Below are 57,369 nucleotides of genomic sequence, written 5' to 3'. Positions count from 1 at the left end.
CGCAATGTGATCAATAGAGACCGAAAAGGGCTGCGTGCCATCCTCTGCCGGCAATAAGGCAAAAGAAAGTGCCTTGAACGTGACGGGGTAACTATTCTTGAGCTGATTATCGTTGCGGAAGTTATCTTTGCGATCGCCATCTTTGATGAAAGCGGCCAACGGCGGCTGAATATCGCCACGCCCGATCGTACCACTGAGCTGGAGTTTCGGTGTTGTTGTGACGCCAATACTGATGTTATGTAAAGACTGCTGATAGGCTGCTTCCGATGATGGCGTAGCCAGTATTGCATCAGCAAGAGCGGCAGTAATAACGAACCGTCCTTCGGTCAGTGCTCCCTGCGTCAGCAGCTTTACCTTATCGAAAGTAGCGATGTCAGCGCTGAGCCCATTTTCAAGTAAAGCCTTGCGCAGTGCCGGCGGAATCACGACTGTCAGCCTGTCGGCCTGAACTAACCAGCCGGCAGCAAGAGAGTCCTGAGGGGAGTCCGGCATGTTCGGCTGTTGTTCTCCAGCGTAGCGGTGCAACAGCAAAACGTTATTCAGCACAAACTCATTATCTTTGATCTTGATACTTAGTTTTTTAACCGAGAGGCCTTGCTGCGACAGGCTGATGCCAGAAACAGATCCTAATTGAATCCCTTCACCGGCTAGCCAGAAAGTCACACCTACGGCTAAAGTGGCTAAGGCGCAGGTGGCGAATACAAAGACCCATAGCAGGCTCCGTCGAATCCGGCGAAGAATACCTGGTGAAGAAGAAGCTTGTGCGCTGTCATTATGTTTAGCTGTTGGCATAAAGGCTCAAGCGAGTATGAAAAACCTATGGTGCTTTCTTTACAAGCATAAGCCTAAGTGAGTGGGAGTGTGGAATATTTGGGGTAAATCATGATTTTATGGAGAGCAGGCTTATTCTCAGCGCCGTAAAGGAATAGTGTACAAGTGTTATGAAACAGGCATATTTTTTTATCGTTTTTTTATTAAGGTTACTGACATTTACTGATGTAAATAATATCAGGAATAGAGACATGTGCTTGGTATCGCCACTTTTTAGTGTTTCACACTTATTTCAGTATGAGCAGGGGATTGCACAACTGATTTAAACCTGAGACAAAGAAGCTCATTACTATAAAAAACTACACAGGACGTATCGAATGTCAGACACAGTATCTATCCCGCCGCAATCCAGACAGGGAAGTGGCATCAAGCAATTAATCAAATCGTTAGGTCCCGGGATCATGATGGCGTCGGCCGCGGTTGGCGGGTCACACTTGGTGGCATCAACCAAAGCCGGGGCCATATACGGCTGGCAACTGGCCGCGATCATTTTGCTGGTAAACCTTTTTAAATACCCATTTTTCAGGGCCGGTATTCAATACACTATGGGAACAGGCAAAAGCCTGGTAGAAGGTTACGACCAATTAGGGCGCGGCTATCTTTGGGTATTTTCTGGGCTTAATCTGCTATCCGGTATTGTGAATACAGCAGCGCTGTTGCTGTTCAGTGCAAGCCTGCTGGGTTATTTTATGCCGGGCAATTTACCTCTGCCGGTTCTTTCTGCCATTGTGCTTGTCGCATGTCTGGCCATATTGATGGCTGGTCACTATAAAGCGCTGGACGGATTGTCAAAAGTCATTATGTCAGTGTTGGTAATTGCGACCATTTCTGCGGTTGTGATAGCTGCAGGTAATGGCAGTGCCGCGCCCGCCGACTATCAGGGACCTTCTGCCTGGACCCTGGCGTCTTTCGGGTTCATTGTCGTGATGATGGGTTGGATGCCGGCGCCGATTGAAATTTCATGCCTGACATCACTCTGGCTGAAAAGTCAGCGTAAAGAGCAAACAGTGACAACGCGTTCGGCACTGTTTGATTTCAACGTAGGCTACATTGGCACGGCAATTCTGGCGGTTGTGTTTCTTTCGTTGGGTGCTTTGGTGTTGTATGGAACGGGAACCGAACTGAAAGCGTCAGGAATCGGGTTCTCTCATCAGTTAGTGAGCATGTATGCGTCGACCATAGGTGAGTGGTCTCGTTACCTGATCGCGGTGATCGCTTTCTTCTGTATTTTTGGCAGTACAATTACCGTTATTGATGGTTATTCGCGCGCACTTGCTGAAGCACAACTGGTTATCCAGAAAAAACCACTGGAGCAAAACAGCTATATTAATGCATGGATGATTGTTGTCAGTGTGTTTGCGATGGCGATCATTTTGTTCTTCACCTCAGCACTGATGCCAATGATGGACTTTGCCATGATCCTGGCCTTCATGACGACACCTGTCTTTGCCTATTTGAACTATCGCTTGGTGTCTACAGCATCATTGCCAGAAGATTTGAAACTGACCAAATCAATGAAACTGCTGTCATGGGCGGGTTTAACTTATCTTTACGGTTTTCTGGCCATCTTTATTTGGTGGAAATGGTTGATGTAAGCCACATTCTTGAAATCAAGTGTCAAAGCCCTCAACCGAGGGCTTTTTCTTTTGTTATGCTTTTAAAACAATATCTTGTGATCTGGATGTAAATAAATATTTCATTGAAGCTTGTCAAATAGAGTATTTGCTCTAATATGAGCAGTCATTCTTGAGGTCATTAAGGATATATGATGAATGTAAGGCCGACTCTGGCTAAACCCATCACCCTGGCGCTGCTGATAAGTTCCGTGTGTTTGCCGGTGAAAGCAGCGACTGTCAGTTTTGACGATGCGTGGCGAATTGTCCGAAACAATAGCGATGAACTGGCGGCAGAAAAGAGCAACGTAGAAAAGGCCGCATACCTGCAAGAGGCGTCTAAAGCACTGTCGTTACCCAGAGTGACTGTGTCCGCCAACTATACCTATCTGGACGGTCCTATCGAGATAGCACCTTCAGATTTGATTGCGAGCACCCCGGCCGGGCGTAGTCAGGCAAACAGTTTAGGTGGTCTGGCCCAACTGATGGGGATGACACCGGGGCAGTTCGATAAAATGTTCACCTCACAACTGACCGACAGAGATATTCTGACCAGTTCCGTTCGCGCTATCTGGCCGGTATTTCTCGGGGGAAGAGTGATGGCGGCGCAGGACATCGCCAAAGGAAAAACCCAGGAAGCCAGATACATGCTTGAGATGAAAGAGCATGCCAAATTTGAAGACCTGTCGACCTATTATTTTGGTGTGGTGTTAGCGCAGCAAGTGCTGGACACGCGTCAGGAAGCGGAACGTGGATTGGAAAAGCATTATAAAAATGCCCTGAAGTTAGAATCGCAAGGACAGATAGCCAAAGTCGAACGTTTACAGGCACAGTCGTCTTTTGATAAAGCCCGCGTTGAGCGCCTTAAAGCCCAGCGCGATCTGGAAATTGCACAAGTTGCCCTGACACGGCTACTTAAATTACAAACCCCCGCATTGCCTTCAACGTCTTTGTTCGTCAATGAAGGACTACCGGCAATGACCACCTTTATAGATAAAACCCTTAATGATTATCCCGGTCTTCATATTCTTGATGCCAAGAAAAAGCAGGCCAATGGCGCGTTAGATGCGGAAAAGGGCAAATACTACCCTGAGGTTTTTCTGTACGGTAATTACAACCTTTATGAAGAAGACACGCTCGCAGCAAAAACAACGCCAGACTGGGCTGTGGGTGTTGGCGTCAGTATACCGCTACTCGACTCTTCAGGCCGTTCAGACAAGGTAAAAGCGGCTCACAGTGCAATGACACAGGTGAATTACCTGCGCGCACAGGCAGAGCAGGATCTGAGCGTGCTGGTGGAGAAAACATACCGGGAAGCTTCGCAGGCACTGGAAGAATATGACGGCTTGGCTTCCAGTATCGCACTGGCCGAGGAAAGTGTGGTGTTACGTGAGAAAGCCTTTAGTCAGGGCCTGTCGACCTCTCTGGATGTCGTCGATGCCGAATTGTATCTGGCAAGTGTAAAAACGCAGCGCCTGGCAGCGGCTTATCACTATGTCACAGCATTGTCCCGACTACTGGCTGTCAGCGGTGATATCAATACCTTCAACCAATATGAAAATTACAATGGACTTAAGGTTAACTGAAATGAGTAAGCTAAAAACTCTTGCCGTCGTATTACCGGCTGTTGTGCTGGTCGCTTGGTTGGGATACCGGTTCTGGAACGCTTATCAGCCGAATGCTGAGCGACTACAGGGCCAGATTGAAGCTCAGCAATACAATATCTCCTCAAAAGTCGCCGGGCGTATCGATCAGGTACTGGTGCGTAAAGGGGATAAAGTCACCGAAGGGCAATTGATCTTTACCTTACTGAGTCCTGAAATTGATGCCAAGCTCGAGCAGGCGAAAGCCAGTCAGCAGGCGGCTGGGGCTCTTGCTGACGAAGCGCAAAATGGCGCACGTGCTCAGGAAGTTGCGGCTGCCAGCGATCAGTGGCAAAAAGCCAAAGCGGCATCGGCACTGGGAGAAAAAACCTACCGACGGATAAACAATCTTTATCGCGACGGCGTTGTCGCAGAGCAAAAAAGGGATGAAGCTTACACGCAATGGCAGGCGGCCCGCTATACAGAGCAAGCGGCTTATCAGATGTTTGAAATGGCCAAAGAAGGGGCGCGGGAAGAAACCAAACGCGCTGCACAGGAAAAAGAGCGTATGGCTGCCGGGGCTGTCGCAGAAGTCGAAGCCTATGCGGCGGATACAAAAATCTCCAGCTGGCATGATGGCGAAGTCAGTCAGATCCTGCTTCATGGTGGCGAATTAGCACCACAAGGGTTTCCGGTGGTCAGTATCATAGATATGGACGATGCCTGGGCGGTGTTTCATGTCCGTGAAGACAGGCTGGCCGATTTTGCCAAGGGCACTCAATTTGAAGCTAAGGTGCCGGCATTGGGGGATCAAGCGATCCCGTTTACTGTGACGCATGTTTCCGTCATGGGGGATTTTGCGACATGGCGGGCAACGGATACCCAGCAAGGATTCGATATGCGCACTTTTGAAGTTGAAGCGCGTCCGTTGCAGCCCGTTGACGGATTGCGTGTCGGTATGAGTGTGTTGGTAGAACGCTGATATGTGGTTAAACACAATGCAGCGAGAGTGGCGGCTCATACGTCAGGAACCCTGGCTGAAGGCGATGCTGTTCTTTTTGCCTTTAAGTCTGTTTGTTCTGATGTGGTGGATATTCTCGCAAGGGATCGCCCGCGATCTGCCCGTCGGTGTGGTCGATCTGGATCACAGCCGTCTGTCCCGCGGATTGATCCAATACTACGATGCCAGCCCGACCTTGTCGGTTGCCCGACAATTGAGCGAGGTGGAAGAAGGCACAGCGTTAATGCGGAACGGTGAGATTTATGCGCTGGTGGTGATTCCTGATTCTCTGGAAAAAGACACATTGCTCGGGCGCTCTCCTTCTGTGACTGTGTTTTATAACGCCCAGTTTATTTTGATTGCCAAGCTGATAAACAGCGCTTTCGTGTCGGCGCAGACAACCTATGCCGCCAGTATAGATACGGTAAGTAATATGGTGTCTGGCACGCCAGTACCGCTACAGGCGCTGGGGCAGGCCTTGCCAGTCCGCAATCAGATAACCCCGTTATTTAACAGTAACTCGCACTATGGGCAGTTTCTGGTCTCGGCGGCTATTCCTGCCATGTGGCAGATATTTATCATTGCCACGACTGTCATGGCACTGGCAGCAGAGCAGCGGCGGCAGGGATTACTGGCCTGGCTGGGGCAACATCCGGTGCAGCAACTCGTCGCCAAGCTTATACCTTATGCGGCGGTGTTTATTCTGCAGGGTGTGTTGTTTCTGTGGGGCATGTATTCGCTGCTGGGCTGGCCAATGCACGGTAGCTGGAGCATTTTGCTGGTGGCGCAGTGTTTGATGGTCATTGCTTGCCAGAGTGTGGCCGTGCTGTTCTTTTTTCTTGCGATGGATGTCACCCGGGCAATGAGTTTTGTGGCCGGGTTTTCAGCACCGGCGTTTGCTTTCATGGGGATTACCTTTCCCGCGACAGACATGCCAGCCATTGCGACAGGCTGGCGGGCGCTGTTGCCTGTCAGTCATTACATTGAAATTCAGGTGCAGCAGGTGAATTACGGTACGGGTTTACAGCAAGCTATGCCTCAGATGATGGCGCTTGCGGTATTTCTGCTGGCAATGGCACTGGCCATGCTGAAAATGCTGGTCTGGCGCAAACGCCAGCTGGAGGGCGGTGTATGAGCTGGCGTCAATTATTTCTGAGTGAATTGAAAGCGGTGTTCACGAACCCTGCGATTATATTCACCGTGTTTGGCGGCGTTTTAATGTATTCGCTTATTTACCCGCTGCCTTATTCAAACCAGCTTCCGCGCGAGCAGCAGATTGCGGTTGTCAACCTGGATAACAGTGCGGTCAGCCGGGCGCTGATCCGCATGGTTGATGCAACACCTCAGGTGGCCGTGACGAAAACAGCCGCCAGTATTGAAGAAGCAAAACACTGGATTCAGGCACAAGAGGTGAAAGGGATGCTAGTGATCCCTGAGCACTTTTACCGGGATCTCCTGCTTGGTACCAGCCCGACAGTCTCTTTCGCCGGTGATGCGGCGCTGTTTCTTGTTTACGGTACTGTTGTTGAAGGGCTGGCGACAGCCACAGGAACGCTCAGCGCTGAAGCAAAAGTGGCCCGTATGATTCTTGAAGGCGAGAACCTGGCGTTAGCTTCCGAAAAGTACGCGTCGCTGAAACTGAATATGCGTCCGGTATTTAACCCGACCATGGGTTATATCAATTACGTTGTTCCTGCCGTGTTCGTACTGATACTCCATCAGACACTGCTGATTGGCTCTGCATTAGTTGGGGCGGCTCAGAATGAAATGCATCGCTCCAGAGTGCCGGGTTACTGGCACGCCTGTTCACCCTGGCGAATGATTTTCACACGTATCTGCTTGTTTACTGTTATCTATCTGCCTCTGACTGCTTACTACTTTGGGCTGAGTTTTGAGTATTACGGTATCAGTCGTCAGGCTGCAATCGGCGATATGCTGATGCTGACACTGCCGTTTCTGATCTCAGTAACAGCGTTAGGCATCGTCATTGGTGAGCTGATCCCCCGTAAAGAACTGGCTACGGTTATCGTGCTGCTCAGCTCACTGCCTTTGGTTTTCTCGGCAGGTTTCGTATGGCCCGTATCCGCACTGCCGGCTCCGGTTTACTGGCTGGCACAATGGGTACCTTCTACGCCGGCGATTAACGGGTTCCTGCGGTTAAATCAGATGGGAGCGAGTTTTAGCCAGATTAGCGCCTGGTGGTTTCAGCTTTGTGGGCTGGCTGTTTTGTATTCGCTGGTTGCTTTAGGCTTGGTATACAGAAATCGCCGCCGTCGAGGACGGCTTTCTCAGGCTTCCGCAACAGTTTGAACCTGATGCATAGAGCGGTATGCACAGATAGGCATTTTCAGATGAATGTGTTAAAACAGCCACATAATTAATGGCTGTATAGGCACAGGGATTGAAAGTGAACCGGTTATTATCCTTTGAAGCATTGATGGTTTTAGATGCGATTGAGCGTCGCGGCAGTTTTGCTGCGGCCTCAGAAGAACTCGGCCGAGCGCCATCTTCCCTGAGCTACCAGGTTCAGAAACTGGAACAGGATCTGGATCTGGTGATCTTCGACCGTTCCGGTCATAAAGCCGCGTTTACCAAAGCTGGCCGGCTGTTGCTGGACCGGGGGCGATTATTATTATCCGCGGCCGATGAAATGGTCTCGGATGCAACAGCGCTGGCACACGGCTGGGAATTAGATCTCACGATTGCCTACGACGGTTTGATTAAGCTCGATCTGATGTTTCCGCTGATTGATGCACTGGCGAAGAAAAGTAAGACCCGCCTGAAGTTTCGTGAAGAAATTCTGGCCGGATGCTGGGAAGCGCTCGCGCAGGACAGAGCCGATATTTTGATTGCTCCGCCGCCAAGTGTCGCGCCACCGGAAGTGAAAATTCAGCCTCTTGGCAAAATGGATATCGTCTGGGTTGCTCACCCGGATCACCCTATTCATCAACATGATAACCCGCTTGATCCTGTTATTCGTCAGCAATACCGAGGCATAGCGGTTGCAGATACCGCACGGAATCTGCCGCCGATCACACACAATATTCTTGAAGAGCAGCCATTACTCACAGTGTCCAGCATGAATGACAAGTTGAATGCGTTACGTGCCGGCCTTGGTGTCGCGACAATCCCCAGTTTTTTCATTCAGGATGATTTAGCAACGGGAAAGCTGGCCATGGTGGGGGATAATCCTGTCAGGGAGTTTGAACTGGTCCTGGCCTGGAATCGCAGCCGCATGGGTAAGGCAAAAACCTGGGCGATCAAACAGCTTGAACAGTTATGGAAAAAGCACCTGAACTGACGCACGTTGTGTCCTCGTTATTCGACCCGCTCGTTAACTCAATAAGCCATGAAAAAGCAGGCTGACCTTTGGTTTATGGTCAGCCTTTTTATTGTCACCTCGAAACCAGCGCCTATCGAGGCGATGATTATTTAACCGCGCTCAGGCTGGTTGTCGTCTTGCAACACCAACAGAAGCTCCGCCGTTTTATCTTCAAAATGAATCTCTACCTGAAAGCCGCTTTTTCTGGCAAGTGACAACATTCCCTGGTTATTGGGCATGGTTATCCCGGTCAACCGCTGTAAACCCCGCTGCTTACAATATTGAATTATGGTATTGAGCAAGATACTCCCCAGCCCTTGCCCTTTGAGATCAGAGCGAACCAAGACCGCAAACTCTGCTTCTTCGTTGTTGGGATCAGAAACCGCACGGCTGACACCAATAATGTCGGTTTCGGTGTGTGAATCAGGCGCAAGCTGCACCGCAATAAAGGCCATCTCACGGTCGTAATCAATCTGAGTGAGATTCGCCAGGGCTTCGTGATTGAATTCACCGACTTCGGAGAAAAAACGGCTGTACAGGTCATCATGTGAAACCTGCGCAATGAAGGCTTTATGGCCGGGTTCATCTTCCGGGCGAATCGGACGAAGTAATATCGGCGAGCCGTCTTTCAGCGAGGTGTAAATTTCCAGCTCTTTCGGGTAAGGCCGAATGGCCAGCCTTCGTTGTGTATCGCCATCAAAGGGGTGAATGGTCATGGAAGCATCGATCACTGTCATGTCTTTACCCGCTGCCAGCAAGGGGTGTATATCCAGTTCAATGATCTCCGGGCAATCAATGATCAGCTGCGACAGCTTAACCAGTAATTTGCAAAGTGCAGGGATATCCAGCCGATCCGGCAAGCTGCGCTGCTTAATTTTTCCTGTCTTCAGGGCATTGATGACAAGGTATCGCGCCAGCGCCATATTGAGCGGCGGAATAGCGACGGCAGCATCACGATGGATATCCCACTCTGCGGCTTCATCACCAACAAGAATAACAGGCCCGAACACGGGATCGGTGTGAACAGCAATGCGTAATTCCTGTGCACCGGAACGGTTGGCCATGCGCTGCACCAGCAAGCCGTCAATGCGGGCTTTCGGAAAATTGTAGGAAACACGATCCAGAATCGCCTGGGAGGCATTGGCAACTTCGGCTGCCGTTCGCAGATGCAACATGACACCATGCACTTCTGATTTATGGCGGATATCAGGAGAGCGCAATTTGACGGCAACCGGATAGCCAATCTGCTCGGCAATATGCGCGGCTTCAGCGGGATCAGACGCAATCCAGGTCGGGAGAGTATGAAAACCATAGCTTTCCAGCACCGGGCGTACTTCATGTGTTTCCAGATGATGGATTTTCTGATCGAGTAACTGATCCAATAATTGATGCACCAACCCAGGGTTGCTCTGGGTCTCACCGAAAGAGGACGGGGTTTCCATCAGCTGTTTCTGATTGCGACGGTACTCGACCAGGTGCATGAAGGCAGTGACAGCACTTTCCGGTGTACGATAAGCCGGAAAGCCGGACTGTGTGAAAACTTGTCTGGCTTTTAATGCCTGATTCTCTCCGGCCCAGTTACTGAGGATGTTGAAATGCAGGGTGCGGGGGTGCTGCTGAAGCACCTTGACCATGTGCTCTGCGGTCTCTTTGCTCGGTGCAATGGCAGAAGGAGAGTGCATAATGAGCAGGGCATCGAAATCGTCGCTGTCTAACAGAATCTTGGTGGCCGCTTCATAACGGGCGATATCGGCATCCCCGACGATATCAATCGGGTTAGATTGAGACCAGCTGGCCGGTAATACAGCAGAAAGTTTAGCGATAGTCTCCTGGCTCAGTGTCGCGAGTTTCCCGCCTCGTTCACTGAGGGCATCGACGGCCATAATCGCAGGCCCGCCACCATTGGTCAGAATCGCCAAACGTTCGCCCCGCAAAGGCACAGCGTGAGCCAGCGTTTCCACCGCTGCAAACAGATCATGGGTGTTGTGCACCCGCAGCATCCCCGATCGTTTGATGGCGGCATCATAGACGGCATCCAGGCCGATTTCTCCTCCGGTGTGAAGGTGAGCAGCGGCGCTGCCAATTTTCGTCCGGCCACTTTTCAGCACCAGTATGCGCCGGGTTCGTGCTGCTGCTCGTGCGGCAGACATGAAGCGCCGGGCATCACGTATTGAGTCGATATACAGCAAGATAGCCTGTGTTTTGCTGTCACGACACAAGGTATCTAACAGTTCAGCAAAACCAATATCGCAGGTATCGCCCAGCGAGATAAAGGTCGAAAAGCCAATATTCTTATTCTTGGCCCAGTCCAGAATGGTGGTACAGACCGCCGCAGACTGTGAAATGAAGGCAATATTACCTTTGTTGGCGGAAACCGGTGAGAAAGACGCATTAAGATTATGCCAGGGTAAGATCATCCCCATGCTGTTTGGGCCGATCAGCCGCATCCCGTACTGTCTGGCGGTTTCATGCATGCGCACATCTTCTGTGACACCGTCACTATCGGGTTCTACGTTCATTCCTGCCGCTAACACTATGGCCAGTTTGACGCCTTTACGGCCTAACTGATCGATAATACTGACGTTTCTGTCACCATTGGTGCATAAAACGGCCAGGTCAGGTACGCGAGGCAGGCTATCGATGTCTGGATAGGCTAACACTCCTGCAACTGCGTCATACTTGGGGGTCACTGGCATGATGGGCCCATGAAAGTTACCAGACAGCAGGTTTTTGATAACCACATAACCGGCACGCTTGGGGTTATCCGATGCGCCGATAATGGCGACAGAACGTGGCTTCAGTAGTGACTCGAGTCCTTTCATGGCATTTTCTCTCAGTATTTCGTAAAGAATTAACACTCAGCGACAGACAATCATTTTTCTCGCTTGGTTGCATGATGGGGTAGCTTTTCATTCACTGCTGTGAGTGTAATGGAACCCATTCGACATTGTTTGAAAAAGAAGAAGGTGCCGTGCTTCATTCTTAGTATTTTTATATTGCACAATTTCATTAAAAACTGGAATTTACATAAAAAATCAATCTATTATTGATATAACTTTGAACCTGTGACGTAACGCCAATTCTATCGCATACAGAGTGATGCAAGCTTGATTGGCATCAGGTCGGGGTGCAGAATCTTTTTAAAGACAAATTTGATCAGGCACGATGATAATGAAAAAAATTGCCTTAATGGTTGCAATTACATCAGCTTTAGCAGGCTGTGCGCTAGATAATGAACGTCAGACAATGAATGGCACTGTGGTTCCAACATTGGATGAGCAGGAACAAGCGGCAATGGCCGTAGAGCAGGGCGCAACGGCTGAGCCGATGGCGGTTGAACAGTTGGATGAACCTATTCCTCCTCTGAACCCTGTTGATATAGCAATCACAGATGAAGTAGTACCCCTTGATCAGGAGATTGCTCCCGTAGACGCACCAGCAGCTCCTCAAGAAAAATCCGTGGCTGCAATCGCAGAGCCTGAGCCAATGACTGACTCCGTCGTGGCAGCTTCGAAGATCAATGAGTCACAAACGGCAAAAGTCAGCTATGAATATGTGACGGAACCTGTATCGGGTTTCACTGTTCAGGTGCTGGGTGTCAGTAAAAACAGTGGTTTTGCTTCATACATTGCCAAGTTGCCAGGGCAGCAACCTGTGTGGGTGAATCAGAAAACCTTTCACGAAAAGCCTTGGTACACGTTACTTTACGGACACTTTGATACCGTTCAGCAAGCCCAGGCTGCCATCAAAGATTTACCTGCAGAAATCCGTTCATTCGGTCCCTTTGTTCGTAGTCTGGCCAAGATTCATCAGTCACCTGAGCCTAAGCTGACCAAGATAAACTAATACACCCGATAAGCTCTTCCCTGGAAGAGCTTATTTTTTGCATCGTTGACCGCTTTCGCGGCAGGGAATCAGGCCAATAGCTTGATGCCTGGTAGATAAGATGCAATAGTTGATGCCCTGAAGGCTGCCGGGGGCGCTTCGTAATATCATCACTTAGAACAGATGAAACCCGGTGGTACAAACAAATTTCGGCCTGCCATGATCGGCAGGTGACGTTTTACAAGGGATCAAGATGAATCCAATTCACGTTTTACTTCTTTGTGGCGGTGGCAGCGCAGAACACGAAGTGTCTTTGGTTTCTGCCAATTTCATAGAACAAAACCTGCAGGCAATTGATGGCATTCGCTATATCCGTATCGAAATGCAAAAAGACGGCTGGTTTGACAGTGAAGGCCAGCGCTGGCAGTTGAACCTGGATCGCAGTATCCAGTCTGAATCAGGCGAGAAGCTACCCGTTGATTACGTTATTCCGTGTGTCCACGGCTACCCCGGCGAAACAGGTGATTTGCAATCTTTACTTGAAATAGCTGCTGTCCCTTATTTCGGTTGTGGCCCTCAGGCCAGCACGAATTGTTTCAACAAGATCACGACCAAATTGTGGTTTGATGCACTGGGCATTCCTAATACACCTTATGTGTTTCTGAGCGAGCAGGACGAAGAGTCGTTACGTACTGCCAAAGATGCATTAGCCCGTTGGGGAAGTGTTTTTGTCAAAGCGGCCTGCCAGGGATCATCCGTGGGCTGTTATAAAGCGACTGACCAGGAAAGCCTGATCGAATCACTGAACAAGGCGTTTACCTTTTCAGAACAGGTTTTGGTTGAGAAAGCCATCAAGCCCAGAGAGTTAGAAGTGGCTGCTTATCAGTATGGCGATGAATTGATTGTCACCAAGCCAGGGGAAGTGACCTGCCCGGACGGTAAATTCTACACTTACGAAGAAAAATACAGCACAGAAAGCCATTCGACCACCACTGTCGAAGCGTCAGGTCTCACAGAAGAGCAGATTGAAGCCATTCGCAGTTATGCCAGAAAAGCGTTTGTCCATATGAAGTTAAAAGATCTGTCACGAATTGATTTCTTCCTGAGTGAAGAAGGTGACATTCTTCTTAATGAAATTAATACTTTCCCTGGTATGACGCCGATATCCATGTTTCCTCAGATGCTGGCTCACCATGGACACAGTTTTACGGACTATCTTGAGAAAGCTATCAAAAGTGCGGTGCATCCATCCAGCCAGTGATTTTACAGTTATAAAAACGCCAGCCTGACTGGCGTTTTTTTCATTGGCTGCAATACTGACGATGAGACTGAAAAAGAACCCTATGCTGACGAACAAACAGAAAGCTGCGCGTTTTAAAGCTATGCAGAACAAGAACTACAGAGCCAGTTTAAAACTGGAGGGCTTTGAATTAGACGGGGCGCCCGGTACAGAACCATCAAGCGAACCCTCAGTGTCTGAATATGAACAAATCGCTCGGTTAAAGAAGCATTATGCGAGATAAATACGGTGTTCAGCAGGATCCTGATTGCTACCCCGGTTCGGCTGTTCTCATCAACTTACTGAATATCAATGATGAAGATAAACTCGCTCTGGCTGAGCGGGATTTCACCCGGGTTCGGGCAGAGCATTTTGTACCTGAGTTTGACCGATTTAATTTAGCCTATCTGAGACAAATACATTTCACTCTGTTTCAGGACTTATACCCCTGGGCCGGTGATATACGACGTGTTGATATCACCAAAGGCCAGAGTCGTTTTTGTCATGCCAGGAATATTGAAAGAGAAGCGACACGCCTTTTTGCTTCACTGGCTGATGAATCACATCTCTGCGGGCTGGACTTTGATCATTTTATCCGCCGTATTGCCCATTATTACTGTGAATTGAATGTCATACACCCGTTCAGGGAAGGGAATGGGCGCGTTCAACGTATTTTCTTTGAAATTCTGGCCCTCAATGCCGGATACGAAATATGTTGGGAAGGCATTAACCTCAAAGAGTGGGTCGAAGCGAATCAGGCGGGTTATTTTGGCATTATGGCTCCTTTGGAAGGCTTGTTCGAACGAATCACTCAACCTGTCCATGCTGTCGTTCAACCTCAGTGGGCATCCGGTCCGGGCGCTTAAATCGACACTACTTTTCCCAATCTTTTTTCTTCACGTACTTTGCAATTTCCGTATCGTGTTTATCTTTATGGCCTACATACTGTGCCGGCATCGCAGGGCTCTTCCAGCGGCCCTGGGATTGGATGTCCGGAATGGATACGCCAGCATCGGATAAATCTTTGGCGGCGCCTACTCTGGGCGACTGGCCTGAAAAAATATTGTCCTGACTGAGCCCGAGCTCTTCACCGGCACGGCGAAACACCCGGTAGATGGATGAGTGGTCAAGCGGTTGCTCGCCAATATTGCCATGACGGTCAATTCTTCGAAAGACAACACCTGATTCAATCATGCCTACCGTTAGCCAACGTTGCATACTACGAGATGCAATGGGACTCAATGCAATAGTGTGATCCTGGATATGCAGACTGATAAGTCCAGACGCGTCAATCGAGATATTTTCAATGGTCAGTGCTGCCAGTTCACTCCGCTTTAGCATTGCTTCAAACATGACAGCCCAAATCGCCAGATCACGAATGTCTTTGGGTTTGGTAGAGAGTGAGAAAACATCAACCAGCTGTTGCAAGTGATCATCTCTGAAGGCGTTCGCGTTTTTATAGTCGTCTTTTTTTTCTACACAATATTTATTCAGTACCAGCCTGACTTCAGTATGACGGCAAGGATCGGGGAGGGCATGACAGCGGTGAACCAGCCCGATTGTGACAATGTAACGCTTAAGACTTGCCAGCTTGCGTTTCTTGGCCATCGTATCAATAAAGTTATGTACCGTTTTCACCGTTGCCGGCAAAGGAATGGCGTGTTTGTCCAAGCAGTATTGAATGAAGTTATTCCAGTCATTTTTGAAAGCAAGCAATGTGTTTGGTGAATACTGCTTATGCGTTAAAACTTCCCAGATTTCAATATCTTCTATAGGGAGTGTGAAGACCTTGATACTGTCTTTTTTCTTATTTTCATCAGCAATGGGAGGAATTTTCTTCATTTAATGCACTATAACTTATTTGTTGATAATGAATACTATATACTAAGCCGCCTCATAAACAAGACGGCATGTAACAAACATTAAATAGTTAGCCAAAACGGAAGGTTAGTCGTCCTCATCTGACTTTTCTACATCAACCAAGTAGTCGCCCATCAGCCAGTTCCTGCCGAGCAACAGCTTGTATTCCAGCTTACTCCTGTTTCGCAAGTTTACAGTGACTTGTTTATGTTCACCGTTCCAGCTTAAATCCATTTTTACTGCATAACGGCGTTCAACACCTTGAGCATTACGAATTTTACTGACTTTAACTATTTTTGCTTTGTGGGTGGTTGTTTCACCTTTTTCATTTTTTGTCTTGAATTCCACCATATTGCCTAGATTTTCACGCATATCCTCGCTTTTATCGCCTAATATACGGATATCGTAAGCATTGATCGAAGACGTGTTCGCGCCAGTATCAATTCGGGCTTTATATTCGAGTTCCAAATCCTGGACGTTGATAGTTTCAACTTGACCTACAATGGATTTTTTTTCGAGAGGTCGACTGTCAGCCAAGGAAGAGGGGCTGTTAAGTGCAAATACAACTAACATTAACGGAATCAATGCTTTTTTCACGGAACCTCCAAGAAAAGTGCCAATAGTAAATATGATTACTATAAACATAAGTCAGGTCTGTTTGTTCAGCTTAAAGTTAAAGGTCTGATGAGGTAAGCTTAGGTTCAGCTAATCGACCTTTAGTCTCAATGCTGAGCGAATCTGTTGATAACAAGCAGGTGTCGGTGAAAAACGAATGGCCGTTATGCCCAGCTTTCTGGCCGCGAGTACATTGTCTTCATTGTCATCAATAAAATACGTATCTTCTGGACTAAGCGCGTACTTTAACATAAGTGATTGGAATATTTCAGGTTCTGGCTTCATCAATAGCTCTTTAGCAGAAACCAGACCACCATTGAATAATGAAATGAAATCATGTTTATCATAGAGCGTATCGAAAAAGGCGCTACTCATGTTCGTGAGATAGTACAAGTTAAAATCCTGTTCCAGTAAGTCTTCAAGTAAGTTTTTCGACGCATCGATGACAGTCAGACTGTTTTGAATGTGATCGATGAAATCTTCCATTCTTGCCTCTGGAAAACCGGTACGAGCAGCAAATTTGGGGATAACTTCGGCCATCAGCATAGTACCGCGATCCAAAGCCAACCAGTCAGGGTGCTGAAGTACATGTGTCAGCAGCATGTCTTGCTCGTAAGTAGACTGAGTGAAAGTAGAGACGATTTTGTGCGGGTTCCAATCAAACAGCACAGCACCAAAGTCAAAAACTACGTTATGAATCATATGCGTTTCCGTTAGAGGCCTATTTATTGATAATATTCGGGCTTAGCCTGGTCGCAAGCCTCTATATTCAACCTGATGGCCAGGTCACACTTTTAAAGCAGTTATTGGGGTCGATTTCATGAGTGATAACAGCCGATTAGTCTATTCAACAGATGCAGGCAGAATTAAAGAAGAGAAAACAGTCCCGGAACGTCTGAAAGGCGATGGCGTGGTACGAATTCAGCGCCAGACAAAAGGCCGTAAAGGAAAGGGAGTCTGTATTGTCACCGGGTTGGATCTGAATGATGCTGAGCTCAAGCTTTTGGCCGCTGAGTTGAAAAAAGTCTGCGGTTGCGGCGGTTCTGTAAAAGATGGAACCATAGAAATTCAGGGCGATAAGCGCGATCTCATCAAAAGCACACTTGAGAAAAAGGGACACACGGTAAAACTAGCCGGTGGCTGAGAGACTAACATCAGTCTGGCAATCCTGGTTTCGGCAGCCAACCAGGCTCTAATCAGCGCAATCTGGCAAGGGAATGCCAACGTTGCCACAACGTATACATGCCAACAAGATTGCCTACGCACTTTAAGGAACCCGACGAACACATTGGCGTTCGTCGAGCTTAGGTAATTCCACCTGACATTGAAGAACCAGGCAAACTGACATTTGCAGCAGGACTTAAATATAAGTGTGAATTACCTATTTTATGGTAAATCAGCGTTATGGTTAAATAGCGAGAACCTGTCTGGCGAGGCCGTCATATAGAAGGGAGCAGAGAGCCCAATGTGTAGACTCCCATACATCCAATTTAACATAATCTATGTAATGCGCACCAAGATTGATAAACCAAATCTAAAATGTCTCTTTTCTGCAAAGTAAAAATGTCGAGTTAACTTATCACTGCCCGTGATATTTCTATTGCCTCTGTCATGGCCTATGACGTTGATTAAGCAAGGTTATACCAGCACTACAAATGATTCTTAACACTTTGCCACTGGTATTTCGTCCAGCTTGGTGGTCCATCGGTTGGAGCGGAATGCTTGGCGCATGTGCCAATTGCTGGTTGCGATAACGGATGCCGGTTTAAGGCCGTTCTTATAGCGCGTATTGAGCTTGTCCGTGATGAGCATGAGATCACGGCGTTTGCTTTCTTGCAGCGCATCTCCGCTAAACATGTCTAACTGAAGTTTGTTCTGACTCACAGGGCTAAGCTCATTCAGCATTACGCCAATTTTTTGATATGAATAACCAGGACGATACATTTTAGCCAGCTGCGCTTGTGCAGAAATGATCAGTTTTTGTGTATCCTGAGTTGGACAAACCAAGGATTCCATACTGCTTTTATTGTGTTGAGGTAACTGTTTATAGCGATTTGTTCGTATATAAACCCCAACAGAGGACGCTTGGCTCCCCTGTTTTCTTAGTTTTTCACCTGCACGATGGCAATGGAAAGCAAGAGCTGATTGTAATTCTTGTTGATCCGTAATACCGACACCAAAGCTCCGGCTCGAGAGAATTTGTTTTTTAGTTACATCAATATCTCCTGGATCAATACAACTGATTCCCTGGAGCTCTAATACTGTACGAGTAAGTCCTACATTCCAGAGTTGACGCATAAACGCAACATCCTGATTTGCTAGTTGCCACGCGGTTGTTATACCACTGGTTTTCAGTCGGGTGGCCAATCGCGTTCCAATCCCCCACACTTCTTGAACATCCATTCTTTCCAGCAGCCACTGTCTTTGCCGTTCTGTTTGAATATGAAGCACGCCATGCACTCTGTTTTCGTAGCGTTTGGCTGCATTGTTTGCAAGTTTCGCCAGTGTTGGTGAAGTACCAATGCCAACACGAACGGCTAAACCGAGCCTGTTACTGATTGCTTCTACAATACTTTTTCCATAACTTGTCAGCGTTTCAGTTGCCAAACCGTCTAAACGTATAAACGCTTCATCAATTGAGTACTGCTCAACCTGAGGAGAAAATTGCCTCAACTCGTCGATAAAGCGCTGGCTCATATCAGCGTACAGACTGTAATTTGAACTGCGTACCTCAACACCTGCGCGTTTAGCTTCTCGTTCAATTTTGTACCATACTGCGCCGCGTTTTATCCCTGCCGCTTTTGCTTGCGCATTAACAGCAACACAACAGCCATCGTTGTTTGAAAGCACCACAACAGGTTTGTTTGCTAGTTTGGGGTCAAATAATTGCTCGCAGGCTGTATAAAAACTCTGAACATCAACCAGCGCCCAGATCTGATCCTTGTTTCCAGATACTGTTTGAGTCATTAGCGCTCCAGCAAGTTATGAATATTTCGTGTAACTACGCCAAAAATTTCAGAGTCCTCCGGCATAGGAAATGGCTTCATCGCCGGGTTTTCAGCTTTTAACCACCAGGTATTGTTATGTCGAATGAGGCGCTTACACGTGAACTCATCGAAGATGCGGGCAATGACAATCCGGCCCGGCAATACAGCTTCAGCACGGTCCACAACCAATAAATCGCCATCGTAAATACCGGCCCCAGTCATAGACTCGCCAGACGCTTTCAGTACAAAAGTGGCATTGGGATGGCGAATGAGATAATCCATCAGTTCCAGTGATTCTTCATGCCCTTCAGCTGGTGAGGGAAACCCGCACCGAACAGATTCAATAAACAAAGGTAATACAGCCATTGTTACCCTCTCAATAAATACTGTATATAAAAACAGTATAAAAGGTTATAGGCATACTGAACAGAGAAAATACGCGGCATGGCGCTGAAAAGTTCAGCGTGTTGCTAATGCACTGAAATACAGAGATAAAATGTATAACTCTTTGTCTTACATAGAGGCGATGTTGATGAAGCCTGTTTTTATATACAGTACTGTGGTACTCTGGCGCTCATAGCATTCATGCTGTTGCAGATTTGCAAAAAACGGGCAAGTTTGCTTTAAAAAACAACAAACTCAACGCTAATTTAGGGATTTATCCGATCGCCAGTTTATCTTATTGCTAAACTGGCCGCCTGTTGGTGACAGGGATTGGAATTGGAGAATGAAAATGCGAAAAATCATCATGATTTTAGCACTGGCCGTGCTCAGTGGCTGTGCTTTACAGCCTGACCCGCAGTATCACACTGGGCAGTGCGTCGGAAAAATGACAACAGAAGAAGCGTATGGGCATCTGGACCCTAATCGTTACACTATTCAGGTGCTGGCTCTGAGTGAAGAACGAGATATTCGCGGCTATCTGCGGGAAATCCCAGGGCAGGATCCAATTTGGGTTAACTGGAAGCATAGTTTAGGTAAGAGCTGGTACGCTGTTATTTATGGCGATTTTGCCACTAAACAAGAAGCAAAACAGCGTATCCAAACATTGTCGCCTCGTATATTGGCACAAGGTCCGTTCGTCCGCAGTTTTGCGGAAGTGCAAAGTGATAAGCAAACTGACGTTTTTCGTATGCGTTAAAAAAATGCGCTCAGACTGTCTGGGCGCACTTCTCTGACCCTTTTCACACTACAACTTTTCAATGAGCTCAGGTAAGATCTCAAACAAGTCACCGACTAACCCATAGTCAGCTATATCAAAGATTGGAGCATCAGGATCTTTGTTGATGGCAACAATCACTTTTGCATCTTTCATCCCAGCCAAGTGCTGTATTGCTCCTGAAATACCTACAGCAATATACAACTCTGGCGCAACAATTTTACCGGTCTGACCTACTTGCAGATCGTTTGACACAAAGCCCGCATCGACAGCCGCTCGGGAAGCCCCCACAGCGCCACCGAGTTTATCCGCCAGCGTTTCTATCATTGTGAAATGTGCTTTATCTCCAAGCCCGCGGCCACCGGAAACCACCACACGCGCAGCCGGCAATTCCGGGCGGCTACTTTGCGTAATTTCACTGGACACATATTCAGAGTTCGGCGATTCGATCACTTTTTCCAATTCGGCAATTGGGGCCGCTGCCCCGCTTGTTGCTGAAGAAGCAAATGCTGAAGCACGTACCGTAATCAGCTTTTTACTATCTCGCGACTTCACTTTAGCTAATGCGTTACCTGCATATATCGGCCGGATTACAGTATCGGCAGATTCAATGCTGACTACATCTGCCAGTAACCCAACATCCAGAAGACCGGCTACACGCGGTAATATGTTTTTCCCGGTTGTCGTTGCTGCCATCAGTAAGTGCGAATAATCGGCTGATAGTTCAGCGATAAGCGCTGACAGATTTTCAGCCAGCCAATGCGTGTACACAGGATGATCGACCAGAAGCACTTTACTCACACCCGCAATGCCAGCGGCCTGCTCTGCAACAGCCTGGCATTGATAACCCGCCACTAAGATCTGACAATCACTCTCCAGTGACTGACTCGCAGTTATCACCTTAGATGTCTCAGGTGACAGCGTGTGATTATCGTGTTCTGCAATGATAAGTACACTCATGAGATCACCTTGGCTTCATTTTTTAATTTATCAACCAATTCAGAGACTGAACCTACTTTTGTGCCCCCCTGGCGAGCAGGTGGTGATGAAATTGACAGTATTTCCTGGTTTTGTGACAGCGTCACCCCCAGGCTATCCAAGCTGATAACATCCAGCGGTTTTTGTTTCGCTTTCATGATATTGGGCAATGAGGCATACCTGGGCTCATTTAACCGGAGATCTGTACTGACTACCGCAGGCAGCCGTAACTTGAGAGTTTCCAAGCCGCCATCAATTTCGCGTGTCACTTTGATGAAGCCGTTATCTACTTCAATCTTTGAGGCAAAAGTCCCCTGAGGAAAACCGGATATGGCAGCTAACATTTGAGCGACTTGATTATTATCTGAATCAATCGATTGCTTGCCCATAATCACCAGATCAGGCGATTCACTTTTTACAAGGGCATGAAGAATACGTGCAATATTCAGAGGCTCAGCTTGAGCGGCACTATCAATGTGAATTGCTCTGTCGGCGCCAAGTGCCAAAGCAGTACGAAGCTGCTCCTGGCAACTCGTTTCACCCACGCTGACTACAACCACCTCACTGGCCGAGCCGGCTTCTTTCATGCGAACCGCTTCTTCTATGGCAATTTCGCAAAAAGGGTTAATGGCCATTTTAACATTATGTTGTTCAACGCCTGAGCCGTCGGATTTAACACGAATCTTCACATACGGGTCTATCACCCTTTTGATTGCGACTAACACTTTCACTGGCGTCTCCTTGGAAAATCAATACGTTAAAGCAAGATAACTGATTGACAGGCTCCCAATCGGGTATTCACAAGCCGAGAGATGTCTTTTGCATTGAGTGTGGTTCGGGTTTACGTTTACGTCAACTGGACTACAGTTACTCATAGTCTTAATAAAAGGGACATGGGGCATGGAAAGAGAAAGCATGGCGTTTGATGTGGTCATTGTCGGAGCCGGTCCAGCGGGGTTGTCAGCAGCATGCCGGCTGATGCAACTGGCTAAGGAGAGTGGAAAGGAGCTATCGGTTTGTGTGATCGAAAAAGGGGCTGAAGTAGGCTCGCACATCATATCCGGTGCCCTGTTTGAACCCAGCTCATTAAATGAGTTGTTCCCTGATTGGCAAAGCCACGAGGCACCACTTTATACCCAGGTCCGGGACGATAAGGTGTATTGGCTCTCCAATCAGTACAATCAGTTCTGTCTCCCTTCAGCGTTTGTTCCTTCCCCTTTGCAGAATGATGGGAATTTCATTATCAGTCTGGGCGAATTATGCCGCTGGCTGGCTCAACAGGCAGAAGCGCTGGGAGTATCTGTTTTTCCGGGGTTTGCTGCAGCTGAGTTATTTTTTAACGATTCTGGTGCCGTAGCTGGGATCATGACGACTGATATGGGACGCGACAAACAAGGTAATGAAAAATCAGGTTTTCAGCCGGGTATCATACTTGAAGCAAAATATACGCTTATTGCTGAAGGCTCTCGCGGGCACTTAGGAAAAACCGTCATAGATCGTTATGAACTGGATAAAGATAAAGTGCCCCAGCATTACGCCATTGGCTTGAAAGAGCTGTGGGAAATTCCGGCCGAACAACACCAGGCTGGGCTTGTCGTGCATACTTCCGGTTGGCCACTCAGCAAGACCCGAACCTCAGGTGGGGGCTTTATGTACCATCTTGGCGATAACCTTGTGTCTGTCGGATTAGTGGTCGATCTTAATTATCGGCACCCTTATCTCAGCCCTTTTGATGAATTTCAGCAAATGAAACACCATCCGGTTTTCGCCTCTGTGTTAAACGGCGGGGAACGACTTTCTTACGGGGCACGAGCTATTACAAAGGGCGGACTGCATGCCCTGCCGGAGCAAAGCTTTCCTGGCGGATTATTGATTGGGTGTGATGCTGGGACGTTAAACAGTGCAAAAATCAAAGGCTCTCATACTGCGATGAAATCTGGCATGCTCGCTGCTGAAGCTGTTTTTTCGGAGTTAGCCGTTAATCACTCGCACACATCACCCGATTATCATTCGTTGTTTGAGAAATCATGGTTGAAAGAGGAGCTATTTGAAGCCAGAAACTTCACCTCGCAGGTGCATCGCTTAGGCACATTACTTGGCGGAGCCATCGCAGCGTTAGAGTTCAATGTGCTGAAAAAAAGCCTGTTTTCATTTCGGGATGATAAACAAGACTATCAAACCCTGAAAACGACCAATCAGGCTGAACCGCTTTTATACCCTAAACCGGACGGAAAACTCAGTTTTGACCGAACTTCCTCGGTTTTTCTATCAACGGTTAAACATGATGAAAACCAGCCATGCCACTTGATACTGCAAGATGATGAGTTGCCGATAAAAATGCACCTGGACAAGTATGCCGAGCCTAGCCAGCGATATTGTCCGGCGGGCGTGTATGAAATTGTAGAAAATAACGGACAGAAACGATTTCAAATCAATGCCGGAAACTGCATTCACTGTAAAACATGCGATATAAAAGATCCGTCCCAGAATATAATCTGGACCCCACCAGAAGGCGGTAGCGGGCCCAATTATCGCTCGATGTGAATGTGATCAGCTCAAGGGTGCGTCTCTGTCCGCATCCAATCTAGATAGGCCTGGTAACCGGCCTCAATGGGCAGGCAAATGATTTCCGGCGTTTCATAATTATGATTCGCCAGAATATCGGCTTCGACTTCTGAATACTTGTCTTGAGTTGTTTTAATGACAACCAGTTTTTCTTTGTCAGACTGGATTTTGCCTTTCCAGTGGTAATAACTGTCAATACTCTGCACCTGAACACAGGCAGCCAGATGTCTGTTCAACAGAGAATGGATGATTGCCTCACCCACATTGTCGTCTAAAAAGGTCGTCAGCACGACACAATATCCTTTTTTTAACATCTATCCACCTTATTAATCAGGATCGATCAACGCTGCGCCAGTGCCACTTTGGCACTTAAGGCAACCAGTAAACCACCAGAGACACCCTCAATCGCTTTCGCATAACCTGACATCTTAGGGTTACCAAAAACAAAACTCCCCAACATGGCGTAAAGTAAGTTGATGCAAGTGGCTAAAACACTGAACAGTAAACCCAGGATCAAAAGTTGTGTGGTGACCTGGCCAGCGCTGACATCAATGAACTGAGGCAGAAAGGACAGGAAAAACAAGGCAACTTTAGGATTCAGCACGCTAACAATCACGCCTTGCATAAACACATTCGAGGTTGATTTTACTGGTGCGGAAACTGTCAGCTGGCTCTTCCCGCGAATACTGTTTCTAATTGACGAAATTCCTAAATAGAGTAGATACGCTGCCCCTAAGTATTTTATTACGCTAAATAAAAAAGCGGAGCTGAGTATAATCGTTGAAAGCCCAAGTACAGCAGCCAGCGTATGTCCCAAGTACCCTATCCCCAGCCCCAGAGCCGCTTGAATGCCTAATTGCATCTTGCCACGCATAGCGTTCGACACAATATAGATAACATCTGGACCCGGTACTAAGTTGAGGCTGATTGAGGCCAGAGCAAAAAGTAAAAGCGTTTGAAATTCCATTTTTATCTTCACCTTAACGTTGTGAGCACTTGATTTTCACGCAAAGACCATGAGTAAATAAAGGTTATTCGGGTGATGCTTTTATCTGATTAACGACTGAAATCACACCGAGCATAAGTGGATATAAAGCATCAAATTTCATAAAAAATCAAGAATCTCGTATCTCATGCTGGAATTAACAACGGGCCTGAATATTGACACTTCTATTGGTTATTCCTTTTAAGAACAAAAAGAACGAAATACAAATCATCTAATAACAAATAAGTATACCTTTATGGCAACTTTGTGTTTCCTGTGAATAGATTGTGTAACATCTGTGTGTTAGTGTTTTCTGGTACTGCAATAAAAACACGAAAAAATAGTTAGCTTGCTCAAACCTTGTAGAGGGGACCAGATATGGATGTCAATACACAGGAAGTAAGTAGCTTTGATACTGATGTTATTCATTTGTATTTGCAGGAAATCTCGCATAAATCACTACTCAGTAAAGAAGAAGAAGTTCAATACAGTCGTAAAAGTCTGGCTGGCGATCCACACGCGAAATCTGTCATGATTGAGAGTAATTTGCGTTTGGTGGTCAGTATCGCTAAGAAATATCGTGGCAGCACGATGCAGCTTAGCGACTTAATTGATGAAGGCAATATTGGTTTAATTACTGCGGTTGAAAAATTTGATCCTGAACGTGGATTCCGTTTTTCGACGTACGCAACATGGTGGATTAAACAAACCATTGAACGTGCGATCCACAACCAGGGAAGAACCATCCGGCTGCCTGTTCACGTATCAAAGGAAATCAATACCATACTTCGTACGCACAAACAGCTGATGAAAAACAGTAATCAGGAGCCTACTCACGAGCAGGTTGCTGAAAAAATGCAAAAAACTGTAGATGAAATTTCGGAAGTCCTGTCCTACGACACACCTGTGGTTTCTATCGATCAATCTTTGTCGGACGACAGCAACTCAAATTCCATCGCGGCTTTCATCGCTGATACCAACATGACAGCTCCGGATGCGTCGATGGATCAATCAGACATTCATGCACTTGCTCTGACTATGCTGAAAAGCCTGAATGAACGAGACAGAGAAATACTGTGTCGTCGCTTTGGGTTACTTGGCTACGAAGCGCAGACTCTTCAGGAAGTGGCGGAAGAGGTAGGTCTTACCCGCGAACGTATTCGTCAACTGCAGGTAAGCTCATTGAATAAGTTGAAAAATGCACTTCAGCGTGAGAATTACAGCCTGGAGATGCTGTTTTCTGAAACAGCGTAATTGACTGATTTTACACCAACAAAGCCTGGTAATCTGCCAGGCTTTTCTCTATTTGTAGTATTTGACAAAACTCTGACACCTTCCCCTAACCATAAAGCAAAAATCCTTACTGCCAAATTGCTTGGCAGACATTTGTATTTTACTCATAATTTGGGTTAACCCATTCAGTTAGCAGTGTAGAGATCATGATATTCAGAAAACTGTGTTTCCTCGCTTCTGTCGTTTTACTGACGTCTTGTGCCAGCTATAGTATTACGGAACAAGAAGTACAGAATTACCTTGATAAACAGGCACGTGTTGAGCAAAAGGTAGGGTTTGGCGGGTTTGTTCAGGCTCACGTTCTGTTTAACGACATCAAAGTCGGCATTGGTCGTTCGGCATCGGATCGTATTAATCTCGAAGCAAAATCTAAAGCAGATATCAGTATCAAGGGTCAACCGCAGCAAAAAGTGGCTATCAATGTCAACTTCAGTGCGATCCCCTATTACGATAAAAGTGAGGGGGCTATTTACCTGAATAATTTGAAAGTAGAATCTCTGGATATTACCCCAAATACCCTCGGTCCCTTTGCCAGTAGCCAGGTACTTTCTCCTCTCATCGAGATCGTGGGACAATATCTATTGAAGATACCTGTCTACAAACTCCAGGAAGACGACTTTAAGCAATCGCTTCTGAAAACGGCCAGGCCGGAACTTAAAATCAAGAACCATGCTCTGGTGATTCAAATCTGATCAGCCGGTATTGATGTAATGAAAGCACTGTGCAATGTGTGTTGTACCAGTGCTTTTATTTTGTCGCAAACAAATAAGTTATAGTGCACTAAAGGTACATAACGCAATCCTCAGCGACTTCAGCGAAAAATGTTAAATAACAAAACTGTAGCCAATAAATATCATCGCCAGACACCACACTGGTAGCTGTCTTTTGAGCAAACCGAAACCAATAACAACCACCAGGATGTCCCACCCACTAGTTATTGAAGATGTTGTAATAACCGGGTCGACCCAAGCTGCTGCTAACAATCCGACGACAGAAGCTGTGATTGTTTTAACTGAAAGACGTAAACGGGGATGTTGCAATAATGATTGCCACGCAGGTAAAAAGGCAAAAAGAAGCAAACTGCCCGGTAAAAAAATCGCCAGCGTTGCCAGTACACTGCCCCAAACAGCCGTTTCAGGTAAAGACGCCGCACCCAAATAACTCGCCATGGTAAACATTGGGCCTGGAACAAGCTGGGCAGATGCGTAAGCGCTCAAAAATGTATTTGCATCAATCCATTGCTGGACTAATGGCTCCAGTAAGGGAAGAACAACGTGCCCTCCTCCGAAGACAAAACTGCCCGCCTGATAGAAATTATTAAACACAGCCCATTCTTTTGAGAGAACAGCCAGATATGGCAGTCCCAGCAAAAGCACCAGAAAGACGGCAAGAATGACGACATTTGATTTTCCCGGGGAGGACGGAGGCATCGTTTTGTCCGTCGGTTCTTTTTGCATGAAAGACAGGACGAAACCTGTGGCTGCAGCCAGCAGTATCGGTAACAACTGCCCGCTTAATTCATGAGTAAAAAAGACACTGATTGCTGCTAACACAGCAATGCAAACGGTCAGTTTATCTGTCAGGTTTTTCTTAACCATACTGAACAAAGCATCAGCGACAACCACAACCGCAAGCAGTTTTGCCGCCTGAATAACCTGATATACCCATTCTGGCTGGTAGTCTCTGTTCTCCAGAACGGCGAGTACTGTTAACAAAGCTGCAGACGGTAAAGTAAAGCCAACAAATGCCGCCAATGCACCAATATAGCCGGCTTTTCGATACCCAATAAACATACCTAACTGACTGCTGGCGGGCCCGGGTAAGAACTGGCATAGCGCCGTCGCCTGAGAAAATTCAGAATCTGAAAGCCACTGTTTCTTCTGTACAAATGATCGCTGGAAATAGCCGATATGAGCAACAGGGCCGCCAAAGCTGCCTAAACCCAACACAAGAAATGAACAGAACACCTGCAATACGGGCTCAAGTGAGGAAATTAACCTTCTTTTTAATGAATCCTGGATCATAACTACCGAATCAAATTGTGATTGTTTACACTAGCAAACAGTGAGACTGAGTATGACAATTTTATCTCTTATTTATGTATGAAATATTACAGGTAAACCCTTGATGTTAGAAAATTTGCAACAAATGGTGATCCTAGCCACTGTCAGTCACGAACAGAACTTCACGCGTGCCGCTGAACGCCTTGGCATTTCTAAATCACAGGTCAGTAAGCAAATTCGATTCCTTGAAGAACGCCTGGGTTGTCAATTAGTTCAGCGCAGCACACGCACTGTTGCCCTCACTGATATTGGCTTGCAATATGCCGAATTTGGGCAGCAACTGCTTGATACCGTAAAAGAAGCAGAGGCTTTGGTTGCAGGGTATAGAAATGAAATAAAAGGCGTACTCAGAATAGGTGTCGCCCAGTCATTTGGGAACACCAATATCACACCCGCAATGGTCGCTTTTCAGCGAGATCATCCTGAACTTGAGCTGGAAATCAGTCTTTTTGACCATCGCCCTAATCTGCTGGAAGAAGGCTTCGATTGCTGGCTGGCAATTCACGAACACCCGCCTGAAGGTATGGTTGCGAAAAAACTCGTCGATTGCGAATTCATCGTTGTCGCTTCTCCGGACTATATCGCTCTACACGGCAAACCCAAAACACCGGCTGATTTACGCAAGCACAATTGCATTACCTATGAAAGCCGGGATCGCAAATATGTCCAGTGGGACTTTTCGAAAGAGAGCGTAAAAGAGTCAGTGCGGGTCACAGGCAGCTACCGAATCAATAATGCCCCGGCCGTTTTAGAGGCGACAAAAGCAGGAGCAGGTATCGCCTATCTGGCCACCTACCTGATCCACGATGAATTGGAAACTCAGCAGTTAACCCAGGTGTTGGCAGACTGGAAACCAGAATTAGCGCTTCCCATGTACGCTGTCTATCCGCGTCACAAGTACCTGGCCCCCAAAGTAAGAGCCTTTATCGACTTTATGGCGGAATGGATGACCAGCCATCCCTTCCAGCCTCGCCAGTAGTCGCTGTGCTGCCACGTCTTAGAACTGCAGTTGAGGAACCTGACTTACTGTTCTACACCTATAGGTAGTTCTTACAGGTGAGCAGCCATGTTAACTCTTTCAGCCTACATTCGAGAAAAATGTCTCCGCATCATACTTTTATCAGGGTTACTGATTATGGCTGGCTGCGCCACGCAGGAAGAAACTGAACCGTCTCCGGCAGTAACCAGCACGCCGGCAACAGTTGAAGAGGTGACTGAGCCGCCACCACCACCAAAAGCAATCCTAACGGAAATCCCTGAGGTCAGTGACACCGTCTTTTTTAACGAAGGTAGTTTTGACATTTCACAACGAGAACAGCTGAAAATCGATCCCATTGCAGTCAGACTCAGGCAGCACCCTGACAGTAACGTAATCATCATAGGTCACAGTTCAGAGAGTGATAACGAAGAAGATAATATGGCGTTATCGTATGAACGGGCGTTCAGTGTCGCCATTTATATTGCATCTGTGTTTGGGATTGAAGAAGAACGTATTCAGGTCGTTGCCCAGGGCAATGGTGATCCGGCTACATCCGGGTCGAACAGCCGGGTTGAAGTCATTTCGCCAGAGACTGTGGTCAGAACATTAAATGCCTCAGATGAGGACGGAAAGTTCTGAACCACAGCTCCGTACAGGAAAAGATGTCAATTTATCCCTGTTTTTTCAACGCCGGGAATGCATACATTTTCTTGATGATCTCTGCCACGCCTTCCGGTTGAGAAGCCAGCTTACTGTTAAACTTCGCTTCTTCACTTTCGGTGACGGAATCGTCTTTAATGCCGGCAGCAATGTAATTTGCAGGGAATAAGTGATAAATACCCGTTATCTGGCGATCGATTTCTTCAGCCAGTTGCTCTGGGGTTTCAAATGGTTGCTTTATCACATCACCAAAGCTCACATGAACACGTCGTTTTTCTCCGACTATGCCCTGAACAATGCTTTCGATATCTTCAAACTCGCCTTTCTCATAGCTACCCGTTGTCTGCTTGGCATTCAGTTCGTTTGCCTTGGCTAAATCGCAGGGATCATTCTCATAAGAAATGGCCACAGGCACAATATTGAGCTGAGTCATGAACTCGGCAAAAGACTGTTTCCGTTTGCGTCCTTCCATGTAAAACATTTTCAGCAACGCAGGATCAGTCTTGTCGTTTCCGTCTTTCGCACGCCCTTCTTTCTGAGCAATCCAGATCGAGTGACCGGTTTCGATAGAGTTGGCAATATAATCTGACAGCAGACCCAGTGCTTTCATCATTTCACGTGGCGCTTTCACTGAACGTTTTACAATAAAGCTTTTGTTTAAACGCATCAGCTCTGTCGCACAGGGCTTCTTCAGAAGATTGTCACCAATAGCGATACGGACTGTGTTCAGGTTATTGTGGTAAAGGCACCAGTTCACCATAGCCGGATCCATGGCGATATCTCTGTGATTGGAGATGAACAGATACGCTTTATTGGGGTCCAGCTTGTCTAAACCAGAATGTGTGACGCCGTCACAAGAATGTTCTATGGTCGCAGCCATGTACTTGGCCACTTGCAGCTGAACGTCTTCTACTGTCTTAACACTTGACCATTTACGGACAAGAAAGCGTTTGATCAATGGACGCAACAGCCAGCCAAACACACCGGATAACTGTGCAAACCGGTAGTTGAGGATAGCGTTGATGAATTCGTCATCATTGATTAAGCGTTGAATCGCACCACTGACTTCATCGTCATTGTAGGGGCGTATATCTTTATAAATATCGTTATTTGTTTGCACTATGTTGCTTCATCTAATTTTAAAATCGCGCCATTCTACGCAGATTTGATTGATTACCCAATGATCGGCCCCAAACAGTTTAATGGTTGGAGGTCCGACCAGCAAACTTTCGTCCTACTGAACCCGGCTCTGCCCGTCTTGACCCCGAAGGTAAAACCGAACACTATGTGCGGGCTTTGACTCAGAGGAACAACATGAACCAGGCAATTGAATATACAAAGGTTGAACAGTCCCTGCTGGCCGTGGGCGCTCGCAGAAAAAATGTTACCGCATACCTGATTACTGTCAACGCAGGTGTCGCCCTGTTACGGCTGGGCAAACATGAGTTCGCACTGACCACAGGTAGCGGATTTTGGGTACCCTTTGAGTGCCTTCATGCTTTAACTGTATTACCGGGCTGTCGTTATAGCATGATTCATTTCTCTGCCCGCCTCCAGCAACCGCTGTGTCAGCAAGCAGGCTTTGTGACTGTAACGCCACTTCTGGACGCTTTGCTGCAAGAGCTGAGCCAAACTAAAGAGCAGTCTCAAACCAATCATAGCCCTATAGGACGGATACTCGCAGTCATAGTTGATCAAACGGCGAAGTTTTCACCTGTTACGCAGCAACTTTGCCCTGCTCTTACTGGCAAACAGCAATCTGTACTGAGAAACCTGCTTCAAAGGCGATCACCCGCTTCTGATGAAGACTTATCATTAATCGAAGCCATTCTGGGGATGAGCGTACGTGAACTTGAAGCCTGTCTTGTCGTCCGTGAAGCTATCAGGCTCTCACGTTCCGGAAGAAATGCAGAGCAGATAGCCAACGAACTTGAGTGCCAATTAGACCATTTGCAAGCACTTGGTCAAACTCTTGCTAACTACCCACTCTAAAGCTTCGGCTTAGCTTCACAAAAAACACCCAGCTACCTGGTACAGGTAGCTGGTTACAGATAGACGGTGAGTATAAAAACGACTGTTACTTAAGCGGAATATCTACCTGCAGCATGACGCCATCCCGCTCATCTTCATGCCACATGTAATCGATTCGGTATTTGGTGGATTCGCCGTCTTCTGAGCCCAGCCCAAAACTCATCATGACACCGTGTTTCATGACCCATTCTTTGGCATCTTGCAGCGTCATGATATCCAGTCCTTCATATTTTTTGGGAAGCCACAAGCCCAGGCCATAAAAAGCAGACGATGAGTTATCTTTCAGCATTGGACCACTGGAACCAGATTGCCAGTCATCCCAAAAGGATATGTCTTTCTCATGGTGCTTTTCAGCTTCATCCCAGCGCATATTGTCTTCAGCTGACGACAGAGCCTGAGTGGAATAAGCTCCCCCTTTCCCCACCGTCAGGGGTTGGAAACAGGTCAGCAAGTAGGCTCCCCTGTCGTCTTCAGACAAGCTTTTAAGCTGTTTCTGACTATAAAAGTGGCAAGGTAAAGCGGATGCAGAATACGAAAAAGACAACAGCCCGATCTGCAAAAGAGCAACATGTAATTTTCGAATAACCCGATTCACGAAACACCCTTAATAAATTTTTCGGACTTTAAGCGTATAGGCGACAGAAATACTGGCTGGTTTATTTTTAACCATCACTAGCAACATAAAAATGCTCTGACGTTATTATTCTAACCACACCCGGGGTTGTTAAATGTGAAATTGGCCTGTTTTTGACAATATTATCACGAATGTCAGTACTCCGAATGGGAACCGTTTCAGGGCAGCTGAGAATCTGCCAATGACTTAAAATGTCTCTAGCACGATAAAACTTTGAAAAATTTAAAAAATTATCAGGTCCGACAACAAAAGTCAGCTCTGCGCTCTGATGTTCATTTTGCAGGGAGCGCATAACATCATAGGTAGTTACTGGTTTATCATTTTGTGAGATTGCTTCCTCTATTCGACAAAGAGATAAATTGGAAAAATTTAAATCTTCGATAAAAGCAGCAACCATAGTGCAACGTGAGTCATAATTAAGCATGACTTTTCCCCAGGCATGAGAATAACTGGGAACCAGTAAAACTTGATCAAAATGGGACAGCCGTTCCAGCACAGATTTATGCCCTAAACTGGGGGGATTAAATGCACTGCCAAATACTGCGATCTTTTTTGTCATACTCCTGTTGCCTCTTTCCCCTCTGAACAAAATAAAAATACCAATTTCTTTCTCAATCAGCATTGATCCTACTTAAGAGTTATCGCATGATTTCGTAAAAGGTTTAATACATTTTACCGCTTTCACCAGTATTGGGTATTGAATGTCCAGAAATTGGTCAAAGCACAGAGGATTCATGTCATGGAACAGCTTATCCGTGCAGAAATGCAGGTACTCCCAGTGATAGACGCTGAGTTTGAAGTTCAGCGTCGCGTTGCTTTTATTCAAAACAAGCTAAAACAAGCGCATTGTCGGTCTTTAGTGCTGGGTATCAGTGGTGGGGTTGATTCCACTACCTGTGGCCGGTTGGCTCAACTGGCGGTAGATGGTCTTAATGCTGAGTCGGCATCTCAGGACTATCAGTTCATCGCTGTTCGTTTACCCTATGGTCAACAACAGGATGAAGATGAAGCCCAGCTGGCCTTACAATTCATCCGCCCAACTCATTCTGTATCGGTCAATGTTAAGCCTGGCGTCGATGGAACACATGCCGCCACACTGGATGCACTGAGCAGTACCGGCCTTATTCCGCAAGATGATGGCAAAGTCGATTTTGTTAAAGGGAATGTTAAAGCGCGGTCCCGTATGGTGGCACAGTATGAGATCGCCGGTCTGGTTGGCGGACTTGTCCTGGGGACCGACCACTCGGCTGAAAATATTACCGGCTTTTATACCAAATGGGGCGACGGCGCTTGCGATTTAGCGCCACTGTTTGGTCTGAGCAAACGCCAGGTACGACAAATTGCAGATTTCCTTGGTGCGCCGCAAGAACTTGTTCACAAAGTGCCAACTGCCGATCTTGAATGTCTGACCCCCCAAAAGACGGACGAAGAGGCACTGCAGCTGACTTACGACGAAATCGATGATTTTCTTGAAGGCAAAGCAGTCAGTGATTCTGTGAAGGAGAAGCTGATCGGTATTTATAAAGCCACTCAGCATAAACGACAGCCAATCCCGACCATCTACGATCAGGATTAAGCGACCGTCGCTGAAAAGCAAAAGGGCTTTGCGTTAATGCAAAGCCCTTTTTGTGAGCCTGACTGTAATGATTACTGACTCTTATCCGCACTCTTACTCTGGCGGATCTGTTCAGCAACAATTTGAATCGCCTCTCCACTGCTGATGCCTTGCGCCATCAGCTCATGAATTCGCTCTGCCGCTTCTTGCTGTTCTTCGTGAGTTAAAGAAATTGACGAATCACCAAACATAACGAATCCTGTACACTGCTTGAAAGGGAGGCCATTCTAACGACTCTTTATCAGCCTGTCATTGATAATTCAAAAGCCCTAGCCTGGATGCCCGTCGGCACGAGCCTGAGTGAGTATCGGCCAGAACACAAAGCAAAATATCCCAAAAGCCACCGCCCACAATACTGCGGATAGTATGTAAGCGTGTTGTGTTAGCCCCGGAAACATCACTATCAGTAAAGTTCGGACTAACACAGCCATGAGCAAAGTGACAAAAGCTGCCAGAATCCGCTTCCCTGTCTGCAGTGTCCTGCCGGTATGCCCCAATGAGACCCTGACAACCATCGCCAGTATCATGCCTCCTATACCTCCCACTGTTATGACATGCAGTGAAATACTGTAGGCAAATTGCTGAGGATCAATCTGGCTGACACCTAACAGAAACACCCCCACAACAGTAAAGTAATAGGCTAAATGAAGCATCCACAACAATGGGATACCAAACGTTCTCCCTGTTCGCCAACGCACCAGCCGCGGAATTTGCGCCAATGCCGCCAGCATACATAAGACGCCAAACCACATTGATGGTTGCTCTGGTGAGAGCAGTAATAATGACAGGAAAACAGCCCACATGGGCCACAAAGCTACATGCTCACGCCAGGGTATACGTGTGATGGGTTCAGTTTGTGTGCCACGCGCCGTAAAGAATGGGATAACACGGCCCCCCATGACAGTCATCAGCACAGCAATTAACAAGGTCGTTTGCAATGCCACTGTGCTCAGCGGAACATGGCTCCAACCCAGTACCACTCCATGCATACGAGCGTTCAGAAACAGCAACAGAAATAACACGGGCAGAAAAAGCACATTTCGCCATTGGCGGTTCCGGATGATAGGTATCGCCAGGAAAAGGAGCGCCATAGCCAGCCACAGCAGGTCAAGTATCATCCAGGCTGGATGGGGAGCCATAACCAGCAGCGACACTCTCGCAATCAGCCATATTGCAAACACCAGCCCCAGCTTCCAGCCGCTGATACCAGGAATACCCGTCCAGTTTTGTACTGCAGTCAGCAGAAATCCAACAATCACTGCACCGGTAAATCCAAACAGCATTTCATGACTGTGCCACCACACTGGATTGCCGTACATAGGGAACAGCATGAAGCCTGACCAAAAGCCCGCCCAGATTAACATGGTGATCACGGAGAACAGGCCGCCAGCCAGAAAAAATGGCCGAAACGCCAAACGTAAAATCGGGGGGATCTTCAGCGCAGAAGCTTTATCAACAATTTGCATGTGCTTTTCACTATTTACAGTAAAAAAGACATAATAGACAATTATGAAAAAGACAGGTTGATGTAAAACAATAAACCAAGACACTGGGGTCTTGGTTACAGGTGGTCAAACCTGCGCTATCGTTTCAGGTTCACGCTGCGGGGTCTTACCCGGCTTTCGCTGTTAAAAATCAGGATAATCAACAGGCCGGGTTATTCGCTGAATATCCAAAATAGAGATGTCTCCCTGCCAGCGGCTTTCAATCAGCCCGACACTCAGCCAGTAGCGGCCATCCGGCACATCAATCGCTGGCAAACTTGTCGGTAGCTTGCCATCGACATCCTGAGTCCAGATAGGACTCCAGTTTGTGTCGTTCAAATCAAACAAATTCATCGACAATACAGGCGATGGGCAGGTTGAATTGGGTAAGACTTCACGTTCAATACGCCAGTTTTTACTGTCTTTCCAGCCAATTTTCTGTTTCGGATCCGGCTTGGTCAGTATGACCCAGGAGTTCCAGCTGCGCTCCTTGCCTGCCGTTATTTTCAACTGATAAAGACCTGCAGCTAAGGGCTCATCTAAACGGCGAGACTCTGAGACAAACTGGCCATTCTCAGAAATTGAAGCCGCAGGCATGCTGAATTGCGTATCTGGCCAGCGGGAAAACGTTACCTCAAGCTGCTTAGCCTGAGTAATTCCTGTAACAGACAATCTCAGCAATACCTGGTTCAGGTTCTGGATCACTTCACGTCGAACAGCCACTTTAGACAACCACTCAGGCAGACTTCGCTGTTTCAAACTGAAACCGCAATCTTCTGTAATGGCAAGCTCAAGTAAATCATTCAGATTGGCCTGCTGCTCCTCAGAAGGAATCTGCTGCCAGGCCTGAACCATAGTCTCGAAACTGGCAGCTGTGTTCCCTTCCAGCAAACGCTGGTGCGCGACAGTGTAGAGATCCTTACCCACAAACCATTTAGCCGATGCCTGAGGGATCATGAACAGACATGTCATGATCCCAAAGACAGGTGTCACCCACAGCGATTTCATTCTTGTGGCGCTTTCATCCGGTAGCCAACACCACGCAACGTTTCGATCTCAATACCAGGCAGCTTTTGACGCAGCTGCAGGATATGTGTGTCAACAGTACGAGTTGTCGGATAATGGTTATAGCCCCACACCTGATCAAGCAGCTCGTCGCGGGTGAAAACCCGGCCTGAATGTTTTGCAAGGAAAACAAGCAGTTCGAATTCAGTACGAGTAAGGGTGACAGAGTCCCCTTTTTGCTTCACTTCACGGCTTTCCAGATTAATCAGCGTTTCACCAATAGCAATGAGGTTCGCATTTTGCGATTCAGACTCACCATTTCTCAAGTGAACACGAATACGTGCCAGCAGTTCCTCTTCAGCAAAAGGTTTAGTCAGGTAATCTTTGGCGCCTGAGTCAAGCCCAATCACCTTATCATTCACAGACACCATTGCTGTAAGCAGAATCACGGGAACCGATTTCAGCTTTAACCAACCTTCAAGGTAAGTCAGCGAGTCTCCTTCCGGTAGCTGGCGGTCAAGAACAACCAGATCGGCTTGCGCCCACAGATTTTCAACATTGGTTGCACAGTCAGCATACAGGCACTCATAGCCTGCTTCTTTCAAACATTCGAGCAAACCATCAGCAAGGTTGCGGTCATCTTCAACCAGTAGCAGAGTTTGATTCACACGGTATCTCCAAAATAAAAGTGGTTGGCGGACCTATTAATTTCATCCGCCCACCCATTCGACGGATCATCGATTCAACGATTGTCAGTCCCAACCCTAAGCCCTTTTCACTCACAAAGGGTTTTCTCAGTCGGGCCCAATCCTTACTACCTAAACTTCCCTGGTCTTTTACTTTGACAATCAATTTTCCATCTTTGAACGATGATGTTAATTCAATCGGGGCCTGGCCATATTTGTGAGCATTGGACAGCAAGTTATCAATACAGGTTCCAAGCCAGTACATATTGACCTTGACGCCACGGTCCTCCGCAAGTGACAAGGTCACATCATAAGGTTCTGCAATAAATTCAATCCATTCATTAAAGGACTCCAGATTCTGAACACTCAATTCTTGATGATTCGCCTGCAGGTAATCCTTACTGGCCTCAGCCAACTGCCTTAATCGGCGTGAATCTTCGGTCAATCGTCTGAACTCATCATATAGGGTTTCAGGCAAAGCATCAAAGTGACGACGAAAACCTTCCACCGTCATGCTCAGACTTGCGATTGGTGTACGTAGCTCGTGAGTCAAGATTTGCAGAACCAGCATTCTTTCCTGCATGGCACGCCGGCGAATTCGCCAGCGATACATCACCCAGCCCATAAGTAAGCCAATATTGACAACCAGCAATCCTGCAAGCAAATAGGTCGTCAGGTACGACTTATCTTCTTCCTGCCAGCAAATGTTGCCACTTTTGACTAAGCAGAAGTCAGTGGCAACCAAACGCGTGAAGTGCAGATCATGCTTTGCCAGTGCCTGTGCCCAGGTCGGCTGATCATAGACATGGTATTCATTCCCATTCCGGACCCAAAGCTCACCATTGGAGATAAAGGCTTCCGCACCGGCAATGAACACTCGGATTTCTTCACTGCTCATTCGCTGTAACCGTCCCAGCACAGTGCCTGTCGCCGCTAAATCACGTTCCTGAATGTGTAAGTAGCTCTCCAGTTCATTTTTGCGATTTGGAAACTTTTCCAGATAACGCGCAGCATAGCTCCCACCGCCTGGATGAATATAGCCTGAACGTACAAACCAGCCTCTTGGTAACACAACGCTGTTACACATCGCGCGAGTAAAAACGACAGGATGTGTTACCAAAGGGCTAACTGGCCAGGGGCCCTTACAGGTTTCCGCATTTTGATAAAGGTGCCGCAGCGCCGATAGCGGGTACTTGGCTGATTGCGGCAACAAACTGGATGGCAGCAGTAACGGTGTTGGGTAACGACTTTGTAACTGACGAAAATCGTATGTAGCCAGAGGTTTACTGGAAAGCAATTCAGCACGAGCCGCTGACATACGATCAGGTAAGCTTTCCGTCTCCGCTTTAAGGGAGCCTGTAAACAGAATAGAAATAATTAGCACATACTTTTTCATAGCGCGGAAGTTTAACATTCACCGGTTCAGTATTGTCAGAAAATTGTCATTAGATCAGATAACTATAAAGGGATTAGGCATTCTCGCCATCCAAACAGGTCAATCAGACCTCAGATTACAGCCTATTGATTCGGTTTTCTGTTGAAGCTTTCGCATCAGGCATCAAAAAAAAGAAAGAAAAAGAAAAACGCCGCTCAATAAGCGGCGTTGAATGAGTGGATTACTGTGTGACTTACAGAAAACGGGCAATGTTCTCAACGCTCTCTTTGGCATCGCCAAACAGCATCTGGGTGTTTTCTTTGAAGAACAGTGGGTTTTGAACACCTGCATAACCGGTATTCATTGAACGCTTAAATACGATAACGTGTTTTGCGTTCCACACTTCCAGAACTGGCATACCGGCAATCGGGCTACCTGGATCTTCCATCGCCGCCGGGTTAACCGTATCGTTTGCACCGATCACCAGTACAACGTCTGTCTCTGGGAAGTCCTCATTAATCTCGTCCATTTCCAGGACAATATCGTAGGGCACTCTCGCTTCAGCCAGCAGTACATTCATGTGACCAGGCAAACGACCGGCAACCGGGTGGATACCAAATCTGACATCCACGCCTTTTGCCCGTAGCTTCTCTGTGATTTCATGTACCGGATATTGCGCTTGTGCAACCGCCATTCCGTATCCTGGCGTGATGATCACTGAGCGAGCATCTTTCAGCATCTCTGCCACTTCTTCCGCAGAGGATTCGTGGTACTCGCCCACTTCTTCATTACCGGTAGAAACAGAGCCATCTGTACCAAAACCACCTGCAATGACACTGACAAATGAACGATTCATTGCCTTACACATAATGTAAGACAGTATCGCACCTGAAGAGCCAACCAAAGCACCAGTCACAATCAACAGATCATTGGCCAGCATAAAGCCAGCCGCTGCGGCGGCCCATCCTGAATATGAGTTCAGCATTGACACGACAACCGGCATATCCGCACCACCGATCGATGCAACCAAATGATAACCGAATGCTAAAGCGATAATTGTCACAACAATGAGTGGGAATATCGAAGGATCCGGGTCCACAAACACTGTGAGTAAAACAAGAGAAACCAGAACAGCCAGCAAGTTCAGTTTATGGCGGTGAGGCAACATCAAAGGCTTGGATGACATTGAACCGCGAAGTTTACCAAAAGCCACCACTGAGCCTGTAAAGGTCACAGCACCGATGAAGACACCGATAAAAATTTCAACCAAATGAATGGTTAACATCGCCCCAGTCAGTGCTTCACCATGGTCAAGGAAAGTATTGAAACCGACCAGCACGGCTGCCATACCCACAAAACTGTGAAGAATAGCAACCAGCTCTGGCATCTGAGTCATTTCAACTTTCTTGGCATAGTAAATACCAATCGCACCACCCACAATCATGGCCAGAATAATCCAGCCGGTTCCAGCTGATTCCGGGCCAAAAATAGTCGCAATCAATGCTATGGCCATTCCTGCCATACCAAAGTAGTTACCTGACTTTGCGGATTCCTGTTTAGAGAGTCCCGCCAACGACATTATAAAAAGGACAGCAGCAATAATGTAGGCCGCTTGAACAATTCCTGCAGACATTGATAACAACTCCCTTACTTATCTTTACGGAACATTTCAAGCATCCGCTTAGTGACGGTAAAGCCACCAAAAATATTGATACTTGCGATCAAAACAGCAATAAAGGCAAAGAAGGACACAACGCCAACCCCCTGACCAATCTGCAATAAGGCACCAACAATAATGATACCGGATATAGCATTGGTCACTGACATCAGAGGTGTGTGCAATGCATGCGTCACGTTCCATACGACGTAGTAACCCACCACGCACGCCAGAACAAAAACCGTAAAGTGAGAAAGGAATTCAGCCGGTGCATAATTGGCGACCCAGCCAAACAATAGCGCCCCCGCCGCCATCAAACCATACTTTCTGGCTGGCGACATTGGCTCTTTGACTGCTTTGGTAACAGGTGCGGCGGCCGCTTTTTCTTGCTGCGGTGCAGCGGATACTTTAATGGGGGGCGCCGGCCAGGTGAGCTCACCTTCTTTAACCACGGTTAAACCACGCAGCACTTCATCATCAAAGTTGATATCTATGTTGCCGTCTTTTTCTTTACACAGCAGCTTCATCAAATTGACTAGGTTGGTAGCATAAAGCTGGGACGACTGATTCGGTAGACGGCTGACCATATCGGTGTAACCGATAATTTTCACACCGTTAGGCGTAGTGATAACTTTATCGGCTTCGGTATAGGCACAGTTTCCGCCATTGGCCGCAGCAAGGTCGACAATAACACAGCCAGGTTTCATGGAATCAACCATTTCCTGGGTAATCAGGCGAGGAGCCGGACGACCGGGAATCAGCGCAGTAGTAATAATGATGTCAACGTCTTTCGCCTGCTCTGCGTACAAACGCTCAGCAGCCTTATTAAATTCGTCTGACATTTCTTTCGCGTAGCCATCACCTGTGCTGGTATCTTCCTTGAAATCGACTTCAAGGAACTCAGCACCCATAGACTGCACTTGCTCTTTGACTTCAGGACGCACATCGAAGGCGCGAACAATGGCACCCAGGCTGCCCGCAGCACCGATAGCGGCCAATCCGGCAACTCCCGCGCCGGCAACCAGGACTTTCGCTGGCGGTACTTTACCAGCAGCAGTGATCTGCCCGGTAAAGAAACGACCAAATTCGTGGGCAGCTTCAACAACAGCACGATAACCGGCAATGTTTGCCATAGAACTCAAGGCATCCAGGGCTTGTGCTCGTGAGATACGCGGCACCGAATCCATAGCCATTACGTTGATATTTTTGCTGGACAATTTCTTCAGCAATTCTGGATTCTGCGCCGGCCATATAAAGCTGACCAGACTGGCCCCCTCTTTCAGGAGAGCAATCTCATCATCACTGGGGGCATTCACTTTAAAAATCAGATCTGACTGCCACACTTCTTCCGTAGACACGACACTAGCGCCTGCGGCTTCAAAAGCAGCGTCATCAAAACTTGCGTGAATACCAGCGTCATGTTCAACAGCAACACTGAACCCCATTTTTAATAACTGCTCGACCGTTTTCGGCGTCGCAGCCACTCGCGTTTCATTCGCGAGTATTTCTTTAGGCACACCTATCTGCATCGTTATTCCCTGAACAGTAGCAAAATGTACACATTTAGTATCCAGCTCCCAGTATCGCAACGGCTGAGAATGGAACTAATACAACACTCTTTACTTGAGATTAAACAACGGATGTTATTGACTTACATGAAGTTAACCACACCAACAATTTAGGGCAAACCCAGGTTCTGTAACCCGTTTCACTTATCAGCAAAAAAGCTGAAAGAGAATGAACTACATCCCAAGATTTGCCGTTTTCTCCCAACAACATTCAGGGTTTCCCACCAGCCATGCAAAAAATAGAATGAGCAATAACCGGGGTCCGGCTCCCTGATAAAAAGCACCGGCCTCTAAGCATTCATTTCAGCGCAGCGTCTTTACTCCCACAGACAATGCGCTCAATTTACCGGAACATGGCTTCGCCGGTCTGATCGATAAACATCTTGGCTTTATTCACCATAAATGTTGTCGCATCCGCTTTACTTGCCAGTAAATCTGACCGTATGAAAGTGTGTGTTTTCAACTCACCTTCACATTCTTTGCAAATCCTGCCAGCAATCCGAAACTGCCCGCCTTCAGAAATAGGTTCAGGGTAAATGAGATACCCTTTATATTCCTCAGGTGTCACTTCAAGCGTTTTCGAATCTGCCGTTTCTCTACCAAAGAGCTTTGACCAGAAACCCACGAAAGCACTCCTTTCCGATAGATTTAATGACACTATCATGCCATATGCTTATGTAAAATAAACCCAAACAGATTAAAAACTGATAATTATGATGAAAATGTTCTAACTCCGTTTTATTCACCACTGTCTCACACTAGATTCACATAAGAAAAATTAACAAAAAAACGCCGGCTTCATGGCCGGCGCTTATGTGGTCTAGCAAGTGACATGCTTATCGAATCAGACCAATGTCTTTCTGCAAGTGAACTGGCAGATGAGAAACCTGATAAGTCTTAACGGATACCTGCTGACGGGGTAACAAAATATCCAGTGCGTGTGCAATCAATCCTTTGATGTTCAGCGAATAGGCTTTCTTCTCCATAACGTCCTGATTTGTGATGGTATCGAAGTGCATTGCCTGTGCCATGATTGCCTCATTATTGATGGGTTTGATGTTCTTCTACAGGACAAATACTAACCGGTTGATTTTTGAACTAAAAATGACATTTTTTCCAATGAACCATAAAAAAATCTAATCTGTTGCGTAAAGGTTTCAATTTGATTGGCAGCAAAAAATATATACGCTGAAGAGATGAATAATCTGTCATGAAATGGTATCAATTAATGCCTAAATAGCGTGTTATCAGATTAGGCTCAACCAAAGTTCACAATCAATTAACAATCACACAGGATTAAAGATGTTATCCCTGCTTGCGAGACACTCATCAATACTTTTATTACTTGCCGCTCTCATTGGATTTTCCTTTCCAGCGATTTCTACTGCTGTTTTCCCTTATTTGCCTTACATTCTTTTCTTTTTAATGTTGTTTACTTTGATTGGGATAAAACAAAACGCTTTAATCAGCCTTTTATTTCAGCCGAAAATCTGGGTATACGCCTTTTATCATGCTGCATTGCTGTCAATGCTCTCGACCCTGATTGCCTCTGTTTTGGGAGCTTCCGCGTCACTGACCCTGGCTATTTCGGCGGTTGCGGCAACCGGATCTTTATTTGCCACACCGGCCATAGCACGCTCAGTTGGACTGGATGTGATGACCGCCATGGCGATGACTATTGCCACCACGCTGCTGATGCCCGTTGTGCTTTGTATCAATCTCTACCTTTTCCGGCATGACAGCTTCAGTCTTGATCTGATGACTTATTTCCAGCGACTGATTATTTTCATTTTTGGTCCTATGCTGCTATCAGCGCTTTGTCATCGCTACGTTCCTTCCCACATCCTTCAGCGTACACACAGTAAAATTGCGCAAGTGACTATTTTGCTGGTTCCGGCATTTCCGCTGGGCCTGGTGGCTGACTTTCGTGCATTTGTCGATCAGTCATGGCAGCAAGGATTACTTTACTTTGGTTACGGTATCGCAATATGTCTGCTCTTCTTTATTACCGGTTTTCTGCTGTTTATGCGGAAAAATGTTCAGAATGGTCTTCTTGCAGGGATCACTTCCGCCAATCGGAATGTCTTGCTGACTTATACCGTCGCCGGAGCCGCATTAGGCCCTGACTATCTCATTCTTGTTGGTGCGCTTCAGCTTCCAATCTATGCCATGCCGTTAGTGGTCAAGTGGATGAGCAACTTGCTCAAGAGCAAAAATCCAACGCAAACCTCCTCTGTGAACTGATTCCATGAGCAGAAAACAAGCAGTTGTGCTGATTGAACAGATAAATCTCCTTTAACGTGATGTCAGTCTTGCTCTTCGCGCAGTGATTTCATTATTATCGACTGGAATTCTCAGGGCGGGGTGAAATTCCCCACCGGCGGTAACTGGCAGAAACAGGCTGATAAAGTCATGCCTTTTTCGACAGAAGCCCGCGAGCGCTTCATCGTAATCGCACTCAGTGTGGATGAAGGTCAGCAGATCTGGTGAAACTGCGTTCTCTACTGAATGCAGCGAGTCCAGAGCCGACGGTTATAGTCCGGATGGAAGAGAATCAGCGGATTTGTTTCTTGCTTTTACATTATGTTCAGCGAGCCTGTGGCTTGCCTGCTGACACCTACCTGTAAAGCTATTTCAGCCTGGCTGAAACGCTGTTTTTTTGCGCCCTGATTCTGGTAACGTTAATGTTAATAATGGAGTAAATACCATGAATCAGTCTCTGCTTTCCCCTTTTGGTACCGCTTTCGAGCGCGTTGAAACCGGCATCCGCGCTATTCGTGAAGGTCGTGGTGTTTTGGTGGTTGACGACGAAGATCGTGAAAACGAAGGTGATATCATTTTTGCCGCCGATTCGCTCACGACTGAGCAAATGGCACTGATGATTCGCGAGTGCTCAGGCATTGTCTGCTTGTGCTTAACCCAAGAGCGCATCGATCAACTCGCGTTACCTATGATGGTCGACAATAATACCAGCGTAAATCAAACCGGTTTTACGGTAACCATCGAGGCTGCAAAGGGAGTTACAACAGGCGTTTCTGCCGCTGATCGTGTCACCACCATCAAAGCTGCCATTGCTGATGACGCACAGCCCGAAGATTTGCACAGGCCTGGCCATGTTTTTCCGCTGAAAGCGAATTCTGAAGGTGTGCTGGGTCGCCGGGGTCATACAGAGGCAACTGTAGATCTCATGCGATTAGCTGGCAAAAAGCCGTTCGGCGTGCTTTGTGAGCTGACCAACCCCGATGGCACCATGGCCCGTTTACCTGAAGTGATTGCATTCGGTAAGCGTCATGATATGCCGGTTTTAACCATTGAAGATCTTGCTGCCTACCGATTAGCGCATCTGTCAGCGCAGACAGGTGAAGGTAATACAGCTTCCGAAGCCGCATTCGCTTAAGTGCTTCTGACGCGCAAAGAGGTATTCTGCTGAATACCTCTTCCTTATTTCAGCTAATCAGATGCCTGACACTGGTACCCAGTATGTCAGAGCACTCCAGGCCACAATCCAAACACTGATTAAAATTGCATCCAGCCAATCCCGATTCATATCCGACTCTTGCTTGATCACCTTATCAGTAATCAGTCGACCGGAGGGTTAGCATCATTAAATGGAATTTATGCAGAAAAAAGCCTGGCACATTGCCAGGCCTGACTGTGAAGAATTGCCAACAGCTGATGCTGAGCTTTAGGCTGCGCCATGTTCGTGATCAACATGCTCACACTCGCAGGGAATGTAAGTGATCAGATCGTCTTTCGGTGCAGAAAGCTGTTGCTGATAACGCGCATAATTTTCAAACGCTTCAGCCATTGTACAATCGAGTGATAAAGGCGCCATTTCGCAGTCCAGCAGCGCCTGATAACCTTCTTTGCCTGTCGCCGTATAACCGGATGACACTGAGGTATAGACAGCATCGTCTTCCAGGGGCAACCACTCACCTTCTGTGAAATAGGCCAGTTTTTCTATCCGCTGACCTTTCGGCCGGCAACAGCGATAAGTAAAACGCAGATGGGCCGTATAGGGGAAACTGCCGGTGCCCGTGCCTTCAACCCCGTTATCAACAGCGTTATCTATCGCACCTTCCAGCGCTTCACGCACTTTGGCGCCTCTGACTTTATAAACCATCAGCCCAATAGCGAAAGGCAATAAGCGCCCGGCAATATCTGCAGAACTGATGGGGCCTGGGTTGAGCGACGTTCTGACACCACCAGCATTGTGAATGCCAAAATCAACCTCAAAGCCCATCTGTCTGCCATGATGCACAAAACTTTCAACCACCAGTGGGGCAATCGCGCTGGCACCATGGCTATCAGGCACTCTGACATGGCGTAGTGACTCAGTAACGACCGCCACTTTATTGGTCTGACGTTCACGAACCGCAGGACGATAATCCAGATTCAGAATGTGCTCTACAACCGGATCCTTAGCGCACATAGTGATATTCGACTGTTGCTGAAGATAGTGTTTTACCACTTCGTGGCAATCCGGGTCTAAATGCTCATTGCGTGTGGCATCCAGGGTAAATTGGCGGCCAAGCAGCAACTGATTACCGCCTGACACTTGTTCAACACTGCCATCCGCCGCAAAATCGATCGAAATCTGACCCAGCGCCAGTGCATTACAACCGGCCTGCACCACACAGGTACCCTTAATGTTGACGGCATACTGGTCTTTTTTACCGTACCCGACATTGGTGAAGTCCCCTTGCATGGTATGGGTATGACCGCCAATGATAACGCCTATCCCTGCCACTTTTTCAGCCAGTTCAAGGTCACGTTCATAACCAAGATGACTGAGAAGCACGATTTTGTTCACTCCGTGACGGTGTAACTCTGCAATGGTTTTTTCTGCGACCGAAACCACCGACCGGAAAGAAGTATCCGGGTCCGGGTTAGCAATTTTATCCATATTTTCAATGGTCAGGCCAAAGAGCGCGACAGGCTCACCCTGCACGTCTTTCAGCATATAACGTGCACAACCCGTATCATTGTTATAGGCCAGCAGGTTTGACTTGGGTCTCAGCGGATTACGCTTGGTTTGATCTTCCTGACTCAAATCCCAGTTACCGGCCAGCATTGGAAAATCAACCTGATCGAGAAAGTCGGCAACCAGGGTGTTACCCATATCCAGTTCATGATTACCCAGCGCCATAGCTTCTACGCCAATCGCGTTAAGCAGCCTGGCATTAGCCTCACCTTTGAACAGAGAAAAATACAATGTGCCCTGAAAGCAGTCGCCGGCATGCACAAACATAAACTCACGGCCATTTAAATACGCTTGCTTTCTTGCCTCTTTCACCGCCGTCGATACCCGCGCAAACCCGCCACAACTGGCATATACAGTCGTCTCATGCTCGTTCTCGGCAACAGACAGGCCTGGTGTTTGAATCAACACATGTTCGGGCAAAGTCAGTTTGATTGCAGAGGGTTCAAAATGAGAGTGCGTATCGTTGATATGGGCGATGGTAATCCGGGCTTGAGTGTGTCGGGTCATAAAGGCTTACTGTTCTCCGTGAAATATTTCAATCAGATATGATTCTTATCACATTGTGCATATCATCATACAGGAAAGGCCCGTATCCAGGGATGAATATCTCATCTGTCACAAAAATATCACCATAAACAGGCAACCAAAAGTCAGAAAAGGCAGCGTTAATGCTGCCTTCTCATACCTTCACAGGTTCATACGTGAAGAAGATTACTGATAGTGTCCATGCCGCTGCAGGACTTCAATTTTGTAACCATCCGGGTCTAAAACAAAAAAGAAGCGTGCCAGTAACTGGCCTTCGCGAGAAAACTCTTTAATATCCAGTGGCGCATACCCCAGAGAGCGCAGCTTTTCGTGCTCAGCATCCAGGTCATCCACAGCCACGGCAATGTGCCCGTAGCCACTGCCGTGCGTATAGGGCTCAGCACCTTTGTTCCAGGTCAGCTCCAGCTCCATATCATTCTCATCATTACGCAGATAGACCAGGCTGAAGTCATCAAAATCCAGGCGGTGAGCAACATCTAAATCCAGCGCCTGTCTATAAAAAGCGAGGGACTTCTCCAGATCATGCACTCGCACCATGGTATGAATAATTTTTGCCATCGGCCAACTCCTGAAAATTTGGGCTTAGTTTACCCAATAGGTGTTTGATAATCCTGAGCCATTGCCCGGACTGTTGTCTGGTCCGGACTATAACAACCCCATCCCTTCATCACAAGCAGCCGCCCGGACTCAATTTCAATCACGATGGAAATCAACAGCTTCTGCAAATTTTGTGAGCATATACATGAACACACCGACTGTTAATGCTATAGGCTTACAGTAAGCAAACACAGCGGGCAGGTGAAGAATGCATTTAAGCAGAATCGAAATTGCAGGTTTCAGAGGGATCAAGCGCTTGTCTCTGACACTGAATGAGCTGACGGTACTCATTGGTGAAAACACCTGGGGTAAATCTTCTCTCTTGGACGCCCTCAGTATCGCACTCTCACCGGACGCCAAATTCCATAACTTTTATTTTTCTGACTTTCATGTTGACTACTCACTGGGCCATACCCAGGTCTCTCAGATACAAATCGTCCTGAACTGGGTTGAAGACTATCCGGGCGAGCACAAAGCGCGCCGCTACCGCTCCTTCAAGCCCGTGTGGGTAAGGAACGGCAAAGACGGTAAACAGTTTTACTATCAGATAAGCAGCGAACGTGAAGACGACAAAGTGATCACAGCACGTCATTTCCTTGATGCCGGTGGCAATATCATCGACTGCCCGGATAGCGACAAGCTTGCTAAACAGCTGATGGTTTTACACCCTATAGTGCGAATCCGCGACGCGAGACAACTGCGGCTTGACGCAGAGCAGCAGCAAGAAGAGCTCGATCAGGAACAACGAAATGCCCTCAACACCCGAATAGAGCGCCGGCTGGATAACACTTGCCGCCGCCTGCTGACCCGCCCCGGCCATGTCAGCAGCGATGAAATCAAAAGCAGTATCCGGGCTCTGCGGACGCTGGTTGATCATTATTTTGCGTTTACACCACACCATAAAGCGCCCCACCGGGATCACAGGCATTTCCCCGAACGCAGCCACTTTTCCCCTAACCCCCTGGAAATGCTCGCCCGTCCGGAAATGACCAAGCAAAACAAACTGGTGTTAATGGGCCTCATCAACGCCTACATCCGCGCCCGGGGGCCGGTAGAACTGAAGCGTATATCACGCCCCATCATGATCCTTGAAGACCCGGAAGGCAGGCTTCACCCCATCATTCTTCATCAGGCGTGGGCTTTTGTCGTTAATATGCCGATGCAGAAAATTCTTACCACCAACAGTCCGGAACTGGCCTCTGTTGTCCCGTTGAACAGTATCAAAAAACTCAACAGAGAGCCTGATAAAACCCGGGTCTACAGTCTGGACAACCACAGCCTGAGCCGGGATGAACTGCGCAGAGTCGGCTTTCACGTGCGGTTACATCGCCCCGGCGCACTGTATGCCCGGGCCTGGCTGCTTGTGGAAGGGGAAACAGAAGTCTGGCTGTTAAATGAATTTGCTTACCGGTGCGGTTATAACTTTGCCTCGGAAGGCGTGCAGGTGATTGAATTTGCACAAAGTGGTCTGAGGCCTATTATCAAAATCGCGAAACTGATGGGAATAGAATGGCATGTCGTGACAGATGGCGATGCCGCAGGGAAGAAATACGCAGAAACAGTACGTCACATGCTTGGCAGCGAATCGGATAAACACAGGTTAACCGTATTACCGGATCTTGATATCGAACATTTCCTGTTTCACCACGGTTATGAACCCCTGTTTCGTAAGCTGGCACGCGTGTCGGATGACCACCCTGCGCCCCCCAAAAAGATCATACAAAAAGCGCTCAAGCATCATGCGAAACCGGATGTCGCCCTGGCCATGGTGGAATTTACTGACAGCGAGGAAATTGATCATATTCCGACCTTGCTGCGCTGGCTGCTCAAACGCATGGTCGCACTGGCTCGCGCTTCAACCACCTGAGCCAGCACGCCACACAGCAAAACAGCAAAACAGCAAAACAGCAAAACAGCAAAAGGTGACAGTATCACTTAGTCGGTTTTTTCAAAGAAGAGCGTCACAGTGCCAACGTGAACGCCCCATTTACTCATTTTGGCAACGTTGAACATGCGGGCATCGTCCTGAAGGAACATCCAGTCATCAAAGGCGATGTCATAAGTGCTCTCCCCGACGGGCACCCTCAGCGTGTACTGCCAGTTCAGGGCATTGCCAGACACTTTGCCGGTGGCTTCCCCCACCACATCTCCCGCCGTTCCGGTATAAACACCGTCGGGCCTGCGTTGTATTGTCCAGACCCTTTGCTGCTTTTCACCATCATCGAACACAAAGTCTTCTTTGAGAGTCAGTGTATTACCCTGAACGGTTCCGATGATATCAACGGAAAAACGTCGTGTCTGCTTGCCGGATCTGTCCTGCAGAATCCCCCAGGCTGTTACATTGCCGTTGAAGTAACTGAACAGATCCAGTTCAGGGCGATGATATTTGTGATCCTCAACCGATGCCGAGCAACCACTGATCACAAGCACCATCAGCAGTGCCACGATTTTTACCCAATACGTCAATCCGGTGTAATACATGTACATCATCCTGTTTCTCCCGCCACGTCAGACCTGGCCAATGAGCCGCTTTCTCAGATCAGGATACCGGGTCCGAGGCGATAACCAGATATCCAGAAAGGCGTTCGCCATTTCCCTGTCCCGCACTTCACCAATCACAGTGTTGTCACGGTAAAATGTTCCTCCTTCTGAGTGAACAACAAATATCAGCCGATCACCTTTACGCACATTCGGCCAGATATTATCGAGCACAATAAGCCATTGCTGACGCTTGGCAGCCGGTACTCCCAGCTTTTGCCATTGGTCATCCGTGGCATCCAGTAAGTCATCTTTATCAATGTCACGCTGATACTTGATCACCAGCGCGGCCGAGTTCGCCATGTTGGCATTGTATTGCCCTGACGGGGTTCGGAGCTGAGAGTCATAGATGACCCAGGGACCCCATTTTAAAGTGGCCTCTCCGACAACCGGCCAACTTTGCCAGGCGCTGGTTGCCATTGACCAGGGCGAAACCAGCAGCAAAACTACAGTGAAAATCGGTAGCAAACGCATCTCACACCTCCTTTAAGGCACAGGATCGTATCCACAACAAAAGAAGTCCTGAAAAAGCCAGCCAGCACGTTGTCACTATCAATAGGGTCAATGTGTCGCCCAAGGGCCAGGACACAGCACCCAGTTGCTTTCCGGCCAGATAGCTGCCAGCACCACCAACACTCCCCGCCAGTAACACCAGCAAGGTCGGATACCTTGCCAGGTTATAACGCAGGAACCACACAAAGGTGGCAAATCCTAACCACAGCAGAATCAGCCAGGCTGGCAGAAAACTGCTTTCAAAGCGATAAACACCGGTCAAGGCCAGTAATCCGTCCATCAGGCTGCCTGCCAGAGCGGTGACCAGTACCATTTTCACTGCAGCCGGAAAACACCACCAGACTATGATCAGAATGCAGGCCAACACCGCGATCCAGTCGTTTTGCCCCAAAACCGCCAGCAGCCAGAATCCGTTAAACAGCAGGCCGCCGACAACCAATGCCTTAGTCGATAATGCCTTGGTCGATAAGGTTGATGTATCGCATGACGTTTTCATAGGGTCTTACCTTCCCGCTCGTCTCTGCCAGGTAATTATTGCCACTTGGGTCTGCTGGCAATCAGCTGCACTGTACTGATCGTTTTCTCTTTGAAACCGCCTTCGCAATAGCACAGGTAATAGCGCCACATGCGAATAAAACGTGGGTCGAAACCTTGCTTGCTGAGCTGATCGGCACTGGCATTGAACAGACGGTGCCAGTCGGCCAGCGTGCGTGCGTAGTCCAGCCCGATATCTTTCAGATCCCGGATAACAAAATCGCTGTATTGCGTCAGGCTTTGCGCCAGGAGCGTGACAGACGGCAGGAAGCCACCCGGAAAAATATGCTTCTGGATGAAATCAACGCCCTTGCTGTAGCTCTCAAACCGCTGGTCTGCGATAGTGATTGCCTGTATCGCCAGCAGGCCGCCTTCTTTTAACAACGACTGACATTGCTTGATGTAGGTCGCCAGATAGCGTTTGCCTACCGCTTCGACCATTTCGACAGAAACCAGCTTGTCATATTGCCCGCTCAGATCGCGGTAATCCTTGCGCAGTAAGGTGATACGATCCGACAGCCCTTCCTGCTCCACGCGGGATTTCGCGTATTCATACTGAGCATCGGAAATGGTGGTGGTCGTCACCCGGCACCCGAATTGTTTGGCCGCATGAATGGCCAGCGCGCCCCAGCCTGTACCAATTTCCAGCAAGTGATCACCGGGTTGTAAATCCAGTTGCCGGCACAGACGATCCATTTTGTTGAACTGCGCCTGCTCTAATGACTCCGAAGGATCGTGATAGATCCCGCAGGAATACAGCATCTGCGGATCAAGAAACGTCCGGTAAAAGTCATTGCCCAAATCATAATGCGCCAGAATGTTTTGCTTTGAACCGGCTTTATTGTTGCGGCGAGTAAAATGCTGCCAGCCTTCGGCCACACGTGTCATCCAGCTGGTTTTCGACTCCAGCTTATCCAGCATGGCTAAGTTTCTCGCCAGCACCTGCACAACGGCTGTAATGTCCGGTGAATCCCACCAGCCATCCATATAAGCTTCGCCGGCAGCAATACTGCCGCCCTGTAACAGTCGCTGGTAAAGCCCTGGTTCTCTGACCAGAACATGCGCCTGGCAATCGGACGTTTCATCCCCAAATCGATGTGTTTCGCCCTGGCTGTCCACCAGTGTCAGGCCGGCATGGCGTAACTGAGCCAGCAAAGCAAAGACCAGACGGCGAGCCATGGTGCCTTCTTCAGCCTGGGTGCTATAGCTGCTTTTCGTTTCTGTGTTCGACATCGTCTACCTCAGCGTTCCGGTTGTTTTCTTTTGAAGGCTTGTCAGAAGTGAAGCCCTTGACTGTATCTGTATGAAAATGCGCGTCCTTATGGTGATCATTCGGGTAACCATGAAACGGCACTTTTTTCCACCATAGCTTGATGGCTTGCCAGTAAATGCCGGCGACCACCTTGAGTGTCTGAATCGGTGTCTGGCGTAACAAACGCCAGAGTACCCGGGTGGTGAAAGCCTGTTTACGCAGTGCCATAGTGGCATCCATGACGGTGTTGCCCGTGTCGTTACCAACAATGTCCAGATGTACAAATACCTGACTGACAGGCGGTTTCAGCCGCCAAAGATAGTGCTGAGCCATCGGATTGAAGGGCGACACGTGAAAAGCCTTGCCCTGTAACCAAGGCTTTTCACGCCAATCCGACACGGCTGGCACAGCATAGTAATGACGCTGGTTCCATGGGGTATTGCTCACTTCCGCCAACAGCCAGCGCCACTCACCCTGTTCATCAAAACAGTAATAAAGGTTAAGCGGGCTAAAATAGAGCCCAAAATACCGTAACTGACACAGTTGCTTCACTTTTCCTGCGAGCCGTTCGCCGGTCAGCTGAAACAGCTTGTCCTGAACCCTGAGCTTGAGCGGCCCCTCGCCTTCTGCCCGCAGATAATCTTCCCGTCGCCACCTGGCGGGGTGATACCAGCGGCAGCCAAAACCAACCACCTGTTCGCTGAGTGAGGTCACTTCATCAAGATCAATCAGGGGCATAAACATGGGATAGCTGAACGCATGTTTCACCGGGGTATAACGACGATGCCTCACCTGTCCGACGCACAGGCCGCTCTGTAAATGAGACATTGTCATGAGACTAATTCCATTCGCGGATGGCGCTTGTCATTGCCGATTGTCTCAATGGCATTGACGACATCCAGTGCACTGCGCACACCGTCTTCATGGAACCCGTTGTACCAGTAAGCGCCACAGAACCAGCAGCCCTGCTGACCGTTGATCAGGCCACGCTGCCCCTGTGCGGCTATAGACTGGGTATTAAACACGGGATGCGCGTAGCTGAAACGGCGGATGATGGTTTGAGGATCGATATCATCAGTGCGGTTCAGCGTGACGCAAAATGTCTCGGGTGAATCGAACCCCTGCAGAATGTTCATGTTATAAGTCACGCTGGCCAGTTGACGCTCACGACTGGCATTATCCGGCAGGTGGTAATTCCAGGCCGCCCAGGCGCGCTTAGCTTTGGGCAGCATGTTGCGATCGGTATGTAACACCACCTCATTTTGCTGGTAAGGGATAGCGCCTAAGACCTGAGTTTCATTGACAGTCGGGTCAGCCAGCATGCTGAGCGCCTGATCACTGTGGCAGGCAAAAATCACCTGATCAAAATACTGCTGTCCGCGGCCTGTGCTGATTTCTACCTTAGGGCCTAATCGCTGCACACTCAGTACCGGCTCATTGAGGTGAATCCTGTCGGCAAAGTCCCGGGTCAGACTGCGCACGTATTCTCTCGATCCCCCCGGCACCACATACCATTGAGGCCGGTTCGTGACTTCCAGCAAGCCATGGTGACGGAAAAAACGCACGAAGAATGGCAATGGAAACGCCCGCATATCTGACAAGGTTGATGACCAGATAGCAGCCCCCATGGGCAATATGTAGTTCTGACAAAAATACTCACTGAACCTGTGGGCAGAAAGAAACTCCCCTAATGTCGTTGCTGCCAGTTCATCCAGATCCGCTTCCCTTGCCAGTTTGTTGAATCTCAGAATGTCACGGATAAAGCGGTAAAAAACAGGACGAAAGACGTTCCGCCGCTGGGCAAACATCGAGAGCGCGTCATGGCCGTTGTATTCAAGTCCGATAGCGTCGTTCTGCACACTGAAACTCATCTCAGTCGGCTGACGGCCAATGCCTATCTCTTTGAGTAAGGCTTCGAACTGAGGATAGGTTCTGTTGTTAAAGACAATAAACCCGGTATCAATCGCATAACGGCCGCTGGCTGTTTCAACATCCACTGTCGCGGTATGGCCACCGATGTACTCATTGGCTTCAAACACTGTGATGTCATGCTGTTGGTGCAGTTTCCAGGCACAGGTGAGTCCCGCAATGCCGGTGCCGATAATCGCAATCTTCATTCTGTTTTCCCTGTCATTTTTTTCACGATCGCCAGCTGTAACGGCATAGGTAACAGCGACAGTAGTTTGAGATACCCGCTGAACAGCGGCGGAAAATGCACTTCAGATTGACGCTTGGCGATGCCTTTCCGGATTTTTGACGAGGCATAGTCCGTCGTCACTCTCATCGGCATCGCAAAATCGTTCTTATCGGTCAGTGGTGTTTTGACAAAGCCTGGCGACACCAAGGTCAATGTGACACCGTCACGAGAAAGATCCATTTTCAGCGTGTTGGCCAGATAACTCAGTGCGGCTTTTGAGGCACCGTAGGCCTCTGCCCGGGGCAAAGGCACATAGCTGGCCGTTGACCCGACAATGGCAAGATGGGTGGTTTCGGTAAACTTGGGCTGCAAAGCTTCGATGCAGTTCAGTACCCCAAAGAAATTCACATCAAATACGCGCCGGAATAAGGCCACATCCACTTCGCCCCGCTCAATGTATTCACAGGTGCCTGCATTTAATATGATCAGATTTGGCCGTATGGATGAGTCACCCAAGGCGTCATGAGCCGCCTGATAATCAGTGACATCAAAAGCAAGCGGGATGATTTTTTTGCTGATATCAGCAAGGTGCTGCAGCTTATCAAGCGAGCGTCCGCATGCTATAACCTGCCAGCCATCAGCGGCGTAATCTTTGGCCAGCTGGGCGCCAATGCCAGAGCTGGCACCTGTAATCAGTACTGTCGACATCATCACAAACCTGCCTTAATCATTTTCACCACACGGCCGAGAATCGGTATTGCTTCGTACAACATCTCGCCCAGATCGAAATAGTCCCGGTGTTTAATCACGCGGTTATCCAGAAAACTCAGATGCGAGCACCCTTTCACAGTGCGAGGTTCGCCTTTTGCTAATTTCGGATGTGCAAATGTCATGGTCCACACCACATACCCTTGATGCGCATCACTCATGCTCTCTTCAATAGTGAAGGCACAATGGGTGACATTCGTGAACAGGCGCCTGAAATACGCTTCCAGTGCCGGCCAGCCTTCGACTTGATGAGCTGGGTCTTCAAACACCACATCCGGATGGTAGAGCGATTCAAGACTGGCAAGCTTGTCCTTATCTAACCTGCTGTATATACGGATAAATCTGTCCATAACCGAGACTGCTTCAGCGGGAGTGCCGCTTGGTGTCTCAGTCAGTGAAGTATGTTCGCTGTCCTGCTCTTTCATGATGTGGCTTCCTTCCTGTGTGTAGAATTAACCCGCTTCTGCTGTGGCTTTTGCCTGTTTAAATGCCTCAATGGCATGTAATCTCGCCGACTTGTGATCCACCATAGGCGTGGGATACTCAAGGCTGGCTGCGCCTGACCATTCATGGGGTTCGTGAATATACTTGTCAGGCACGTTTTCGAGCTCTTTTACCCATGTACGTATGAACTCACCCTTTGGATCAAACTTTTTTCCCTGAGTGGTCGGATTGAACACCCGGAAATAGGGCTGAGCATCGGTACCGGTAGATGCCGCCCATTGCCAGCCACCGTTATTGGACGCCAAATCCCCGTCGATCAGATGAGACATGAACCACTGCTCACCCGCCTGCCAGTGGATCAGCAAATCCTTGGTTAAGAAGCTGGCGGTAATCATCCGCAGTCGGTTGTGCATCCAGCCTGTGGCGTTCAGCTGCCGCATGGCGGCATCGACGATGGGAAAACCGGTTTCGCCCTGTTGCCAACGTGCCAGTGCTGCTTTGTCGGAATGCCAGGCCACTTGCCTTGTCCAGCCGACAAATGGCTGGGCCCGGCTGACTTTCGGGTAAGCCTCAATGAGATGACGGTAAAACTCACGCCAGATAATTTCATTGAGCCAGACAAAAGGCCCTGCGTCCTGCTTCTCAATCGCGTGCGGGTACTCATGTAAAATCGCAGAGACGCATTGCCGGGCCGACAAGGCGCCAATAGCCAGATACGGTGATAATTTGCTGGTGCCCTCCACGGCTGGAAAATCCCGCTGATCACCGTAGTCCGCGACATGCTCGATACAAAAGCGCATCAGCGCATCGCGGATAGTGTCTTCTTCAACAGGCCAGCGACTGCTGTCTGCCAACGGATAATTCATCCATGACGGTCCGAAGTTGGTCTCAATCACAGAGCCGAAACTGTCGGCATCGTCACTGGGTGATACAGGTGGTGGCACAGGTTGTGCCAGCGCCGGGCTTTGCTGGAACAGACGCAACCATTCGCGGCGAAAAGGCGTGTACACTCTGAAAGACTCGCCCTGACGGGTCAGAATACTGCCGGCAGGCAGCACGCAGGTATCTTCCAGAGCGCTGAATTTGATCCCTGCCTCTGCCAGCGCATGACCCGCAGCCATGTCACGCTGGCGTTCATTCCATTCATACTGTTTATTACAGAAAACATGCTCTGCCTGCCAGTCGCGAGCCAGGGTTGTCAGGCAGTCGGGAACAGCGTTAAAGTCAGCAACTGCCTCAATGCGCAGTGGAATATTGAGTTCAGCCAGCTGAGACTGGAGCACAGTTAAGCGGCGGCGAATAAAATCGATCTGGATGGGAGCTGCATCGTGAGTCGCCCATTGGTCAGGCGTTGCAATGAACACCGCCAGTACAGATTGATATTTCTGGCATGCCTGAATCAGG

The 57,369-nt window shown here is 48.0% G+C and carries 57 protein-coding genes and 1 riboswitch (1 of these 58 only partly in view); of the genes, 22 read left to right on the top strand and 35 right to left on the bottom strand.

Translation table 11 applies throughout. From position 1 onward, the window contains the following. On the bottom strand, nt 1-792 hold the 5' end (the start) of the coding sequence (locus P0Y67_RS07310; protein ID WP_342391355.1) for an intermembrane phospholipid transport protein YdbH family protein. Its footprint begins 2,607 nt before the window's first position; the window shows 792 of its 3,399 coding nt (coding positions 1-792); the start codon lies at nt 790-792; its stop codon lies off the left edge, out of view. Between the two features lie 356 nt (nt 793-1,148). Between P0Y67_RS07310 and P0Y67_RS07305 the strand changes: the two genes are divergently transcribed. The 6 genes from P0Y67_RS07305 (at nt 1,149) to P0Y67_RS07280 (ending at nt 8,328) form a co-directional block, all read left to right on the top strand. Next, a complete protein-coding gene (locus tag P0Y67_RS07305; RefSeq protein WP_342391354.1) occupies nt 1,149-2,426 on the top strand; it encodes an NRAMP family divalent metal transporter in 1,278 nt (425 codons plus the stop codon). A 173-nt stretch (nt 2,427-2,599) separates the two neighbouring features. After that, nucleotides 2,600-4,030 carry a TolC family protein gene (locus tag P0Y67_RS07300; protein ID WP_342391353.1) on the top strand — a complete coding sequence of 477 codons (1,431 nt, stop codon included), beginning with the start codon at nt 2,600-2,602 and terminating at the stop codon, nt 4,028-4,030. Nucleotide 4,031: 1 nt separating this feature from the next. Continuing rightward, nucleotides 4,032-5,009 (top strand): HlyD family secretion protein, encoded by a 978-nt coding sequence (locus P0Y67_RS07295; protein WP_342391351.1) that lies wholly within the window; start codon nt 4,032-4,034, stop codon nt 5,007-5,009. A 1-nt stretch (nt 5,010) separates the two neighbouring features. Further along, nucleotides 5,011-6,162 carry an ABC transporter permease gene (locus tag P0Y67_RS07290; protein WP_342391350.1) on the top strand — a complete coding sequence of 384 codons (1,152 nt, stop codon included), beginning with the start codon at nt 5,011-5,013 and terminating at the stop codon, nt 6,160-6,162. Next, nucleotides 6,159-7,337: an ABC transporter permease gene (locus tag P0Y67_RS07285; RefSeq protein ID WP_342391349.1), complete on the top strand. Its 1,179-nt coding sequence runs from the start codon at nt 6,159-6,161 to the stop codon at nt 7,335-7,337. Before P0Y67_RS07290 ends, P0Y67_RS07285 begins: the two co-directional genes overlap by 4 nt. Nucleotides 7,338-7,434: 97 nt before the next feature. Beyond that, nucleotides 7,435-8,328 (top strand): LysR family transcriptional regulator, encoded by an 894-nt coding sequence (locus P0Y67_RS07280; protein WP_342391348.1) that lies wholly within the window; start codon nt 7,435-7,437, stop codon nt 8,326-8,328. A gap of 131 nt (nt 8,329-8,459) precedes the next feature. Here P0Y67_RS07280 and P0Y67_RS07275 read toward each other — a convergent pair whose 3' ends face one another. Next, on the bottom strand, nt 8,460-11,171 hold the full coding sequence (locus P0Y67_RS07275; protein ID WP_342391346.1) for a bifunctional acetate--CoA ligase family protein/GNAT family N-acetyltransferase: 2,712 nt from the start codon (nt 11,169-11,171) through the stop codon (nt 8,460-8,462). 349 nt (nt 11,172-11,520) lie between these two features. Here P0Y67_RS07275 and P0Y67_RS07270 point away from each other — a divergent pair, with 349 nt between their 5' ends. The 4 genes from P0Y67_RS07270 to P0Y67_RS07260 all read left to right on the top strand — a co-directional run bounded on the left by P0Y67_RS07270 (nt 11,521) and on the right by P0Y67_RS07260 (nt 14,319). Beyond that, nucleotides 11,521-12,195: an SPOR domain-containing protein gene (locus P0Y67_RS07270; RefSeq protein ID WP_342391345.1), complete on the top strand. Its 675-nt coding sequence runs from the start codon at nt 11,521-11,523 to the stop codon at nt 12,193-12,195. A 232-nt stretch (nt 12,196-12,427) separates the two neighbouring features. Beyond that, on the top strand, nt 12,428-13,435 hold the full coding sequence (locus P0Y67_RS07265; protein WP_342391344.1) for a D-alanine--D-alanine ligase: 1,008 nt from the start codon (nt 12,428-12,430) through the stop codon (nt 13,433-13,435). Nucleotides 13,436-13,496: 61 nt separating this feature from the next. Next, the gene (locus P0Y67_RS23005) at nt 13,497-13,697 is read left to right on the top strand and encodes a YhfG family protein (protein WP_446728810.1); all 201 of its coding nucleotides are present in this window, start codon (nt 13,497-13,499) and stop codon (nt 13,695-13,697) included. Next, nucleotides 13,687-14,319 carry a putative adenosine monophosphate-protein transferase Fic gene (locus tag P0Y67_RS07260; protein ID WP_342391343.1) on the top strand — a complete coding sequence of 211 codons (633 nt, stop codon included), beginning with the start codon at nt 13,687-13,689 and terminating at the stop codon, nt 14,317-14,319. Before P0Y67_RS23005 ends, P0Y67_RS07260 begins: the two co-directional genes overlap by 11 nt. A 7-nt stretch (nt 14,320-14,326) precedes the next feature. Here the strand turns inward: P0Y67_RS07260 and P0Y67_RS07255 are convergent, their stop codons facing one another. The 3 genes from P0Y67_RS07255 to P0Y67_RS07245 form a co-directional block, all read right to left on the bottom strand. Further along, complete coding sequence (locus P0Y67_RS07255) at nt 14,327-15,295, bottom strand: tyrosine-type recombinase/integrase (protein ID WP_342391342.1); 969 nt, start codon at nt 15,293-15,295, stop codon at nt 14,327-14,329. Between the two features lie 105 nt (nt 15,296-15,400). Then, nucleotides 15,401-15,910, bottom strand: coding sequence for an ATP-dependent zinc protease family protein (locus P0Y67_RS07250; protein WP_342391341.1), 510 nt, complete (start codon nt 15,908-15,910; stop codon nt 15,401-15,403). Between the two features lie 108 nt (nt 15,911-16,018). Beyond that, nucleotides 16,019-16,630 (bottom strand): HAD family hydrolase, encoded by a 612-nt coding sequence (locus tag P0Y67_RS07245; RefSeq protein ID WP_342391340.1) that lies wholly within the window; start codon nt 16,628-16,630, stop codon nt 16,019-16,021. Between the two features lie 118 nt (nt 16,631-16,748). Here P0Y67_RS07245 and yciH point away from each other — a divergent pair, with 118 nt between their 5' ends. Then, nucleotides 16,749-17,072: a stress response translation initiation inhibitor YciH gene (gene yciH / locus P0Y67_RS07240; protein ID WP_342391339.1), complete on the top strand. Its 324-nt coding sequence runs from the start codon at nt 16,749-16,751 to the stop codon at nt 17,070-17,072. A 518-nt stretch (nt 17,073-17,590) separates the two neighbouring features. On the opposite strand, the gene P0Y67_RS07235 is transcribed toward yciH, so the two are convergent. Then, the gene (locus P0Y67_RS07235) at nt 17,591-18,895 is read right to left on the bottom strand and encodes a Y-family DNA polymerase (protein WP_342391338.1); all 1,305 of its coding nucleotides are present in this window, start codon (nt 18,893-18,895) and stop codon (nt 17,591-17,593) included. Next, entirely contained in the window at nt 18,895-19,281 is a 387-nt protein-coding gene (locus tag P0Y67_RS07230) for a LexA family protein (protein WP_027251321.1), read from the bottom strand. The genes P0Y67_RS07235 and P0Y67_RS07230 overlap by 1 nt, the downstream gene beginning before the upstream one ends. 367 nt (nt 19,282-19,648) lie before the next feature. Here P0Y67_RS07230 and P0Y67_RS07225 point away from each other — a divergent pair, with 367 nt between their 5' ends. Then, a complete protein-coding gene (locus P0Y67_RS07225; protein ID WP_027251320.1) occupies nt 19,649-20,056 on the top strand; it encodes an SPOR domain-containing protein in 408 nt (135 codons plus the stop codon). 48 nt (nt 20,057-20,104) lie between these two features. Here the strand turns inward: P0Y67_RS07225 and P0Y67_RS07220 are convergent, their stop codons facing one another. Next, on the bottom strand, nt 20,105-21,034 hold the full coding sequence (locus tag P0Y67_RS07220) for an electron transfer flavoprotein subunit alpha/FixB family protein (RefSeq protein ID WP_342391337.1): 930 nt from the start codon (nt 21,032-21,034) through the stop codon (nt 20,105-20,107). Further along, nucleotides 21,031-21,783: an electron transfer flavoprotein subunit beta/FixA family protein gene (locus tag P0Y67_RS07215; protein ID WP_342391336.1), complete on the bottom strand. Its 753-nt coding sequence runs from the start codon at nt 21,781-21,783 to the stop codon at nt 21,031-21,033. Before P0Y67_RS07215 ends, P0Y67_RS07220 begins: the two co-directional genes overlap by 4 nt. 169 nt (nt 21,784-21,952) lie before the next feature. On the opposite strand from P0Y67_RS07215, the gene P0Y67_RS07210 reads away from it, so the two are divergent. After that, complete coding sequence (locus P0Y67_RS07210) at nt 21,953-23,596, top strand: electron transfer flavoprotein-ubiquinone oxidoreductase (protein WP_342391335.1); 1,644 nt, start codon at nt 21,953-21,955, stop codon at nt 23,594-23,596. An 11-nt stretch (nt 23,597-23,607) separates the two neighbouring features. Here P0Y67_RS07210 and cutA read toward each other — a convergent pair whose 3' ends face one another. Together cutA and P0Y67_RS07200 are read right to left on the bottom strand one after the other, a co-directional pair. After that, nucleotides 23,608-23,931 carry a divalent-cation tolerance protein CutA gene (gene cutA / locus P0Y67_RS07205; RefSeq protein ID WP_342391334.1) on the bottom strand — a complete coding sequence of 108 codons (324 nt, stop codon included), beginning with the start codon at nt 23,929-23,931 and terminating at the stop codon, nt 23,608-23,610. A gap of 26 nt (nt 23,932-23,957) precedes the next feature. Beyond that, nucleotides 23,958-24,584 (bottom strand): LysE family translocator, encoded by a 627-nt coding sequence (locus P0Y67_RS07200; protein WP_342391333.1) that lies wholly within the window; start codon nt 24,582-24,584, stop codon nt 23,958-23,960. A 396-nt stretch (nt 24,585-24,980) separates the two neighbouring features. On the opposite strand from P0Y67_RS07200, the gene rpoS reads away from it, so the two are divergent. Continuing rightward, nucleotides 24,981-25,856, top strand: a complete 876-nt coding sequence (gene rpoS, locus P0Y67_RS07195; RefSeq protein WP_342391332.1) for an RNA polymerase sigma factor RpoS — start codon at nt 24,981-24,983, stop codon at nt 25,854-25,856. Between the two features lie 185 nt (nt 25,857-26,041). Next, nucleotides 26,042-26,587 (top strand): DUF1439 domain-containing protein, encoded by a 546-nt coding sequence (locus tag P0Y67_RS07190; protein WP_342391331.1) that lies wholly within the window; start codon nt 26,042-26,044, stop codon nt 26,585-26,587. Between the two features lie 132 nt (nt 26,588-26,719). On the opposite strand, the gene chrA is transcribed toward P0Y67_RS07190, so the two are convergent. Next, nucleotides 26,720-27,919, bottom strand: coding sequence for a chromate efflux transporter (chrA, locus tag P0Y67_RS07185; protein WP_342391330.1), 1,200 nt, complete (start codon nt 27,917-27,919; stop codon nt 26,720-26,722). Between the two features lie 103 nt (nt 27,920-28,022). Between chrA and P0Y67_RS07180 the strand changes: the two genes are divergently transcribed. After that, a complete protein-coding gene (locus tag P0Y67_RS07180; protein ID WP_342391329.1) occupies nt 28,023-28,937 on the top strand; it encodes a LysR family transcriptional regulator in 915 nt (304 codons plus the stop codon). A gap of 156 nt (nt 28,938-29,093) precedes the next feature. Beyond that, complete coding sequence (locus P0Y67_RS07175; RefSeq protein ID WP_342391328.1) at nt 29,094-29,576, top strand: OmpA family protein; 483 nt, start codon at nt 29,094-29,096, stop codon at nt 29,574-29,576. Between the two features lie 31 nt (nt 29,577-29,607). On the opposite strand, the gene P0Y67_RS07170 is transcribed toward P0Y67_RS07175, so the two are convergent. Next, the gene (locus P0Y67_RS07170) at nt 29,608-30,717 is read right to left on the bottom strand and encodes a 1-acyl-sn-glycerol-3-phosphate acyltransferase (RefSeq protein WP_342391327.1); all 1,110 of its coding nucleotides are present in this window, start codon (nt 30,715-30,717) and stop codon (nt 29,608-29,610) included. 194 nt (nt 30,718-30,911) lie between these two features. Here P0Y67_RS07170 and P0Y67_RS07165 point away from each other — a divergent pair, with 194 nt between their 5' ends. Next, nucleotides 30,912-31,589, top strand: a complete 678-nt coding sequence (locus P0Y67_RS07165) for an AraC family ligand binding domain-containing protein (protein WP_342391326.1) — start codon at nt 30,912-30,914, stop codon at nt 31,587-31,589. Nucleotides 31,590-31,674: 85 nt separating this feature from the next. On the opposite strand, the gene P0Y67_RS07160 is transcribed toward P0Y67_RS07165, so the two are convergent. Further along, nucleotides 31,675-32,223 (bottom strand): hypothetical protein, encoded by a 549-nt coding sequence (locus P0Y67_RS07160; protein ID WP_342391325.1) that lies wholly within the window; start codon nt 32,221-32,223, stop codon nt 31,675-31,677. Between the two features lie 67 nt (nt 32,224-32,290). Continuing rightward, nucleotides 32,291-32,821 carry a nicotinate-nicotinamide nucleotide adenylyltransferase gene (locus tag P0Y67_RS07155; protein ID WP_342391388.1) on the bottom strand — a complete coding sequence of 177 codons (531 nt, stop codon included), beginning with the start codon at nt 32,819-32,821 and terminating at the stop codon, nt 32,291-32,293. A 180-nt stretch (nt 32,822-33,001) separates the two neighbouring features. Between P0Y67_RS07155 and nadE the strand changes: the two genes are divergently transcribed. Further along, the gene (nadE, locus tag P0Y67_RS07150) at nt 33,002-33,838 is read left to right on the top strand and encodes an ammonia-dependent NAD(+) synthetase (protein WP_342391324.1); all 837 of its coding nucleotides are present in this window, start codon (nt 33,002-33,004) and stop codon (nt 33,836-33,838) included. A gap of 71 nt (nt 33,839-33,909) precedes the next feature. Here the strand turns inward: nadE and P0Y67_RS07145 are convergent, their stop codons facing one another. The 9 genes from P0Y67_RS07145 to P0Y67_RS07105 form a co-directional block, all read right to left on the bottom strand. Then, complete coding sequence (locus tag P0Y67_RS07145) at nt 33,910-34,068, bottom strand: YoaH family protein (RefSeq protein WP_081669192.1); 159 nt, start codon at nt 34,066-34,068, stop codon at nt 33,910-33,912. A 78-nt stretch (nt 34,069-34,146) separates the two neighbouring features. Continuing rightward, complete coding sequence (locus P0Y67_RS07140; RefSeq protein ID WP_342391323.1) at nt 34,147-35,343, bottom strand: NnrS family protein; 1,197 nt, start codon at nt 35,341-35,343, stop codon at nt 34,147-34,149. A 162-nt stretch (nt 35,344-35,505) separates the two neighbouring features. After that, nucleotides 35,506-36,369, bottom strand: a complete 864-nt coding sequence (locus P0Y67_RS07135; protein ID WP_342391322.1) for a DUF2861 family protein — start codon at nt 36,367-36,369, stop codon at nt 35,506-35,508. Then, nucleotides 36,366-37,034, bottom strand: a complete 669-nt coding sequence (locus P0Y67_RS07130) for a response regulator transcription factor (RefSeq protein ID WP_027251305.1) — start codon at nt 37,032-37,034, stop codon at nt 36,366-36,368. Before P0Y67_RS07130 ends, P0Y67_RS07135 begins: the two co-directional genes overlap by 4 nt. Beyond that, nucleotides 37,009-38,448 (bottom strand): sensor histidine kinase VxrA, encoded by a 1,440-nt coding sequence (gene vxrA / locus P0Y67_RS07125; RefSeq protein WP_218385844.1) that lies wholly within the window; start codon nt 38,446-38,448, stop codon nt 37,009-37,011. The genes P0Y67_RS07130 and vxrA overlap by 26 nt, the downstream gene beginning before the upstream one ends. Nucleotides 38,449-38,680: 232 nt before the next feature. After that, a complete protein-coding gene (pntB, locus tag P0Y67_RS07120) occupies nt 38,681-40,060 on the bottom strand; it encodes a Re/Si-specific NAD(P)(+) transhydrogenase subunit beta (RefSeq protein ID WP_342391321.1) in 1,380 nt (459 codons plus the stop codon). A gap of 14 nt (nt 40,061-40,074) precedes the next feature. Further along, nucleotides 40,075-41,613 carry a Re/Si-specific NAD(P)(+) transhydrogenase subunit alpha gene (pntA, locus tag P0Y67_RS07115; protein ID WP_342391320.1) on the bottom strand — a complete coding sequence of 513 codons (1,539 nt, stop codon included), beginning with the start codon at nt 41,611-41,613 and terminating at the stop codon, nt 40,075-40,077. Between the two features lie 382 nt (nt 41,614-41,995). Beyond that, nucleotides 41,996-42,277 carry an HlyU family transcriptional regulator gene (locus P0Y67_RS07110; RefSeq protein WP_192013793.1) on the bottom strand — a complete coding sequence of 94 codons (282 nt, stop codon included), beginning with the start codon at nt 42,275-42,277 and terminating at the stop codon, nt 41,996-41,998. A gap of 211 nt (nt 42,278-42,488) precedes the next feature. Further along, nucleotides 42,489-42,683: a hypothetical protein gene (locus P0Y67_RS07105; RefSeq protein WP_027251300.1), complete on the bottom strand. Its 195-nt coding sequence runs from the start codon at nt 42,681-42,683 to the stop codon at nt 42,489-42,491. Between the two features lie 271 nt (nt 42,684-42,954). On the opposite strand from P0Y67_RS07105, the gene P0Y67_RS07100 reads away from it, so the two are divergent. Both P0Y67_RS07100 and ribB read left to right on the top strand, forming a co-directional pair. After that, nucleotides 42,955-43,896 (top strand): hypothetical protein, encoded by a 942-nt coding sequence (locus P0Y67_RS07100; protein WP_342391319.1) that lies wholly within the window; start codon nt 42,955-42,957, stop codon nt 43,894-43,896. A gap of 102 nt (nt 43,897-43,998) precedes the next feature. Beyond that, a riboswitch (FMN riboswitch) is annotated at nt 43,999-44,211 on the top strand. A gap of 148 nt (nt 44,212-44,359) precedes the next feature. Beyond that, on the top strand, nt 44,360-45,049 hold the full coding sequence (gene ribB / locus P0Y67_RS07095) for a 3,4-dihydroxy-2-butanone-4-phosphate synthase (protein ID WP_342391318.1): 690 nt from the start codon (nt 44,360-44,362) through the stop codon (nt 45,047-45,049). Nucleotides 45,050-45,337: 288 nt separating this feature from the next. Here the strand turns inward: ribB and P0Y67_RS07090 are convergent, their stop codons facing one another. Both P0Y67_RS07090 and P0Y67_RS07085 read right to left on the bottom strand, forming a co-directional pair. Beyond that, nucleotides 45,338-47,143 (bottom strand): bifunctional metallophosphatase/5'-nucleotidase, encoded by a 1,806-nt coding sequence (locus tag P0Y67_RS07090; protein WP_342391317.1) that lies wholly within the window; start codon nt 47,141-47,143, stop codon nt 45,338-45,340. A 204-nt stretch (nt 47,144-47,347) separates the two neighbouring features. After that, nucleotides 47,348-47,740: a VOC family protein gene (locus P0Y67_RS07085; RefSeq protein ID WP_342391316.1), complete on the bottom strand. Its 393-nt coding sequence runs from the start codon at nt 47,738-47,740 to the stop codon at nt 47,348-47,350. A gap of 247 nt (nt 47,741-47,987) precedes the next feature. On the opposite strand from P0Y67_RS07085, the gene P0Y67_RS07080 reads away from it, so the two are divergent. Continuing rightward, entirely contained in the window at nt 47,988-49,646 is a 1,659-nt protein-coding gene (locus P0Y67_RS07080) for an ATP-dependent endonuclease (protein ID WP_342391315.1), read from the top strand. Between the two features lie 68 nt (nt 49,647-49,714). On the opposite strand, the gene P0Y67_RS07075 is transcribed toward P0Y67_RS07080, so the two are convergent. The 9 genes from P0Y67_RS07075 to phrB form a co-directional block, all read right to left on the bottom strand. Beyond that, on the bottom strand, nt 49,715-50,260 hold the full coding sequence (locus P0Y67_RS07075; RefSeq protein WP_446728809.1) for a DUF3833 domain-containing protein: 546 nt from the start codon (nt 50,258-50,260) through the stop codon (nt 49,715-49,717). Nucleotides 50,261-50,287: 27 nt separating this feature from the next. After that, nucleotides 50,288-50,791, bottom strand: a complete 504-nt coding sequence (locus tag P0Y67_RS07070) for a chalcone isomerase family protein (protein ID WP_342391314.1) — start codon at nt 50,789-50,791, stop codon at nt 50,288-50,290. Nucleotide 50,792: 1 nt separating this feature from the next. Then, on the bottom strand, nt 50,793-51,326 hold the full coding sequence (locus tag P0Y67_RS07065) for a DUF2878 domain-containing protein (RefSeq protein WP_342391313.1): 534 nt from the start codon (nt 51,324-51,326) through the stop codon (nt 50,793-50,795). A 35-nt stretch (nt 51,327-51,361) separates the two neighbouring features. Beyond that, complete coding sequence (locus P0Y67_RS07060) at nt 51,362-52,597, bottom strand: cyclopropane-fatty-acyl-phospholipid synthase family protein (protein WP_342391312.1); 1,236 nt, start codon at nt 52,595-52,597, stop codon at nt 51,362-51,364. After that, nucleotides 52,566-53,444 (bottom strand): DUF1365 domain-containing protein, encoded by an 879-nt coding sequence (locus tag P0Y67_RS07055; protein ID WP_342391386.1) that lies wholly within the window; start codon nt 53,442-53,444, stop codon nt 52,566-52,568. The genes P0Y67_RS07060 and P0Y67_RS07055 overlap by 32 nt, the downstream gene beginning before the upstream one ends. Before the next feature lie 2 nt (nt 53,445-53,446). Beyond that, nucleotides 53,447-54,733, bottom strand: a complete 1,287-nt coding sequence (locus P0Y67_RS07050) for an NAD(P)/FAD-dependent oxidoreductase (RefSeq protein ID WP_342391311.1) — start codon at nt 54,731-54,733, stop codon at nt 53,447-53,449. Further along, nucleotides 54,730-55,461, bottom strand: coding sequence for an SDR family NAD(P)-dependent oxidoreductase (locus tag P0Y67_RS07045; protein WP_342391310.1), 732 nt, complete (start codon nt 55,459-55,461; stop codon nt 54,730-54,732). Before P0Y67_RS07045 ends, P0Y67_RS07050 begins: the two co-directional genes overlap by 4 nt. 2 nt (nt 55,462-55,463) lie before the next feature. Continuing rightward, a complete protein-coding gene (locus P0Y67_RS07040) occupies nt 55,464-55,871 on the bottom strand; it encodes a nuclear transport factor 2 family protein (protein WP_342391385.1) in 408 nt (135 codons plus the stop codon). A gap of 102 nt (nt 55,872-55,973) precedes the next feature. Continuing rightward, on the bottom strand, nt 55,974-57,368 hold the full coding sequence (phrB, locus tag P0Y67_RS07035) for a deoxyribodipyrimidine photo-lyase (protein ID WP_446728807.1): 1,395 nt from the start codon (nt 57,366-57,368) through the stop codon (nt 55,974-55,976). Nucleotide 57,369: the final 1 nt, after the last annotated feature.

The organism is Photobacterium sp. SP02, from assembly GCF_038519165.1.
Classification (GTDB): domain Bacteria; phylum Pseudomonadota; class Gammaproteobacteria; order Enterobacterales; family Vibrionaceae; genus Photobacterium; species Photobacterium halotolerans.
This window is presented reverse-complemented; position numbering and strand designations above follow the sequence as displayed.

Excerpts from the sequence above, each read along its gene's own strand:
- P0Y67_RS07305 (WP_342391354.1), top strand. The coding sequence starts at position 1,149 with ATGTCAGACACAGTATCTATCCCGCCGCAATCCAGACAGGGAAGTGGC.
- P0Y67_RS07300 (WP_342391353.1), top strand. The coding sequence starts at position 2,600 with ATGAATGTAAGGCCGACTCTGGCTAAACCCATCACCCTGGCGCTGCTG.
- P0Y67_RS07295 (WP_342391351.1), top strand. The coding sequence starts at position 4,032 with ATGAGTAAGCTAAAAACTCTTGCCGTCGTATTACCGGCTGTTGTGCTG.
- P0Y67_RS07290 (WP_342391350.1), top strand. The coding sequence starts at position 5,011 with ATGTGGTTAAACACAATGCAGCGAGAGTGGCGGCTCATACGTCAGGAA.
- P0Y67_RS07285 (WP_342391349.1), top strand. The coding sequence starts at position 6,159 with ATGAGCTGGCGTCAATTATTTCTGAGTGAATTGAAAGCGGTGTTCACG.
- P0Y67_RS07275 (WP_342391346.1), bottom strand. The coding sequence starts at position 11,171 with ATGAAAGGACTCGAGTCACTACTGAAGCCACGTTCTGTCGCCATTATC.
- P0Y67_RS07270 (WP_342391345.1), top strand. The coding sequence starts at position 11,521 with ATGAAAAAAATTGCCTTAATGGTTGCAATTACATCAGCTTTAGCAGGC.
- P0Y67_RS07265 (WP_342391344.1), top strand. The coding sequence starts at position 12,428 with ATGAATCCAATTCACGTTTTACTTCTTTGTGGCGGTGGCAGCGCAGAA.
- P0Y67_RS23005 (WP_446728810.1), top strand. The coding sequence starts at position 13,497 with ATGAGACTGAAAAAGAACCCTATGCTGACGAACAAACAGAAAGCTGCG.
- P0Y67_RS07260 (WP_342391343.1), top strand. The coding sequence starts at position 13,687 with ATGCGAGATAAATACGGTGTTCAGCAGGATCCTGATTGCTACCCCGGT.
- P0Y67_RS07255 (WP_342391342.1), bottom strand. The coding sequence starts at position 15,295 with ATGAAGAAAATTCCTCCCATTGCTGATGAAAATAAGAAAAAAGACAGT.
- P0Y67_RS07245 (WP_342391340.1), bottom strand. The coding sequence starts at position 16,630 with ATGATTCATAACGTAGTTTTTGACTTTGGTGCTGTGCTGTTTGATTGG.
- yciH (WP_342391339.1), top strand. The coding sequence starts at position 16,749 with ATGAGTGATAACAGCCGATTAGTCTATTCAACAGATGCAGGCAGAATT.
- P0Y67_RS07235 (WP_342391338.1), bottom strand. The coding sequence starts at position 18,895 with ATGACTCAAACAGTATCTGGAAACAAGGATCAGATCTGGGCGCTGGTT.
- P0Y67_RS07230 (WP_027251321.1), bottom strand. The coding sequence starts at position 19,281 with ATGGCTGTATTACCTTTGTTTATTGAATCTGTTCGGTGCGGGTTTCCC.
- P0Y67_RS07225 (WP_027251320.1), top strand. The coding sequence starts at position 19,649 with ATGCGAAAAATCATCATGATTTTAGCACTGGCCGTGCTCAGTGGCTGT.
- P0Y67_RS07220 (WP_342391337.1), bottom strand. The coding sequence starts at position 21,034 with ATGAGTGTACTTATCATTGCAGAACACGATAATCACACGCTGTCACCT.
- P0Y67_RS07210 (WP_342391335.1), top strand. The coding sequence starts at position 21,953 with ATGGAAAGAGAAAGCATGGCGTTTGATGTGGTCATTGTCGGAGCCGGT.
- cutA (WP_342391334.1), bottom strand. The coding sequence starts at position 23,931 with ATGTTAAAAAAAGGATATTGTGTCGTGCTGACGACCTTTTTAGACGAC.
- P0Y67_RS07200 (WP_342391333.1), bottom strand. The coding sequence starts at position 24,584 with ATGGAATTTCAAACGCTTTTACTTTTTGCTCTGGCCTCAATCAGCCTC.
- rpoS (WP_342391332.1), top strand. The coding sequence starts at position 24,981 with ATGGATGTCAATACACAGGAAGTAAGTAGCTTTGATACTGATGTTATT.
- P0Y67_RS07190 (WP_342391331.1), top strand. The coding sequence starts at position 26,042 with ATGATATTCAGAAAACTGTGTTTCCTCGCTTCTGTCGTTTTACTGACG.
- chrA (WP_342391330.1), bottom strand. The coding sequence starts at position 27,919 with ATGATCCAGGATTCATTAAAAAGAAGGTTAATTTCCTCACTTGAGCCC.
- P0Y67_RS07180 (WP_342391329.1), top strand. The coding sequence starts at position 28,023 with ATGTTAGAAAATTTGCAACAAATGGTGATCCTAGCCACTGTCAGTCAC.
- P0Y67_RS07175 (WP_342391328.1), top strand. The coding sequence starts at position 29,094 with ATGGCTGGCTGCGCCACGCAGGAAGAAACTGAACCGTCTCCGGCAGTA.
- P0Y67_RS07165 (WP_342391326.1), top strand. The coding sequence starts at position 30,912 with ATGAACCAGGCAATTGAATATACAAAGGTTGAACAGTCCCTGCTGGCC.
- P0Y67_RS07155 (WP_342391388.1), bottom strand. The coding sequence starts at position 32,821 with ATGACAAAAAAGATCGCAGTATTTGGCAGTGCATTTAATCCCCCCAGT.
- nadE (WP_342391324.1), top strand. The coding sequence starts at position 33,002 with ATGGAACAGCTTATCCGTGCAGAAATGCAGGTACTCCCAGTGATAGAC.
- P0Y67_RS07145 (WP_081669192.1), bottom strand. The coding sequence starts at position 34,068 with ATGTTTGGTGATTCGTCAATTTCTTTAACTCACGAAGAACAGCAAGAA.
- P0Y67_RS07140 (WP_342391323.1), bottom strand. The coding sequence starts at position 35,343 with ATGCAAATTGTTGATAAAGCTTCTGCGCTGAAGATCCCCCCGATTTTA.
- P0Y67_RS07135 (WP_342391322.1), bottom strand. The coding sequence starts at position 36,369 with ATGAAATCGCTGTGGGTGACACCTGTCTTTGGGATCATGACATGTCTG.
- vxrA (WP_218385844.1), bottom strand. The coding sequence starts at position 38,448 with ATGAAAAAGTATGTGCTAATTATTTCTATTCTGTTTACAGGCTCCCTT.
- pntB (WP_342391321.1), bottom strand. The coding sequence starts at position 40,060 with ATGTCTGCAGGAATTGTTCAAGCGGCCTACATTATTGCTGCTGTCCTT.
- pntA (WP_342391320.1), bottom strand. The coding sequence starts at position 41,613 with ATGCAGATAGGTGTGCCTAAAGAAATACTCGCGAATGAAACGCGAGTG.
- P0Y67_RS07105 (WP_027251300.1), bottom strand. The coding sequence starts at position 42,683 with ATGGCACAGGCAATGCACTTCGATACCATCACAAATCAGGACGTTATG.
- P0Y67_RS07100 (WP_342391319.1), top strand. The coding sequence starts at position 42,955 with ATGTTATCCCTGCTTGCGAGACACTCATCAATACTTTTATTACTTGCC.
- ribB (WP_342391318.1), top strand. The coding sequence starts at position 44,360 with ATGAATCAGTCTCTGCTTTCCCCTTTTGGTACCGCTTTCGAGCGCGTT.
- P0Y67_RS07090 (WP_342391317.1), bottom strand. The coding sequence starts at position 47,143 with ATGACCCGACACACTCAAGCCCGGATTACCATCGCCCATATCAACGAT.
- P0Y67_RS07085 (WP_342391316.1), bottom strand. The coding sequence starts at position 47,740 with ATGGCAAAAATTATTCATACCATGGTGCGAGTGCATGATCTGGAGAAG.
- P0Y67_RS07080 (WP_342391315.1), top strand. The coding sequence starts at position 47,988 with ATGCATTTAAGCAGAATCGAAATTGCAGGTTTCAGAGGGATCAAGCGC.
- P0Y67_RS07075 (WP_446728809.1), bottom strand. The coding sequence starts at position 50,260 with ATGTATTACACCGGATTGACGTATTGGGTAAAAATCGTGGCACTGCTG.
- P0Y67_RS07070 (WP_342391314.1), bottom strand. The coding sequence starts at position 50,791 with ATGCGTTTGCTACCGATTTTCACTGTAGTTTTGCTGCTGGTTTCGCCC.
- P0Y67_RS07065 (WP_342391313.1), bottom strand. The coding sequence starts at position 51,326 with ATGAAAACGTCATGCGATACATCAACCTTATCGACCAAGGCATTATCG.
- P0Y67_RS07060 (WP_342391312.1), bottom strand. The coding sequence starts at position 52,597 with ATGTCGAACACAGAAACGAAAAGCAGCTATAGCACCCAGGCTGAAGAA.
- P0Y67_RS07055 (WP_342391386.1), bottom strand. The coding sequence starts at position 53,444 with ATGTCTCATTTACAGAGCGGCCTGTGCGTCGGACAGGTGAGGCATCGT.
- P0Y67_RS07050 (WP_342391311.1), bottom strand. The coding sequence starts at position 54,733 with ATGAAGATTGCGATTATCGGCACCGGCATTGCGGGACTCACCTGTGCC.
- P0Y67_RS07045 (WP_342391310.1), bottom strand. The coding sequence starts at position 55,461 with ATGTCGACAGTACTGATTACAGGTGCCAGCTCTGGCATTGGCGCCCAG.
- P0Y67_RS07040 (WP_342391385.1), bottom strand. The coding sequence starts at position 55,871 with ATGGACAGATTTATCCGTATATACAGCAGGTTAGATAAGGACAAGCTT.